Origin of the sequence: Mesorhizobium sp. M1E.F.Ca.ET.045.02.1.1 (genome assembly GCF_003952485.1) — a bacterium.
Taxonomy (GTDB): Bacteria; Pseudomonadota; Alphaproteobacteria; order Rhizobiales; family Rhizobiaceae; genus Mesorhizobium.
In genome coordinates this window covers 5468743-5521749 of record NZ_CP034447.1, presented here as the reverse complement: position 1 = coordinate 5521749, position 53007 = coordinate 5468743, and the positions used below count along the sequence as shown (strand labels likewise).

Annotated in this window: 71 protein-coding genes and 1 tRNA gene (1 of these 72 only partly in view); 15 read left to right on the top strand and 57 right to left on the bottom strand. The window is 60.9% G+C overall.

Going from position 1 to position 53007, the window contains the following annotated elements:
- The 7 genes from metG to EJ070_RS26570 form a co-directional block, all read right to left on the bottom strand.
- Positions 1-528, bottom strand: partial view of a methionine--tRNA ligase gene (gene metG / locus EJ070_RS26595; protein WP_126094023.1) — the 5' portion only. The gene continues 1023 nt to the left of window position 1, outside the view; 528 of the gene's 1551 nt are visible here — the first part of the coding sequence; it begins with the start codon at positions 526-528; the stop codon falls past the left edge of the window.
- A 127-nt stretch (positions 529-655) separates the two neighbouring features.
- Positions 656-1711: a DNA polymerase III subunit delta' gene (locus EJ070_RS26590; RefSeq protein ID WP_126094022.1), complete on the bottom strand. Its 1056-nt coding sequence runs from the start codon at positions 1709-1711 to the stop codon at positions 656-658.
- A complete protein-coding gene (gene tmk / locus EJ070_RS26585) occupies positions 1708-2382 on the bottom strand; it encodes a dTMP kinase (RefSeq protein ID WP_126094021.1) in 675 nt (224 codons plus the stop codon). Before tmk ends, EJ070_RS26590 begins: the two co-directional genes overlap by 4 nt.
- A 72-nt stretch (positions 2383-2454) precedes the next feature.
- Complete coding sequence (locus tag EJ070_RS26580; protein ID WP_126094020.1) at positions 2455-3633, bottom strand: D-alanyl-D-alanine carboxypeptidase family protein; 1179 nt, start codon at positions 3631-3633, stop codon at positions 2455-2457.
- Positions 3634-3767: 134 nt separating this feature from the next.
- Positions 3768-5042 carry a septal ring lytic transglycosylase RlpA family protein gene (locus EJ070_RS26575; RefSeq protein ID WP_126094019.1) on the bottom strand — a complete coding sequence of 425 codons (1275 nt, stop codon included), beginning with the start codon at positions 5040-5042 and terminating at the stop codon, positions 3768-3770.
- Positions 5043-5445: 403 nt separating this feature from the next.
- A complete protein-coding gene (locus EJ070_RS36425) occupies positions 5446-5607 on the bottom strand; it encodes a hypothetical protein (protein ID WP_189350082.1) in 162 nt (53 codons plus the stop codon).
- 185 nt (positions 5608-5792) lie between these two features.
- Positions 5793-6683: an FHA domain-containing protein gene (locus EJ070_RS26570; RefSeq protein WP_126094018.1), complete on the bottom strand. Its 891-nt coding sequence runs from the start codon at positions 6681-6683 to the stop codon at positions 5793-5795.
- A 162-nt stretch (positions 6684-6845) separates the two neighbouring features.
- Here EJ070_RS26570 and EJ070_RS26565 point away from each other — a divergent pair, with 162 nt between their 5' ends.
- On the top strand, positions 6846-7058 hold the full coding sequence (locus EJ070_RS26565; RefSeq protein WP_126095917.1) for a tyrosine-type recombinase/integrase: 213 nt from the start codon (positions 6846-6848) through the stop codon (positions 7056-7058).
- 1211 nt (positions 7059-8269) lie between these two features.
- On the opposite strand, the gene EJ070_RS26555 is transcribed toward EJ070_RS26565, so the two are convergent.
- Positions 8270-8605 carry a hypothetical protein gene (locus EJ070_RS26555; protein WP_126094017.1) on the bottom strand — a complete coding sequence of 112 codons (336 nt, stop codon included), beginning with the start codon at positions 8603-8605 and terminating at the stop codon, positions 8270-8272.
- Between the two features lie 112 nt (positions 8606-8717).
- On the opposite strand from EJ070_RS26555, the gene EJ070_RS26550 reads away from it, so the two are divergent.
- Positions 8718-9167 (top strand): MucR family transcriptional regulator, encoded by a 450-nt coding sequence (locus tag EJ070_RS26550; RefSeq protein ID WP_126094016.1) that lies wholly within the window; start codon positions 8718-8720, stop codon positions 9165-9167.
- Between the two features lie 44 nt (positions 9168-9211).
- On the opposite strand, the gene EJ070_RS26545 is transcribed toward EJ070_RS26550, so the two are convergent.
- Positions 9212-10144 carry a redoxin domain-containing protein gene (locus EJ070_RS26545; protein WP_189350080.1) on the bottom strand — a complete coding sequence of 311 codons (933 nt, stop codon included), beginning with the start codon at positions 10142-10144 and terminating at the stop codon, positions 9212-9214.
- Positions 10145-10303: 159 nt separating this feature from the next.
- Positions 10304-10612, bottom strand: a complete 309-nt coding sequence (locus tag EJ070_RS36420) for a hypothetical protein (RefSeq protein WP_189350752.1) — start codon at positions 10610-10612, stop codon at positions 10304-10306.
- Here EJ070_RS36420 and EJ070_RS37220 point away from each other — a divergent pair.
- Together EJ070_RS37220 and EJ070_RS26535 are read left to right on the top strand one after the other, a co-directional pair.
- The gene (locus tag EJ070_RS37220; RefSeq protein WP_245464681.1) at positions 10509-11000 is read left to right on the top strand and encodes a tyrosine-type recombinase/integrase; all 492 of its coding nucleotides are present in this window, start codon (positions 10509-10511) and stop codon (positions 10998-11000) included. The genes EJ070_RS36420 and EJ070_RS37220 overlap by 104 nt on opposite strands.
- An 80-nt stretch (positions 11001-11080) precedes the next feature.
- Positions 11081-11170 (top strand) — tRNA-Ser (locus tag EJ070_RS26535).
- Between the two features lie 131 nt (positions 11171-11301).
- On the opposite strand, the gene EJ070_RS26530 is transcribed toward EJ070_RS26535, so the two are convergent.
- Positions 11302-11595, bottom strand: coding sequence for a hypothetical protein (locus tag EJ070_RS26530; protein WP_126094014.1), 294 nt, complete (start codon positions 11593-11595; stop codon positions 11302-11304).
- Positions 11592-12425: a hypothetical protein gene (locus tag EJ070_RS26525; RefSeq protein ID WP_126094013.1), complete on the bottom strand. Its 834-nt coding sequence runs from the start codon at positions 12423-12425 to the stop codon at positions 11592-11594. The genes EJ070_RS26530 and EJ070_RS26525 overlap by 4 nt, the downstream gene beginning before the upstream one ends.
- A 359-nt stretch (positions 12426-12784) precedes the next feature.
- On the opposite strand from EJ070_RS26525, the gene EJ070_RS26515 reads away from it, so the two are divergent.
- The 4 genes from EJ070_RS26515 to EJ070_RS26500 all read left to right on the top strand — a co-directional run bounded on the left by EJ070_RS26515 (position 12785) and on the right by EJ070_RS26500 (position 14847).
- Complete coding sequence (locus EJ070_RS26515; RefSeq protein ID WP_126094011.1) at positions 12785-13126, top strand: hypothetical protein; 342 nt, start codon at positions 12785-12787, stop codon at positions 13124-13126.
- Positions 13123-13506, top strand: a complete 384-nt coding sequence (locus EJ070_RS26510; protein ID WP_126094010.1) for a hypothetical protein — start codon at positions 13123-13125, stop codon at positions 13504-13506. Before EJ070_RS26515 ends, EJ070_RS26510 begins: the two co-directional genes overlap by 4 nt.
- Positions 13507-13539: 33 nt before the next feature.
- Positions 13540-14226 (top strand): hypothetical protein, encoded by a 687-nt coding sequence (locus EJ070_RS26505; protein ID WP_126094009.1) that lies wholly within the window; start codon positions 13540-13542, stop codon positions 14224-14226.
- Between the two features lie 168 nt (positions 14227-14394).
- The gene (locus EJ070_RS26500) at positions 14395-14847 is read left to right on the top strand and encodes a MucR family transcriptional regulator (RefSeq protein WP_126094008.1); all 453 of its coding nucleotides are present in this window, start codon (positions 14395-14397) and stop codon (positions 14845-14847) included.
- Between the two features lie 41 nt (positions 14848-14888).
- Here EJ070_RS26500 and EJ070_RS26495 read toward each other — a convergent pair whose 3' ends face one another.
- The 3 genes from EJ070_RS26495 to EJ070_RS36415 all read right to left on the bottom strand — a co-directional run bounded on the left by EJ070_RS26495 (position 14889) and on the right by EJ070_RS36415 (position 16477).
- On the bottom strand, positions 14889-15338 hold the full coding sequence (locus EJ070_RS26495) for a hypothetical protein (protein WP_126094007.1): 450 nt from the start codon (positions 15336-15338) through the stop codon (positions 14889-14891).
- Positions 15339-15880: 542 nt separating this feature from the next.
- Complete coding sequence (locus EJ070_RS26490; protein WP_126094006.1) at positions 15881-16126, bottom strand: hypothetical protein; 246 nt, start codon at positions 16124-16126, stop codon at positions 15881-15883.
- A 141-nt stretch (positions 16127-16267) separates the two neighbouring features.
- The gene (locus EJ070_RS36415) at positions 16268-16477 is read right to left on the bottom strand and encodes a hypothetical protein (RefSeq protein WP_189350078.1); all 210 of its coding nucleotides are present in this window, start codon (positions 16475-16477) and stop codon (positions 16268-16270) included.
- A gap of 90 nt (positions 16478-16567) precedes the next feature.
- On the opposite strand from EJ070_RS36415, the gene EJ070_RS26485 reads away from it, so the two are divergent.
- Complete coding sequence (locus tag EJ070_RS26485; RefSeq protein ID WP_348639560.1) at positions 16568-16759, top strand: hypothetical protein; 192 nt, start codon at positions 16568-16570, stop codon at positions 16757-16759.
- Positions 16760-16773: 14 nt separating this feature from the next.
- Positions 16774-16977, top strand: a complete 204-nt coding sequence (locus tag EJ070_RS26480; RefSeq protein WP_126094004.1) for a hypothetical protein — start codon at positions 16774-16776, stop codon at positions 16975-16977.
- Positions 16978-16985: 8 nt separating this feature from the next.
- Here EJ070_RS26480 and EJ070_RS26475 read toward each other — a convergent pair whose 3' ends face one another.
- Both EJ070_RS26475 and EJ070_RS26470 read right to left on the bottom strand, forming a co-directional pair.
- On the bottom strand, positions 16986-17840 hold the full coding sequence (locus tag EJ070_RS26475; RefSeq protein ID WP_126095914.1) for an ATP-dependent DNA ligase: 855 nt from the start codon (positions 17838-17840) through the stop codon (positions 16986-16988).
- A gap of 130 nt (positions 17841-17970) precedes the next feature.
- Positions 17971-18306 (bottom strand): hypothetical protein, encoded by a 336-nt coding sequence (locus EJ070_RS26470; RefSeq protein WP_126094003.1) that lies wholly within the window; start codon positions 18304-18306, stop codon positions 17971-17973.
- Between the two features lie 97 nt (positions 18307-18403).
- Here EJ070_RS26470 and EJ070_RS26465 point away from each other — a divergent pair, with 97 nt between their 5' ends.
- Positions 18404-18652 carry a hypothetical protein gene (locus EJ070_RS26465; RefSeq protein WP_126094002.1) on the top strand — a complete coding sequence of 83 codons (249 nt, stop codon included), beginning with the start codon at positions 18404-18406 and terminating at the stop codon, positions 18650-18652.
- Here the strand turns inward: EJ070_RS26465 and EJ070_RS26460 are convergent.
- From EJ070_RS26460 to EJ070_RS26345, 25 genes are all read right to left on the bottom strand, one after another.
- Complete coding sequence (locus EJ070_RS26460) at positions 18587-20788, bottom strand: hypothetical protein (RefSeq protein WP_126094001.1); 2202 nt, start codon at positions 20786-20788, stop codon at positions 18587-18589. The genes EJ070_RS26465 and EJ070_RS26460 overlap by 66 nt on opposite strands.
- Positions 20788-22788 carry a phage tail tip lysozyme gene (locus tag EJ070_RS26455; RefSeq protein WP_189350076.1) on the bottom strand — a complete coding sequence of 667 codons (2001 nt, stop codon included), beginning with the start codon at positions 22786-22788 and terminating at the stop codon, positions 20788-20790. Before EJ070_RS26455 ends, EJ070_RS26460 begins: the two co-directional genes overlap by 1 nt.
- A gap of 215 nt (positions 22789-23003) precedes the next feature.
- The gene (locus EJ070_RS26450; RefSeq protein WP_126093999.1) at positions 23004-23996 is read right to left on the bottom strand and encodes a tail fiber domain-containing protein; all 993 of its coding nucleotides are present in this window, start codon (positions 23994-23996) and stop codon (positions 23004-23006) included.
- Between the two features lie 9 nt (positions 23997-24005).
- Positions 24006-24458: a GNAT family N-acetyltransferase gene (locus EJ070_RS26445; protein ID WP_126093998.1), complete on the bottom strand. Its 453-nt coding sequence runs from the start codon at positions 24456-24458 to the stop codon at positions 24006-24008.
- The gene (locus EJ070_RS26440) at positions 24455-26305 is read right to left on the bottom strand and encodes a hypothetical protein (protein WP_126093997.1); all 1851 of its coding nucleotides are present in this window, start codon (positions 26303-26305) and stop codon (positions 24455-24457) included. The genes EJ070_RS26445 and EJ070_RS26440 overlap by 4 nt, the downstream gene beginning before the upstream one ends.
- On the bottom strand, positions 26302-27003 hold the full coding sequence (locus tag EJ070_RS26435; protein ID WP_126093996.1) for a hypothetical protein: 702 nt from the start codon (positions 27001-27003) through the stop codon (positions 26302-26304). The genes EJ070_RS26440 and EJ070_RS26435 overlap by 4 nt, the downstream gene beginning before the upstream one ends.
- Positions 27003-27503 (bottom strand): hypothetical protein, encoded by a 501-nt coding sequence (locus EJ070_RS26430; protein ID WP_189350074.1) that lies wholly within the window; start codon positions 27501-27503, stop codon positions 27003-27005. The genes EJ070_RS26435 and EJ070_RS26430 overlap by 1 nt, the downstream gene beginning before the upstream one ends.
- Positions 27500-27667, bottom strand: a complete 168-nt coding sequence (locus EJ070_RS36410; RefSeq protein ID WP_189350073.1) for a hypothetical protein — start codon at positions 27665-27667, stop codon at positions 27500-27502. Before EJ070_RS36410 ends, EJ070_RS26430 begins: the two co-directional genes overlap by 4 nt.
- A gap of 39 nt (positions 27668-27706) precedes the next feature.
- Positions 27707-27919, bottom strand: a complete 213-nt coding sequence (locus EJ070_RS26425) for a hypothetical protein (RefSeq protein WP_126093995.1) — start codon at positions 27917-27919, stop codon at positions 27707-27709.
- A gap of 64 nt (positions 27920-27983) precedes the next feature.
- Complete coding sequence (locus tag EJ070_RS26420; protein WP_126093994.1) at positions 27984-28475, bottom strand: hypothetical protein; 492 nt, start codon at positions 28473-28475, stop codon at positions 27984-27986.
- Positions 28476-28487: 12 nt separating this feature from the next.
- The gene (locus tag EJ070_RS26415; RefSeq protein ID WP_095782847.1) at positions 28488-29471 is read right to left on the bottom strand and encodes a phage major capsid protein; all 984 of its coding nucleotides are present in this window, start codon (positions 29469-29471) and stop codon (positions 28488-28490) included.
- Between the two features lie 5 nt (positions 29472-29476).
- The gene (locus tag EJ070_RS26410; protein ID WP_126093993.1) at positions 29477-30619 is read right to left on the bottom strand and encodes a hypothetical protein; all 1143 of its coding nucleotides are present in this window, start codon (positions 30617-30619) and stop codon (positions 29477-29479) included.
- The gene (locus EJ070_RS26405; protein WP_126093992.1) at positions 30616-30906 is read right to left on the bottom strand and encodes a hypothetical protein; all 291 of its coding nucleotides are present in this window, start codon (positions 30904-30906) and stop codon (positions 30616-30618) included. The genes EJ070_RS26410 and EJ070_RS26405 overlap by 4 nt, the downstream gene beginning before the upstream one ends.
- A gap of 70 nt (positions 30907-30976) precedes the next feature.
- Positions 30977-31333 (bottom strand): hypothetical protein, encoded by a 357-nt coding sequence (locus EJ070_RS26400; protein ID WP_126093991.1) that lies wholly within the window; start codon positions 31331-31333, stop codon positions 30977-30979.
- Entirely contained in the window at positions 31333-32490 is a 1158-nt protein-coding gene (locus EJ070_RS26395; protein WP_189350072.1) for a hypothetical protein, read from the bottom strand. Before EJ070_RS26395 ends, EJ070_RS26400 begins: the two co-directional genes overlap by 1 nt.
- A gap of 46 nt (positions 32491-32536) precedes the next feature.
- On the bottom strand, positions 32537-33352 hold the full coding sequence (locus tag EJ070_RS26390) for a hypothetical protein (protein ID WP_126093989.1): 816 nt from the start codon (positions 33350-33352) through the stop codon (positions 32537-32539).
- Positions 33352-33633 carry a hypothetical protein gene (locus tag EJ070_RS26385; RefSeq protein WP_126093988.1) on the bottom strand — a complete coding sequence of 94 codons (282 nt, stop codon included), beginning with the start codon at positions 33631-33633 and terminating at the stop codon, positions 33352-33354. Before EJ070_RS26385 ends, EJ070_RS26390 begins: the two co-directional genes overlap by 1 nt.
- Entirely contained in the window at positions 33617-36007 is a 2391-nt protein-coding gene (locus tag EJ070_RS26380) for a hypothetical protein (RefSeq protein WP_189350070.1), read from the bottom strand. Before EJ070_RS26380 ends, EJ070_RS26385 begins: the two co-directional genes overlap by 17 nt.
- Before the next feature lie 72 nt (positions 36008-36079).
- Positions 36080-36583 carry a hypothetical protein gene (locus tag EJ070_RS26375; protein WP_126093987.1) on the bottom strand — a complete coding sequence of 168 codons (504 nt, stop codon included), beginning with the start codon at positions 36581-36583 and terminating at the stop codon, positions 36080-36082.
- Positions 36584-36667: 84 nt separating this feature from the next.
- Positions 36668-37270, bottom strand: coding sequence for a hypothetical protein (locus tag EJ070_RS26370; RefSeq protein WP_126093986.1), 603 nt, complete (start codon positions 37268-37270; stop codon positions 36668-36670).
- Between the two features lie 40 nt (positions 37271-37310).
- Complete coding sequence (locus EJ070_RS26365; RefSeq protein ID WP_126093985.1) at positions 37311-37634, bottom strand: hypothetical protein; 324 nt, start codon at positions 37632-37634, stop codon at positions 37311-37313.
- A complete protein-coding gene (locus EJ070_RS26360) occupies positions 37634-37849 on the bottom strand; it encodes a hypothetical protein (protein WP_126093984.1) in 216 nt (71 codons plus the stop codon). Before EJ070_RS26360 ends, EJ070_RS26365 begins: the two co-directional genes overlap by 1 nt.
- The gene (locus tag EJ070_RS26355; protein ID WP_126093983.1) at positions 37834-38088 is read right to left on the bottom strand and encodes a hypothetical protein; all 255 of its coding nucleotides are present in this window, start codon (positions 38086-38088) and stop codon (positions 37834-37836) included. The genes EJ070_RS26360 and EJ070_RS26355 overlap by 16 nt, the downstream gene beginning before the upstream one ends.
- A gap of 1 nt (position 38089) precedes the next feature.
- Positions 38090-38314 (bottom strand): hypothetical protein, encoded by a 225-nt coding sequence (locus tag EJ070_RS26350; RefSeq protein ID WP_126093982.1) that lies wholly within the window; start codon positions 38312-38314, stop codon positions 38090-38092.
- A complete protein-coding gene (locus tag EJ070_RS26345; RefSeq protein ID WP_126093981.1) occupies positions 38311-38982 on the bottom strand; it encodes a glycosyl hydrolase 108 family protein in 672 nt (223 codons plus the stop codon). Before EJ070_RS26345 ends, EJ070_RS26350 begins: the two co-directional genes overlap by 4 nt.
- A 117-nt stretch (positions 38983-39099) precedes the next feature.
- On the opposite strand from EJ070_RS26345, the gene EJ070_RS37490 reads away from it, so the two are divergent.
- Positions 39100-39675, top strand: coding sequence for a CatB-related O-acetyltransferase (locus tag EJ070_RS37490; protein WP_126093980.1), 576 nt, complete (start codon positions 39100-39102; stop codon positions 39673-39675).
- Here EJ070_RS37490 and EJ070_RS26335 read toward each other — a convergent pair.
- From EJ070_RS26335 to EJ070_RS26280, 12 genes are all read right to left on the bottom strand, one after another.
- Complete coding sequence (locus tag EJ070_RS26335; protein ID WP_189350067.1) at positions 39668-40660, bottom strand: hypothetical protein; 993 nt, start codon at positions 40658-40660, stop codon at positions 39668-39670. The genes EJ070_RS37490 and EJ070_RS26335 overlap by 8 nt on opposite strands.
- Before the next feature lie 117 nt (positions 40661-40777).
- Complete coding sequence (locus tag EJ070_RS26330; RefSeq protein WP_126093979.1) at positions 40778-42205, bottom strand: hypothetical protein; 1428 nt, start codon at positions 42203-42205, stop codon at positions 40778-40780.
- Positions 42180-42443 (bottom strand): hypothetical protein, encoded by a 264-nt coding sequence (locus EJ070_RS26325; protein ID WP_126093978.1) that lies wholly within the window; start codon positions 42441-42443, stop codon positions 42180-42182. The genes EJ070_RS26330 and EJ070_RS26325 overlap by 26 nt, the downstream gene beginning before the upstream one ends.
- Entirely contained in the window at positions 42440-42820 is a 381-nt protein-coding gene (locus EJ070_RS26320; protein ID WP_189350065.1) for a hypothetical protein, read from the bottom strand. Before EJ070_RS26320 ends, EJ070_RS26325 begins: the two co-directional genes overlap by 4 nt.
- 42 nt (positions 42821-42862) lie before the next feature.
- Positions 42863-43684 carry a ribonuclease H gene (locus EJ070_RS26315; RefSeq protein ID WP_126093976.1) on the bottom strand — a complete coding sequence of 274 codons (822 nt, stop codon included), beginning with the start codon at positions 43682-43684 and terminating at the stop codon, positions 42863-42865.
- Positions 43685-43717: 33 nt separating this feature from the next.
- The gene (locus EJ070_RS26310; RefSeq protein ID WP_126093975.1) at positions 43718-44017 is read right to left on the bottom strand and encodes a hypothetical protein; all 300 of its coding nucleotides are present in this window, start codon (positions 44015-44017) and stop codon (positions 43718-43720) included.
- Positions 44014-44424, bottom strand: coding sequence for a hypothetical protein (locus tag EJ070_RS26305; RefSeq protein WP_126093974.1), 411 nt, complete (start codon positions 44422-44424; stop codon positions 44014-44016). Before EJ070_RS26305 ends, EJ070_RS26310 begins: the two co-directional genes overlap by 4 nt.
- Complete coding sequence (locus EJ070_RS26300) at positions 44421-44675, bottom strand: DUF6074 family protein (protein ID WP_126093973.1); 255 nt, start codon at positions 44673-44675, stop codon at positions 44421-44423. Before EJ070_RS26300 ends, EJ070_RS26305 begins: the two co-directional genes overlap by 4 nt.
- Before the next feature lie 218 nt (positions 44676-44893).
- On the bottom strand, positions 44894-45994 hold the full coding sequence (locus tag EJ070_RS26295) for a bifunctional DNA primase/polymerase (protein ID WP_126093972.1): 1101 nt from the start codon (positions 45992-45994) through the stop codon (positions 44894-44896).
- Positions 45991-46338: a hypothetical protein gene (locus EJ070_RS26290; protein WP_126093971.1), complete on the bottom strand. Its 348-nt coding sequence runs from the start codon at positions 46336-46338 to the stop codon at positions 45991-45993. The genes EJ070_RS26295 and EJ070_RS26290 overlap by 4 nt, the downstream gene beginning before the upstream one ends.
- Before the next feature lie 88 nt (positions 46339-46426).
- A complete protein-coding gene (locus EJ070_RS26285; RefSeq protein ID WP_126093970.1) occupies positions 46427-46633 on the bottom strand; it encodes a helix-turn-helix domain-containing protein in 207 nt (68 codons plus the stop codon).
- Between the two features lie 409 nt (positions 46634-47042).
- A complete protein-coding gene (locus tag EJ070_RS26280) occupies positions 47043-48272 on the bottom strand; it encodes a site-specific integrase (protein WP_281059628.1) in 1230 nt (409 codons plus the stop codon).
- A gap of 137 nt (positions 48273-48409) precedes the next feature.
- Here EJ070_RS26280 and EJ070_RS36405 point away from each other — a divergent pair, with 137 nt between their 5' ends.
- Positions 48410-48595 carry a hypothetical protein gene (locus EJ070_RS36405; protein WP_189350063.1) on the top strand — a complete coding sequence of 62 codons (186 nt, stop codon included), beginning with the start codon at positions 48410-48412 and terminating at the stop codon, positions 48593-48595.
- A gap of 1188 nt (positions 48596-49783) precedes the next feature.
- On the top strand, positions 49784-49942 hold the full coding sequence (locus tag EJ070_RS36400; protein ID WP_189350061.1) for a hypothetical protein: 159 nt from the start codon (positions 49784-49786) through the stop codon (positions 49940-49942).
- On the opposite strand, the gene EJ070_RS26275 is transcribed toward EJ070_RS36400, so the two are convergent.
- Complete coding sequence (locus EJ070_RS26275) at positions 49939-50154, bottom strand: hypothetical protein (RefSeq protein ID WP_126093969.1); 216 nt, start codon at positions 50152-50154, stop codon at positions 49939-49941. The two genes, EJ070_RS36400 and EJ070_RS26275, sit on opposite strands and share 4 nt — an antisense overlap.
- A 106-nt stretch (positions 50155-50260) precedes the next feature.
- Between EJ070_RS26275 and EJ070_RS36395 the strand changes: the two genes are divergently transcribed.
- Positions 50261-50410: a hypothetical protein gene (locus EJ070_RS36395; RefSeq protein ID WP_189350059.1), complete on the top strand. Its 150-nt coding sequence runs from the start codon at positions 50261-50263 to the stop codon at positions 50408-50410.
- Between the two features lie 253 nt (positions 50411-50663).
- Here the strand turns inward: EJ070_RS36395 and EJ070_RS36390 are convergent, their stop codons facing one another.
- A complete protein-coding gene (locus tag EJ070_RS36390; protein WP_189350057.1) occupies positions 50664-50834 on the bottom strand; it encodes a hypothetical protein in 171 nt (56 codons plus the stop codon).
- Positions 50835-51604: 770 nt separating this feature from the next.
- A complete protein-coding gene (locus tag EJ070_RS26265) occupies positions 51605-52777 on the bottom strand; it encodes an autotransporter outer membrane beta-barrel domain-containing protein (RefSeq protein ID WP_245464680.1) in 1173 nt (390 codons plus the stop codon).
- Positions 52778-53007 lie beyond the last annotated feature (230 nt).

Here is a 53007-nt window from a genome sequence, read left to right as displayed (position 1 = left end):
GATCAGTTTGTCCTGATAGGCCGAAAGCCGGAAGAAATAGCTCTCCTCCTCGACCCACTCGACGGGCGTACCTTGTGGCCCGTAGCGGATATCGTCGGCGCGGACCTCGGTCTCTTCCTCGCCGTAATAGGCTTCGTCGCGCACCGAATACCAGCCGGCATAGCCGCCCTTGTAGATGTCGCCATTGGCGGCCATCGCCTTCCAGATCGCCTGCGAGGACGCATAGTGCCGCTCCTCGGTGGTGCGGATGAAATCGTCGTTGGAGGCGTTGAGCGCCGTCGCCATGCGTTTGAACTCGGCAGCGTTGCGGTCGGCGAGCTCGCGCGGCGCGATACCTTCCTTCCGCGCCGTCTGCAGCATCTTGATGCCGTGCTCGTCGGTACCGGTCAGGAAGTAGACCTCCTTGCCGTCGAGCCGCTGGAAGCGGGCAAGCGCGTCGGTGGCGATCAGTTCGTAGGCATGGCCGATATGCGGCTTGCCGTTCGGGTAGGAGATCGCGGTCGTGATGTAGAATGTGTCGCGTGACATGAATGAACCGTCATGAATGTCTGAATGTGAGTTGTGGCGGTGGATATCCTATCGGCATGGCGATTGCCATCCCGAGGCCGATGCATGCCGCCCAAAAGTGGGCAACGGCATGCATCAAAAAAAGCCGTCACATTCGCATCACAGACTTCAGGCGGTCGATCATGGTCAGGGCGTGCTGCTTCTTGTCGAGATTGTAGGTCTCGGCCTCAGATATCGTGTTCAGCGCCTCATGCCAAGCCTCGGACAGCGTTTTGGCCCTGGCGAGATCGCCGGCTAAAGCTGCTTTGCTGGCCGCCGCCGACAAGAGATCGAGCGCTCGCCGGTTGAAGATATCGAATTGGATCGCCTGGTCGCGACCGGCGACAGCCTCGGCGAGGCGATGGGCGGCCGCAATGTCGGACTTCGGCGCCGCCGCCAACGCATCGAGCGCGCCGGCGATCTCCAGCCCGCCATATTGGGTGAGTAGGATCGCGTTGCGGGCGCTCCCCCCTGCCCGCTCCGCCAGCGCCGCGCGCGCCGCCGGATCGTCGGGCGGCGGCGGCTCGATGCCTTCCAGCACCGCCATCAGTTCGTCCGCGGCGAGCGGCGTCAGCCGAACCATCTGGCAGCGCGAGCGGATCGTCGGCAAAAGGCTGCCCGGCGCGTGCACGATCAGGATGAACAGGGTGCGCGCCGGCGGCTCCTCGAGATTCTTGAGCAAGGCATTGGCGGCATTGGTGTTCATGTCGTCCGCCGGATCGACGATGACGACGCGGTAGCTGCCGTCGTGCGAGGTCATCGACAGGAAGCGGCTGACCTTGCGGATCTCGTCGACGGTTAGCACCGTCTTGAAGCTCTTGGTCTTGTCGTTGGCCGGCCGCGTGAGATGCAGCACCGAAGGATGCGCCCCGGTGGCGATCAGGCGAAACAGCGACGATGCCGGATCGGGGACGGCGAGCGTGCCAGGCGCGGCCGTGAAGTCCGGATATTTGAGAAGATGGTGCGCCAGATGGAAGGCGAGTGTCGCCTTGCCGATACCGAGCGGCCCGGTCAGGATCAGCGCGTGCGGCAGCTTGCCGGCGCGGTAGGCGGCGGCAAGCATGCCCGCCGCCTGCGCATGGCCGATGAGCCGCGGCGTTTCCGACGGCTCGGGAACGCCGTCCAGCGTATCGTGCTGTTCGGGAGCGATGCGTTCGAAGATCATGCCGGCGCCGTCTGCTTGCTTTGCACCCGCATCCGCTTTTCCAGCACCGCGAAAACGGCCGCGGTGACGACGTTCTCCACCGTTTCGGGATCGGCCGCCGCATCGATCACAATGCAGCGGTCCGGCTCCGCCTCGGCGATAGCCAGGAAAGCCTCGCGCCGACGCTGGTGAACCGCGAGCGTTTCTTTCTCGAAACGGTCGGCGCTGTCGCCGACGCCGCGGCGCGCCGCCGCACGCTTCAGGCCTTCGGCCGGATCGATATCGAAGATCAGCGTCATGTCGGGAACCATGCCGTTGATGGCGACAGTTTCCAGCGCCTCCATGAAATCCGGATCGAGCCCGCCGGTGACGCCTTGGTAGACGCGCGAGGAATCGATGAACCGGTCGCAAAGCACGATCGTGCCGCGTTCGACGGCCGGCCGGATCACCTGCTCGACATGGTCGGCGCGCGCGGCTGCGAACAGGATCGCCTCCATCTTCGGACCGAACGGTTCGGCCGCACCCGACAAAAGCACATGTCTCACCGCTTCGGCGCCCGGCGAGCCGCCCGGCTCGCGCGTGACCAGAACTTCGTACTTCTTGGCGCGCATGCGCCGCGCCAGCCGCTCGATCTGCGTCGACTTGCCTGCTCCTTCGCCGCCTTCGAAGGTGATGAAAAATCCGCTCGCCAATCGAGAATACCTTTGCTCGCGCTGGCCGCTGTCATAGCTCCCGTCCGATAAAAGGTCCACGAGCCTGCCCGATCACAAATGTTTCTGACGCAGCCAGCCGACAGCGAGTTCCTTGGCGGCGTCGAGCGCGCGCTGCGGCAGCGTGCCGACCTCGACCTTCTCGGCGGCGAAAAGCGGCGTCCGCTGGCTGAGCGTGTCGCCTATCCAAACGCGCAATTCCCCGACCGGTTGCCCTTCCTCCACCGGCGCCGCCACCGGACCGTCATAGACGATCCTGGCAGTCAGCTTGTCGCGGTTGGCTATCGGCAGAAAGATATCCACCGGCCCCTTGGCTTTCAAGGCCACGCCGGATTGGGCGCCGCCGAAGACCTGCGCTTCTCCGACCACCTCGTCCTTGGCGAAGATCTCGGTCTTCTGGAAGGAGCGCGAACCCCAATCGAGCAGCTTGCGCGCTTCTTCGGAACGCTCGCGATCGTTCGCCAGCCCGCTCAGCGCCGCGATCACGCGGATGCCGTTGTGGCTGACCGTGCCGACAATGCCAAAGCCGGCTGACTCGCTCGCCCCGGCCACGAAGCCGTCGGCATCGATGCCCATGGCCAAAAGCGGGTTGCGGTTCCTCTGGGCGATCTTGTTCCAGGTGAAATCCGGCTGGCCGTAATAGTGGAAGAATTCCGGATAGTCGCGCCATAGATGCAGAGCCAGCATCGTGAGCTCGCGCACCGTCGTCTGCTGGCCGTCTGCAGGCAACCCGGTCGAATTGACGAAGGTCGATTTCGCGAGGCCGAGCTCGCGGGCCCGCTCGGTCATCTGCGCCGCGAAATTCGCCTCCGAACCGGCCATGCCTTCGGCAAACACGATGCAGCCGTCATTGGCGGCCTGCACGGTCACGCCCTGGATCAGATCCTCGACGCGGACCGCCGATTTGAGCTTGGCGAACATGGTCGAGGTTCCGGATGGCGCGCCGCCGGTGCGCCAGGCGTTTTCGCTGACGACGAAAGTGTCGTCGAGCGTCATCCGCTTCGCCTTGAGAGCGTTGAAGACCACCTCCATCGTCATCAGCTTGGCCATGGAAGCCGGCGGGATCGGCTTGTCGGCATCCTTGGAGAAAAGCACCGTGCCGGTATCGGCATCGATCATGAAGGCCTGGCTCGCCTTGGTTTCGAAAAGCTGCGCGCTCGCCGGCACCGCGCAAAACAGCATCAGCGCCAATCCCAGAAGTCCGGCAAAAGACGGAAGTGCGCGGAACTGCATGAATGTCGACCCGATCAGAGCAATTCCAGGAAAAGCGCCAAGCGGTTTCCCGTCCGGAATTGCGCAAAGAATACCCCAGCGAGGCCAAGCTATCAGGGTTTTTTCGGCCGTATCAACGGCGCGCGCGAAATTGATCAGTTTCGCACAACCAATGCGTCCGGCGCGCCGTGCGACCAGGCCGCCTGCAGCACATCGTCGATGCTGCCATGGCCATCCGGATAGACGTTGACCGCATACCAGTCGTCGCCGTCGAGCTCAGTGCGCTGGATTTCGGTCCTGCCGAACGGCTCGAGGGCCGCCGCCACGCGCTTTGCTTCGGTGGCGTCGTCGAAGGAACCGGCGGCGACATAGTCCGAGCCCGGCGTCTGTTCCTGGCTGTTCGATTTCTTCCACGATTGCAGGATGTCGGCCGGCGACATGCCGCTGGCGTCGAGCGCGGCGAAGACATCGGCACGCTTGACCCGCTCATCCGCGTAGGACAGCGAGGCCATGGCAAAGGGTGAATTCTGCGGCAACCGGAATTCCGGCCGCTCCGGCACGATCGGCCCGAAATCCGGCAGCACGACATCGCTGGCGCCCGGCGTCTGCGCCGACATCGCCGGTAGCTCCGACGGCGCCGACTGCTCCGACAAACCAGGCTGCGCGGCAAAAGCCTGCCCCGAATTGGTCAACTGGCCGGGGAACGGCACGGCCGCTGGCGGCGCATCGCTCACCGACAGGCTGGGCGACGAGCCGTTCATGGCCACCATCACGCCGGTCGGCAGGCCGTCGGACGGATCGGGCCGCCTGTTGCCGGGATGGTAAGAAGCCATCAGATACTGGTCGTCATTGCCGTCGAGCGGCGCCCGGCCGACATACTCGACCTTCACCTTTGCGGTCCCGACCTTGCCATAATCGAGCATTTGCGCGGCTCGTTCCGAGACGTCGATGATGCGGCCTTCATGATAGGGGCCGCGGTCGTTGACGCGCACGATGACCGAACTGCCGGTCTCGATATTGGTGACGCGGGCATAGCTCGGCAGCGGCATGGTCGGATGCGCCGCCGTCAGTTGCGCCGTGTCGTAAACTTCGCCATTGGCGGTCAGCCGGCCGTGGAAGGCGTCGCCGTACCAGGAGGCCAGACCCACCTTGGCGTAGTGCCTGTCTTCCTTCGGATAGTACCACTTGCCGCGCACCTGGTATGGCTTGCCGAGTTGGTCGCGTCCGCCGCCGCGACGCATGAAGGCAACGCGCGGGCTGGCCTTCACGCCATACTCGGATTCGGCGAAATATTCCTTGGAGTGCGGCCGCTTGTCGAGCATCGCCTTCGGCTGCGGCGTGGATGTGCAGCCGGCAAGCAGCACCGCCGACAGGGCGCACAGCGCGAAAGCAGGAGCGCGACGAAGACGCGGGCGCGCCGAGGTCTGCATGATTTCGATTGTCCCCTACAGTCTCGCTGCCACCAGTCGGAGCCAAAACGCCCGCGAATGCCAGCAACACCTTGATCCCCAATCCCTTTGTGCACAGGAATTGCTTATCACGATGTTAATCGATTATGGCCGCAACAGGGCGAGATTATGGCGAGCCCCGTTTGCAGACCTCATCCGGGCGGCACTAAAGCATGTCTCCCGAAAGTGGGAACCGGTTTTGGGACAAAGACATGCGTAAAATCAAAAAACCTAAAGCGCACGGAGCGATTCTGAAAGACCGCGACGCGCTTTAGGCACTGTCGTTGTAGCGTTTGGTATCATCTTGGCAGTGTTTCCAATTTGGACCGCTGTCCATCACTGAAAGCTCGGCCGCTTGAGCAGCCGGGTCACCTAACCGAAACAGCTAGGTCTTCTTATCGCCGCTCGGGTTCGGAGCCGGCGCTTCCCGCACGTCTCGCGGTGGCGGATCGACATGGGCCGGCTCTGGGGAACAATGATCCGGGTCGGCCGGGTCGTCGTTCTTCGGCTTTTGCTTCGGCAGAGGCTTGTCGCGTTGGTTTTGCATGACGCGCTCCTTTCCCCCGCCAGAAACCGGGCAGCCGCGTCGTTTGTTCCGAAACCAATAAGCCCGGCGACCGAAGCACCAGGCCACAAACGTTGCAGGCGCATGCTGACGGAACCAGCGCTGCGCGCTTGCAGAATTGCCGAAGAGATCGTCGCGGCCGGTCGTGGCTAACGAGTCCGGCCGGGTCAGTTTGAGACAATTTCGTAGTGAAGGATCTGGGCGTCGCCGAGGGACGATTTCCGTCCAGGCGAGATGACGCCGGAGCCGAAGAGGAGAATATCTTCGCGGCGCACGAATACTTCATGGTTGGGTCCCATCGACACAAATGTGCCCGACGAGCTTCGCTCGATAAGCCGGGCCTTGCCATTCGAAATGGTGAAGGTCGCGTGGTGCCTTGAGACCCAGGGCCGCTGGACGACGATATTGCATTCCGGAGATCGGCCGATCGTCACGAATTCGTTGTTTCGACAGGATAGCAACTGATCTCCATAGCGGATGACCAGATTGATCTGCCGCGGCGGGGCGGAGCGCCTATCGATAATAGTGCCCAGGCTGGTGATCTGCGTACTGAGGGCTCGATCGTCACTCCCTAGGGTATAGACATCGAAGAGTTCTTGCTTTCCTTTGAAGGCCATTTTGTCGAGGAGCCGCAAGGCACTGCGGCTGCCCGCGGAAAGGGCTTCGAAGAAGCTCTGGCTGATCAGCACCTCCCCCGGGTTGGCCGTGGTGGACAACCTTGCGGTGACATTGACAACGTCGCCGAATACCGCGCCCCGCGCGCGAATGACCGCCCCGAAATGCAATCCGATCCGGGCGCGCAACGGCCCTTTCGTCAGTTGGCTGCTGATTTGGGAGACGGCCGTCAGCGCTCCCTCCGGCCTCTCGAACAGGCTGAGCACGTCATCACCCTTCGAGTAAATGAAATCACCGCCGTGCCGCGCGACGATCTCGCGTATGGCGTCGAGGCAATCCGAGATCTGCTGCAGAGCGGCATCGTCGCCGATGCGCTCATAGAGCGGCGTGCTGCCTACGACATCAGCTAAGAGGACTGCGGCTAGAAGTCTTTCCTGATCCATCGAAGCGTATCCGCCCAAGAACGCAACGTATAACCAACGTATAACATACCTAAGTTGCCCTTGACTTATCTGCTTGCGCGCCACGTCGACGACCGGCCAATTCAGCCGAGGTCATTGACCCGCGAATAGGTCCGCGTCCTTAGCAGGACCAAGCCGCCCCGCATCCGCTTCCACGACCTTCGCCATACCCATGCCTCGCAGATGCTGTCGGCAGGCATTCACCCGAAAGACGCGAGTGAGCGCCTTGGGCATTCGACGATCGGCATCACCTTGGACCTTTATTCACATGTGATGCCGCGAATGCAGGCGGAAGCGGCCGAGCAAGTTGACGCGGCGTTGCAGGCGGCTATAAGCAGCGAGCGGAAAGCCAAATAGTTGCAAAATGCGTAGCAAGGAGCCTTTTCAGGCCCCTCGCCTTTTCATGGAAACGCAATAAAAACAACTAGTTGGAGGGATGGCTGCAAGGCTCCGACCAGCCGAGGCTGCGTTCCGAATCGCCGCCCTCTTCGACGTCGATGTTGTCTTGCTCCCGGTCATCGGTGCCTGTCCCGCCAGCTAGCCACGGCTCTAGATCGGGATCGGGGATTCAAGGAATGCCTTGGGCCAACCACCAAAAAGGTTCAAAGGGTCGATCAGAATCCGCCGCATACGAATGAGCCTGGAAAGAACTCATTAACCCAGTCTCTTAGCATTACGACGACCTAATACAGTTCTGGCGTATAATCTTTCCACGGGATGGAGAGGCGTCGTCAGGAGATGCGCCATGCCACGTTTCATATTTTCTGCATCTGCGCTTTTGACACTCGCGGTTCTTTACTCTCTCAATCCCGCGCTTGCGGCGGGATCGGGGATAAAATGCAAAAACGGAAGCACAGCCAACGTGTCGGTCACTGGCGGCAGTTGCTCGACCCTACCCGGCCAGAAGGTTACCTGCACGAATTCGAAGGGCGATAGCGCCTCGGCCATATGTAATGCAGGCTCAGCCACTTGCGGCAATTCTAGTGGAAGCGGGTCGTGCAGCTATCCGAAAGTGACGAAACAGCCGCCCGCTAAACAGCGCGGTCCTGTCCGGAAAATGTAGCTGAGCCCGCTTAAACGCGACATACAAAAGGCCCGGCAGCCGATGCCGTCGCCGTCAATAGCCAGTTCGGATCCACGGATTAGTGCCGTATCCTAAGTGCGGATGGTCCAGGAAATTTGCGGCCCCATTTGGCGGTTGCGCAACAACGGTGCCAGTCGATTTGCAATCCAGTTTCGGGGTGGGCTTGCTGCCAGCCTTCATACGCGCTGCAGAACACGAGGTTGCAGCCTGAGCGGTGGCCATCTTTTTCTTCTCTTTCGCAACAGCTGCTCCGGTGGCGGCCAATACCATTGCTATGCCAAAGATAACGGGTTTCACGGAAACGCCCTCACCCTGCACAATCCGAAATTGTTGCGCCTAGCTAACATCGGGCGATGATGGGCTTCATCATCGATTGGAATGACGAGGGCTCATCTATTTGCCCTAGACGCAAAGACGGCCCCGCTATGAAAAGCCCGCCACCGTGAGACAGCGGGCTTTCAAGTGTCCGAAGGGCAATTGGTTTTTAGAGACTCTGCCCGCCTTCGAGGTATCCAAGGGCGCCGAATTCGGCGCCATAAAGTTCGCGCTCGTCTCCGTCGTGCGGCTCATCGAGGATGTCGCCGCCGTGCTCGTTCTCTTCCTCCAGGTCTTCGTTGGTGCCGCTCCAACCGGCAAGATACGGCTCATCGTCGGCTGTTGCTTCCAGATCCGGCTCGCCGTCGGCCTCATCGAGGATAGTCAGCAGCGCCTCAATAGTGCGCTCTATGCGGCGCCGAAGCGGCTTCATCTTCGAGTAGCTGCATAGTGTCTGTTCGGAGTTCTTTTGAATGGGCAGAGGCGCGGACTGCGCCTCCGCCACACAGGATTCGTGGGCCACTCAGCGAACAGAAGCGTTGGCGAGCCACCAAACTTGCAGTACAGAGCGAATTGCGAGGGTGGGCTTTAGATTCCGATACTAGGAGTACAATATCTTGAACGAACAAAGCGAGGTCCAAAACGTCGATCTAATCGGCCTGACCGCCGACATTGTCTCTGCGTATGTGGGCAACAACCCCCTCCCCGTGTCCGGATTGCCTGAACTTATCGCCTCTATTCACGCGTCGCTGTCAGGAATCGAGCACCCAATCGCAGCCGTACAACCGAAGCTGGAACCAGCGGTCAATCCGAAGCGTTCGGTGTTCCCCGATTACATCATCTGCCTCGAGGACGGGAAGAAGTTCAAATCGCTAAAGCGCCATCTCGACGTGCACTACGGTCTGACGCCCGATGAGTACCGGGAGAAGTGGGGATTGAAGTCGGACTATCCGATGGTGGCGCCGAACTATGCTGCTCAGCGGTCGACGCTGGCGAAGGCGTCCGGACTCGGCCGCAAGCCCGCAGCAAAACCATCCAACAGTCGATCAGCGAAGCGAAGGGTCTAGCGCCCGCGCTTCGGTGCCGCGGTGATTACCGCTCTGACCTGGGCTTATGTAAGGCCGATCCACGCCTTGTTCGGAAATGTAACCTCCGCGAACACACTCAGTTGCCGCTGGAGCTCGTCGAGATCAAAGCCCTGTTGGAAGAGGCGAATTGTTTCGTCGGGGTCAACGAGCACGAAAGTTGGGTAAGCGGATTCCGGGATGTCGTTTGCGAGGGTGAACTTGTCAATGAGCCACCGCAAATCCGATTTCGGGTCGCCTCCGCAGTGAACCACCGCTTCCTTTTGATCGAAGTTGTACTTTGTCGCCCATTGCTTCGCGGTTGTTACCGATGACGGCTTATAACTCCGATCGTCGACCAGCACCGTGAAAAGCGTCAGCTTAAGCTTCGTACCCTTGGTGTTGTTGATATCGGCAATGAAATCGTGCATCCGGCTGGCCGCGAAATTGCACGGGCCACACCACTGCGCGCAGATGTCGATCAGGATCCAATCCTGGCCGGTGCCGTACTTGCTCAATTTCACATCGTTGCCGGACTGATCGTTGCCGCTGATATCTGCAATCTTGTCCCCGACGCGATATCCGTTGAGAACGGGCAAGGCGAAGAAAGCTGGCACCCCGATGTTCCAGCCCGAGCCGCCAGCGATTTGGGAGTTGTACTGGACCCGCGATGAGTCCGAGTTCCAGTGAGCATAGATGGGTGTCGTGCCTCTTCTCGGCAGCGTTGGTGGATAGGCGTAAAATGGATCTTCTCCGGCGCTCCAACCGTCATGAGCGGCCGGAATGGTGTCTATCTGAAAGCGGTCGCCGGTCCCCGCTCTATGTCGGTAAAAGGGGATCGTTCCCTCTTGCGGGCTGGAATATGCATAGAAGGCGACGGTTTTGTCGTTTCCCCAGCCGTTCTCTCCGGTGATTTGGGTGCCGTAGCGAAAATATGCATTACCTTTTGACTGTACATAAATAGGGACTGCGCCTGTCACTTGAGCACCCCGCCGCTGACGATTACCATCTATAATCGGAAAGGATCGTACTGATACTGCCTAACCTCAACACGCGAAAAATATATTAGCAAGATGATATATTTTAGCTCCTCGGGCACAGGTGCAGGTTTGGTAAACATGGAGTTAAATTCTCTAGCCCTATTCATCCCGCCAAAGGCGCCGGTAGCGGATCGTGTGCGCCTGCTCGCCAGTCGGGTGGAATAGTTGCGCGCTCATCCACTCCCGGCTCTTGCATTGCTGGCAGCGCACTTTGTCCATCACTTCGTCGATCGTGACGTTGCCGATCACCTCCCGCAACTCGATCGGCTTGTAGTAGCGCGTGACGTTGCAGCGGGCACAGCGGATGGCGACAACCTCCGCCTTCTGTCCATCGTCGAGAGCGCGGAGCAGACCAGCGACGGCGTCCGCTACAAAGAACCGAAGAGCGGCGAGCCCGGACTGTAGCATTGTCGGCGGCGACCGTGGCCGAGCTAAAGGCCCACCGCACGCGGCAGGCAGAGGAACAGTTGCGCCTTGGCATCCGACCAGACGCCGACAGTTTCGTGGTCGCCCAGGTCGACGCTCGCCGCTGCAGCCCCGCTCGCTTACGCATGAATGGATCAGAGTCATTGGCAACACCACCCTGCCGCGCATCCGATTCCACGATCTGCGGCATACTCATGCCACCCAGATGTTGTCGGCCGGCGTTCATCCGAAGGTTGCCAGCGAGCGCCTTGGGCACTCGACGATCGGAATAACGCTCGACCTATATTCGCACGTCATGCCGGGAATGCAGGCGGATGCCGCCGAGGCGGTTGACGCGGCGATCAGGAGCGCGGTAAAGCCCGGTAGCTAAGCTCGTTCGGTAGCAAAATGGTAGCAAAGGCCCAAATGGCCGACGGCAAAACGCCAAAAAAGCTAACGAAAACAAGGCTTGGAGGGATGGCCGAGCGGTTTAAGGCACCGGTCTTGAAAACCGGCGTGGGCGCAAGTTCACCGTGGGTTCGAATCCCACTCCCTCCGCCAGATACCTGCCTAAAGACTTGTTTTTGCTATCATATCTGACTTGTAACCTTCCAATTCCTAACTCTGTTCCTAACACCAACAAATGATGAAGCCCGCCAGGGTGACGGGCTTCGGTGAGGTGCAGCGGGAATCTAGCCCGCGTCCGAATCATTGCCTGGAATGTAGTGGAACCCATTTCTTGCCCATTCGTCTCGCCCTTGGCTGCATTGTTCGGGCCAGCCAAGCGTGCGTTCCGAATCGCCAGCTTCTTCGTTGTCGCTGGCGTCCTCTTCGCGGTCGTCAGTGCCGACCACTTCGGTACCGCCTGCAAGCCATGGCTCTAGATCGGGATCAGGTTCCATGAGATCGAGGAGCGTTATCAGCCGCTCGATCTCGTCTTCAACGTTTCGCCGAACGTTGTGGTCAAGGGCCGCTGGCGCGCTCATGCTGCGCCGCCTTTCGCGTGGCGAAGAACCGTCGCGGCAATCTGACCGTGCCAATTCTGGCCGTGTCGAAACGCCACCTTGGCCAAACCGTGGGGCTTGGAGCCAGTAACGCGATCCCATTCGCTAAGGGCCTGCGCCTTGATAATCAGCCCCTCAATGGTCCAGTCCTCGGTGTCCATAATTGCGGCAACATGGACTTCGAGCTTTTCGAAAAGCTCTTGTGTGACTGGCCATGCGGTTTTGTGCTCGGCTTGCGCTACAGCCTTGAGGTCCGCGAAATGCGTCTCATATTCGAGCGCAGTTGCATGCAACTTGCGGAGCCGCGCGACCCCTTCCTCCAATGCCAGGAAATCGGCCGCGTTTGCGTTCTTTTTCGCTTTGCGAAGCTGGCGCTTCGCATGATAGATCTCCCATCCGACCGAGCTCGACGTCACGACAATGCGACGCGGGAATTCTTCCCCTTTCCGCCACAGGTAACCGCCCAGAAGCATGAGTTCGGATTGGCCGTGTTGACGCGGCAGTTCATAAGGCAGGCAATACCCCGGCGCCGTCAGCTCGTCAGGCGCCCATGGCTGCTTCGCCGCCCACTTCTTTTCGATTTCGAGCTGATTGCGGACAGCCACAAGGCATTCATCGACGATGCTTGGCAGTCCCGCGGCTAAGTCAATCAATTCGGGGTTTTCGACCGGAGCGGTCGACGCCTCTGTCGGGACGGTTGCTGCGGCTGCCGTCGCAGCAGCGAGGCCAAGCAGCATGCGGCGGCGATTGAAAACGATGTTGTCGGCGTTGGGCATGCCTTCGGCGGCTGCCCGAACAGTGTTGTTCGGCATGTGATTGGATCCCGGGTTAACTAGGTTTATTTACTAGTTCACCATGGATCACAATTATGTTGCCGTCAACATCAAACTATGAAAAAATCATAGCCAGATAAGAAAGGACCACAGAATGCTAACGACGGGAAACCAACTTCGGGCGGCACGGGCGCTTGCCGACATGGACCAGGGGACACTCGCCAAGAGGGCCGGCGTGAACATCAACACCATAGGAGCGATGGAGAAGCGGGGCGCCCAAGGGCTTACAAGCGGACTGGATAAGGTGCGCGCCGTGATGGAGGTTTTGGAAGCCGAGGGGATCGAGTTTCTGAACCACGGAAGTCCGGGCGTTCGCTTACGGCCGAGAGGATGAAGATATGCGAACCTTAGTTTTAACAGCACACTTGCTGCTCGCCGGGTCGATGTCTGCCGAGGCGCTAGAATACCGGCTCTTCGGTTTTGGCGTGTCATCCTGCGGCAAATGGGTAAGTTCGGCCGAAGACCCCATAATGCGCCTTGGCTACCTGAGCTGGATACTCGGCTACGTCTCAGCCGTTAACACGACAGAGACCCGTCAACAACGCTGGCATCTGGACGAGGCACTTCGGAGGACCGATGCGGATGCCTTAGAGCTTTGGATGACTAACTACTGCAAGGCAAATCCGTTGAAGCAAGTCAGCGAAGGTGCCGAAGCACTTATTCGCGAGCTAGTGAAATGATCGAACCCACGCCACGCCAGCCAATGTCGCCGAAGCGGCGGCACCATATCTTTTCCGAGAACTGCACCAGCAACAACGTCGCGCCTTGCTGCATATGCGGCGAGCCGATCCATCGTCACAACGACCAGTGGATCATCGAGCACAAGCGCGCGCTCGGGCTGCTAGGGCCAGACGTCAACAGCAACTGCGGCCCGGCGCACGCAGCCTGTGCGCTGAAGAAGACGGCCGAGCAGGATCTTCCTCGGATCGCGAAGGCGAAGCGTCAGGCCGATGCCGGCGCCAAAAAGGAAAAGCCGGCGCGGGCTTTTCAGGTCCCGGCCGGCGTGGTGTTCGACTGGCGAAGCAAACGTTACGTCAAAGGCGCGACTCAGGCATCCTAGCCGTGCGGCGGAGGGCTCTCGTAGGAGAGAGCCATGGATGATGATGAAGCCGAACGCCTTGCCCTGAAGAGAGCTAGAAAGCGGCGCGACCAAGCCACCTATCGGGCCCGGAATCCCGAGAAAGTGCGAGAGCGAAATAGGGCCTATCGAGCTCAAAATCCGGACAAGGAGCGAGAGCGCAACAAGATAAATCAGAGGGCGTATGTCGCCAAGCATCGGGATGAGATCAACGCAAGAAAGCGCCAGGGCTACGGTGACAAGGACCGGGCCGCCCAAAGGCGCTATCGCGAGAAGCACCGTGAAGACGTGAAGGTAAGGCTCGCTCGGTATAGGAGGGAAAATCGAGAGAAGCTTCTCGCTTACAACAGGCGGTACTACTTGGAAGTTCACCGGGAGAGGCTTCTAGCCAAGCGCCTTCGCCTCATCTCGGTGAGCACAGCCAACCACTCCCCGGAAGGTCTTATGCGAGCGGTCAATGCTGCCATCTCGCCAGCCCTGCCACGCTTCATCAAGGATGAAATTGCTGGAGAGATGATGCTGGCCGTGCTTGAGGGTACGCTTTTGCTCGATCAGATCCGCGCCAAGGTCCAAGAGTACCTACGCCGCTACAATCGCGACTATGACACGTTCAAGGTGCTGTCCTTAGACGCGCCGATCGCTGGCACCGATCTCCGACGGATTGACACTCTTACTTCCAGGGATTCCGTCTTCTCTCTGTAGCCTTCGAGCGGGTTGCGCGCGCTCAACAATTGCGCGCTGCGTTTCGATCAATTGCCCTTCCGACACTTGATCGACAAAGTCTCATCGCCTAGCGATATTTGCTCCACATTAATCAAAATGGGGATACACAACGGCAGCGCGGGGTGCTGATATCCTAGGAGTGAACATTTGAGCGAAGAAAGAGAAACCCAGACGGCCGATCTTGTTGGCCTGACAGCGGATATTGTCTCTGCATATGTGAGCAACAATCCCCTCCCCGTCGCCGGATTGGCCGACCTCATTGCTTCCATTCATTCGTCGCTGTCCGGCATTGGCCATCCTGTCGCAGCCGCACAACCGAAGCAGGAGCCCGCCGTCAACCCAAAGCGATCGGTGTTCCCCGACTACATCATCTGCCTGGAGGACGGGAAGAAATTCAAATCGCTGAAGCGGCATCTTGGTGTGCATTTCGGACTGACACCGGACGAGTACCGGGCCAAGTGGGGATTGAAGTCGGACTATCCGATGGTGGCGCCCAACTACGCGGCCCAAAGATCTGTGCTGGCGAAGTCGAGCGGGCTCGGCCGGAAGCCCGCGGCAAAGCCGGCGAAGAGCACCGGCAAAAAGCGCTCGACCCGGTGACTGCGGATCCTTGCCCCTTTTGCATGAGCCAACGACGCACTTCAATAATGCGCGTAGCCGCTCAGGGGACATCTCTGGGATGCGGGAACCTGGAAAGTGCCATCAACGCCGGTGCAGGTGCGGTATCGGGACTTTCGCGCCGCCGTACTTGATTTCGGCGCCGGTGTTGGATCGGATGCCTCGCGTTGTTCGCGACTCGGCTTGGCATGGACGACCGGCGCTGGGTTCTGGGGCTTTTGCGATGTGGTGCTTTTCTTGGGCGCAGGATTGGACCTCGGCGGCAACTGGGACGTATCTACCGGCGGTGGGCTCACTGCTACATTGGTCACCCGCAGTTCCGCCATTTCGCTGGCCGATAGGTACCTCATGTCGGACCTGTCGTAGCTCAAGGCTACTTGCATGAGCTTGGGATCAACTCCCATTTCCGTCATGTAGGCCATGACCTGCGCAGTTCCGGCTTGGATTTGAGCCACCGCTTCATCAGCGGACATGCCGCTATTCGTATCGAAGGATGCCCTATGAACGCCGATAGAACCGGTCTCCGCAACCCGGCGGACGCCACCTAGGAAGGCCAGCGAGCAAGCTGAGGCGCACTGCAGCCGGCGAACCTGAAGGGTGTCCAAGCCCGCCGCACGGATCATGCGTCCCAACTGTATTGCCGTGCCGACGTTGCCACCTGGAGAGTCGAATACGATGACCCTGGCCCCACTGCTCACAACGGCATTGCTGAAGGCCGCCAGCGGTTCGCCGACGCCAAATTCTCCGGAGACCAAAAGGAGTGGCTGCTCACCTGGGGAGGACACCGGAGTGTACTCAAGAGCAGCAACCCGACATGTCGCTGCCGCGACAATCGACCCAACTGCCAGAGCTAGAGAAACTATTCGCACGATCTGACAGACCCCACCACACCCACTCCGAGTAAGAACCTGCGAACGGGGTATTTCAAGGGTTTGTTTGAGTTCGGGTAAATTGAGGGGATTGCCTCGCTACGCAGATCAAGTTTCCGCAGGCAAGAAAACACCATTCAGCGCCCCTACTCATCCCGCCAGATCACCCGCTTCTCCCAACGGATCTGCACCAAGCGCCGAAAGCGGATGGTGTGGGCCTGCTCCCCGGTCGGATGGAATAGCTGCGCGCTCATCCACTCCCGGCTCTTGCATTGCTGGCATCGCACCTTGTCCCTGACATCGTCGATCGTGACGTTGCCGATAACCTCCCGCAGCTCAGCCGGCTTGTAGTAGCGAGTAACGTTGCAGCGGGCGCAGCGGATGCCAGCCACTTGCCCTGCGTCATGGGCATGCGTCAGGGTCCAGGCGGCGCCTCTCGGCCACTTCTCTGGTTGCTCGGGCATGCATTCGAATTGAGAACATATTCCTGTCCGGTCAAGGGGTGCTTGACTCTTTTGTTCTCATTTCGTTCACTATTGCCCGTGAGCGACGAAATCAGATTGCCCAAGCCCGAATACTCCACCCCGGCCGGCGTGCAGCACCACGTGTGCGAGCACGACGGCTGCGGCAAAGATGCCGGTTGGGGTTTCGCCAAGCCGAAGCAGGCGCCGCACTGCTTCTGCTTTGAACATCGGGCTGAGGGCGAGCGATACCTTTAACGGGGAGCTGAACATATCCGTCATGACATTGCCAGCGAACTCGAAGGCGCGGCCAGTCAGATTGCCGAAATCTCCCGGGCGGATCTTCAGGTTGTGCTCCGGAGGGCTGCTCTTATGCTCAGGAACGTCACGGGCCTTGTGCTCGATCCGAAGGTCGAGGAATCTCTGTCGGGTCTTGCGGATGAGATGGGGCTGACGAAGCCCGACCTTATTCGAACCATCCTGAGCGATTGGCTTGTTGCCAATGCCTATCTTCCTGTCCCGTACGCGTTAGACGAGGAAAGCGCGGTGGATGGAACCGCTTAAATGGGAGCCACGAAATGCCATTGCGTTACGGTGTAGAGACGTGTCCAGATGATGCGTCGGTTCTCCATCTGAAGCTATCCGAAATTGCCGACAATGGCGGCCGTGTGCTGAACGTGATCTGGCAGCCGGAGCGCGAAGTGATCAACCGTGAATATATGGATGAGGTGAGACTGCCAGTCCCGGCTGGCTATGTGATCATCTCCGAGTATTTCGAATGAGTCCCCCTCTACTCTTCCCGGAAGTCCTTCAGGGAAGCATGACGAAGCTTCTCCTCGCCTTTCAGGAATTTCACCCGGCCGACTAAGCCGGGCTTCAACCATTCCGCCTTTTCCTTCGCCAGTCCCTTCGGTGGCGGAGCGCCTGCCTTGCCCTGAATGCGATCCCACAGGGCCTGCCGTTTCTCGGCTTTGAAGGTGACGAAGGCGCCGCCCATATATCGGCCCTTGTCCGCCATCAGCACCATGGCCGGCTTCCCGGTCTCGCGCTTCACGCCGATGATTTCCATTTCGGCTTCGGCATAGCACTTGATTTTGCGCCAGCTCATCGTGTTGCCGCTGCGGTAGATGCTGTCCAGCCGCTTGGAGACGATGCCCTCAAGGTTCGCTTCGCAAGCCAAATGATAGACGGCATCTCCAGCGCCCGGCAGCGCCTCGCTGAACTGGATATGACCGCCTTCCGGAATGAGAGCCTGGAGGATGTCGCGCCGGTCCTTCAGCGGCATGTCTCTCAAGTCGTGGCCGTTCAGGTGTAGAAGGTCGAAGGCCACCAGGTACAAGTCTTGCGGGCGCCTGGTGATGGCGGAACGGAGCGCGTGGAAGTCGGATAGGCCGGCTTCGTCGGTGACGATCATCTCACCTTCGATAATGAAGCTCTCGGCCGTCAGCTTCGCCGCTTCGGCTCCGATCGGCCGATATTTGGCCGTCCAGTCGATCCCGGTTTTCGTGTAGAGCCGGACGCCATCCGCGTCTTTGAGGACCTGCGTACGGTATCCGTCGAATTTCACCTCGTGCGACCATCCATCGCCAGCCGGCGGCTGCTCTACAAGCTCGGGCTCCATCGGCTTGATGAACTTCAGGCGCACAGGCGCGTTACGCATGCACTCGCTACTCCGAACCGGGACTCAAGCCGTTCAACGCCTTCCGGTTCCTACGGCCGAGCCACGAACCGCTTGAGATGGACGCGTAAAGGGCGCCGCTTATCGATAAGCCAGACTAGTGCGGGCGCTTTCTCTGGCGATCCATGTTGTTCAAGAACCAAGCCAATTCGTCCGCCATCTCGAAGTCCAAGCCTTCAAGTACAAGGCCTCCGGTTTCGTATGGAAGGCCGGTGTCAACGTCGATCACCGACCAGGTGCCGTCGGGACAGCTTTCGATTTCGTAACGCTCTGCAGGCATGCCGCCAACGTATACAGCGACTGAGCCTGTGGAAAGTAACCGCTTGTTCACTATGAGCGGGCAATCTAATTGAAGGCGATCCAATCTCGCCTGAACCTCACAGCGCGTCTTTGACGACGCGCCCCCGCCAAAGCTGGCGGCCGACGTTTTCATGTACCCCACCCCCCCAACAGTATGCGTCGGCCGCTGGTCTTTTCGGGGGAAGGCGCTCCCTTTTCCTCGACCGGGTTTCGCATTATGTTCCCCGCCTATGTCGCGCACCACGGCCCTTCAGCTCATCGCAGCGGTGATCACCATCGCCGTGCTGGCTGTGCTGCACCAAGGCCTGGACTGGTTTCTGAGCAAGGCGTCGACAGATTTTATGGTCGGCGTGATGGTCGGCATGTTCTTGGTACTACTGGTCTGGATTTACGAAGACCGCAAGGAACGGCGCTCAAGGGCGGTTGACGGCAGTGGGTCCGCCGAGCAGCAAGGCGCGCGCCACACGATCGACCTGTGACTGCTGCAGCCGCGAGCCCTGGCCTGCTCTCATAAGCGCATCGAGCACGGCGCTCTGCTGCGGGCCACCTGTCAGGCTGCGCGCCATGTCCATGATCGCTTTCTCGTTCCCGCCGTTGCGCAGCGCATCGATTACGCTCTCTACAGCGCGGGTTCCTGCCGCGCGGGCCGCACCGCGGGCGCCGCCTGCAATGAATCCTTCGCGTACACCGAAACCGGAACTGCCCCCGCCTTCGATGGCGTCCCTGGCTGCAATGCGCGCGGCCGTCTCTGAATTTCGCGTGACGATATTCGACGTGTCGGCGAAGAGCTTTTCCCGGTCGAGCAGATCGATGATAGCCTTGGCCTTGTCGTCACCGAACAGAGTGGAAAGCCGCGCACGGTTCCAGTCCCCCTCCCCCTTGATCAGACGCTGCAGGGCAACGCGGTCGTTCGCGTTGGTGCCAACGATGCGCTCAATCTCGGCACGGGCGCCCTCGCGAAGGCGCAACGGTACGGCCGACGGACCGACTTGCATACCTTGGGGTAGCGCGCCTTGCCTGAACTCTTCGGTGAGTTCGTCGGGCCGCGGTGCTTCTCGACCACTCGAAAGCACTGACTGGCCCCGCTGAACGGCCTCTTTCTGCCGAGCCAGTTCGGCATATTTGGCGTCGACCTGCTTGATGTTTGGCACCTTGGCCGCCAACTCGTCGTCAATCGCCTGGCGTGCTGTCTGAAGCGCGTTCAGGTGGTTGCTGCCCTGTGCCGTTTCCAACAGATCGTCAACGGCCTGCCGCGCGTTCAGCAGCGTGCCAGCGTCATGGATCAGCCCGCCAGGAACCGGTTGGCCAGTCGCGCGAGCGCGCGCAATCTCTTCACCGGTCGGAACATAGTCCAGCATCGTCCGAACGCGCTGGATGCCGCGCTGAGCTTCGCCCCGAAGTGTCTGAGCCTCGGCATCAAGGTAGCGGGCGATCGGCGCGGCATCAATCGGGGAGGCATCGCGCAACGCTTCCCGGTATTCCGGCTGAAGGTATTGCTGGTTGCGGGTCGCCCGGTCGATGATGCGTGACGGCGTAGGTGCCTCGCCAAGCGTATCGTTCAAGCTCGAACGGATACGCCAATTGGCATCGGCGTCGCGCGCGCCGATCGCGCCGCGCACAATGGCCTTGCCTTCTCCCGGCGTTGCCGCGATGGCGCCGGCCGTGTGCCGCAAGTTCGGGCCGAGATCCATCAACATGGCGTCGTCGCCGAGTTGCGACAGTGCGCCGGGCTCGACGGCATCTTGCCTGACGGCGTTCGCCAAAGCCTTGGTGGCGCTCTTGTCCAACCCGAGCGCCTTGGCGATAGAGCTAAGCTGCACGTTATCCGCGACCGCTTTGACGCCTTTGCCGATGAGTGGAGCGATTATCGGCGCGGCCAATCCTAGACCGCCTCCAATCAATCCGCCCTTTATAGTCTCCCTTGCATCCCCGCCCGACCGTACTGCCGCGTCGGCGCCATTGATGGCAGCGCCTGACCCGATACTGGCGGCATATGTCAGCGGCTTCGACGCCAAACCGATGCCGAACATTTCAGGCGCAGCCGCCATAGCAGGGATGGTTCCTGCAACGGCGCCGGTGATCTGCGACGCCTGGTCAAGCTTAGGGTTCATTGACTTTTCGGCGAGAGTCCCAGCCTGAATCCGCTTAAGAACCTGGTCGTAGGTCTCATCAGACATTCCGGCGATGGTCGTGGCTGCGGCGCGGTCTACGCCGGCCCTAATCATAGGACCCAGAATCGGGATGCCTTCCAAAACACCACCCGACGCAGTTCGAATTTTGCTTACAGCATCATCGCCCTCAATATTGCCGGTCAGTGCGTTGTAGCCAGCAGATCCAGGCGCATAAGCCGGAACGCCGGCAGGCTGGAGAGTGGTTGGGTCGATGCCAACGGCGGCGCGCTTTTCCTCCGGTGACATCGCTCGCATCTTCTGCGCAAGCGCAATGCCGGCCTGAGCGCGCTCGCCGGCAAGGTCGGCCGCTGGCGTGCTTTGGTCAGCGATCGGCGGCAGCGACTTGGCGATTTCGTCGACCGCCGCGTTCTGCTGCTCCGGCGTCATCGACAGAAAGGTGTCGTCGACCTGCACCTTGCGGCCTTGGATGTTGAGCGTAGCCATCAGGGTTCAATGCTCCACTGGAGGCCTTTGCTCGTCGTGCCGCCGCCCGTGCCGGCCGGGGCAGCAACGGTGCCTGAACCGCCAGTTTTGATCGCGTCGACCATCTGCCGGATGCGCGCCAGCTTGTCGTCGAGGGATGCCTTCGCCTCGCCGGGCTTGGGCGTCAGGATGGCCGCCTGGTTCTCGACTTCGGCCGGTGCCGCCGTCGCGCCGGACACGCTGTAGAGGTAGGACGCGATGATGGTGCGCAGCGAGTTCGACGCCCGCTGATACTCGGGCGATTTCAGGTACTCGGCGCCATAGTCGGAACCGTGCGGGATCGCCGACAAGGCCTGGTCCGATGGATTGGACAGGGCCGCGAAGTTCTGTTCGACAATCTGCAGCTCGGGCGCCACGACGGAATACAGCTTGTTGTCGCGCTGCTGTTGCTCGTTCGGCGGCTTCGACTTCGGCGCGGTCAACGGCAGGATGCCGGCGCTGTCCGCGCGCGGGCTGGCCGGCGTCGGGCTCGGCTGCGGTTGAGTGGCCGGCGCTGCGTTCGGTGCAGGAGCGGCCTGCGGTGGCGGCGCTGGCGCGGGAGCCGGTGCAGCAGCCTTCGGTGGCGTGACCGGCGTTGCCGGACCGCCAGCGGAAGCCTGTCCAAACACGCCCTGCGGCGTCAGGAACAGCAGTTCGCCGTTCGGGCCGCTGATCGTCTTACCGGCGGCGAGCTGCTGGGCCTGCTCAACGGTGAGGCCACCACCGTCCATCAGGCCGTTGAGCGCCTGAGCCTCCACAGAGTTGCCGGTGAAACGGAATTGGCCCGCATTTGCGCCGCCGATGCTGACGGCTCGCGTTTCGCCCGTACGCTTGTTGTACAGCGTGCGCTCGTCGAGCTTTTCCCAATCGGTTTGCTGGCCGGTATAAACTGGCTCATGCGTGTTCGGGTCGACCAGGACGCCGCCCACCTCGATCGGCTTGTTCTTTTCAGCCGCGAACTTCTCCCGATCGAGGTCGAGGCGCGCCTTATCGCCCGGCTCGATCTGGGGGTTGCGCAGCTTCTCGACTTCCAGCCGGTTCTTTTCCAGTTCGAGCTGGTTAGCCGGGTTGGCCTCGTCAAGCTTCTGCTTCAGCATCAGGTTGACGACGCCGCGCTGCTGCTCGGACAGGCGCGGATCCTGCGAGGCCTGCAAGAGCTGCTGCACGCTCGGGCCGCCAGCGACTTGCGTGGGCGCCACCTGTGCCGTCTGAGCGGCAGGCGCCGGCGCGGCGGCCCGCGGCGACTGGATCGGCTGAGCAACCACCGCCGGGCTGTCCGGCGCATTCATCTTGTCCCACTGGTCTTGCGAGACGCCCTTGCTAGCGTACTCCTGGGGTAGCGGTCGCTTGTTCAGCGCCGCCGACACACCGGCGCCCGGCTCAAGGCTCGCCACCTGTACCGGGGCGGCATCCGAGCCGGAGAACTGCGATGCGAAGGAATTTGCCATGGAAATGCGCCGCGCGGCCTCGCCACCGGGGCGATTGTAGCCCGCGAACTTCCAGGCATTGTTCATGAGGCGCTGCGCTTCCTCGGGCGACTTCGCAGCGTTCAGCGCGTCGACCAGGCCAGGGTCTTCCTGAAGGAAATATTGCGCCTGAAGCTGCGGCGACGGAGCATTTGCATCGCCGCCGTTGCTGCCGGCAAAGGCGCGCATCGCCTCAAAGCGTGGGCCGCGCCAAGACAGGATACCGCCGGCCGTGCCAGCCTGTCCGCTTTCGCTCGGGTCCGACCATGAGCTGAAAGCCCTCTTCGGCGAAAAGCTGCTTTCGGCGTTACCGGTCGCGGCAATTGCGGCCAAGGCGTTCGGATTGGTGACCTTGGTTTTCACCGTGTCCATGAAGCCGTTGTAGATGTCGTTCTTGGACAGGTCCGGCGCGCTGCCCATCAAGCCGCCGCCAAGAGCAGAGGCAACCGCGCTGCTGCCCGCCGACGTCGTCGTGGCCGAGGCCGGCGAGCCGCCGCCGAAGAGCGCCGAAAACACGCTGTCGCCACCCTTCCGCCAGTCGTGCTCGGCCTGCGTCGCCCGATTGTCCGCCATGCGGTAGCCGATCGCCTCGCCAAGCGCATTCAGGCCCTGGCCGATCGTGCGCGGTGCGGCCGGCCGGGCAAGTGCGTCGGCAATCGCCCGCAGGCGTGCCAGGTCTTCTGGCGTCCGCACACCAGTATCGCCGCCGAAGATGAATGAAGGCTGCGCGGTCATGCCAAGGCCTCCCCGTAGTCGACAGCATCGACGCCGCCGATGTTGATGACGGCGTGCGGCCGGAACGCGCGCACCTCATCGGCCATGACGCCGATCTGCTCACCGCCGCCCCAGACGTATTCGAAGGCGTATTTCGCAAGGCCGTTGGCGAACTCGCCGACGCGGCGGATGTTCATTTTCACGCGGCGGTCGGAATACTTGATCAGGTTCGCGCCAAGGCCGAACAGCCCGCCGAACAGGTCGCTGCTGTTGGACGCCTGCGTCTGCCAGTTTTGGAGCTTCTGGTTGTAGTTGGTGTTGATGAGGCCAGCGACGTCAGTTGTCGGGATGGTCGGCATGTTCGCGTTGACGAAATTTGGCTGGCTCACTTGCGAACCAGACAGCAGCGCGGTCAGGTTGTTGATCGGCGCCGAGTTCTGCGCCAGCGCTTCCTGTACCGCCTGGCCGCGGCCCGTGAGCAAGAGCTGGTTGTAAGCGTCGTTCTCCCCCTGGTTTTCGAGGCTCTGCGCTTGGGCGTAGGCGTCCGAACCGGGGCGGATGCCACGGTTGATCAGGTCCGCCTCATTCGACGCGCGGCGTGCGTCAAGCGCCGGCTGAAGCCGCTTCATGCCAAGGTCCATCAACCTGGCCTCAGTCGCATCATTCGACAGGTCGACCGGCTTGGCCAGCCAATCCTTCAGGAATGACGACTGTCCGGCCGCCAGCTCACCGAGGTTGAGCTTGGCCTGGTCGGTCTGATCCTTGATCGCCTGGCTGGTGTCCGATAGCGTCTGCGTCGCCGTGTATGTCGGGATATCGTAGGACTTGCCCGTATAGGGGTCGTTCCACTTATAGGTGCCGGTCTGCTTATAGGTCAGCGAACCGTCAGGCGTGACCTGATTGACGTTGCCGAGATTGGCATTCGCAATCGCGGTGCCGACATTCGTGGCGGTCGAGGCCGCAGAGGTCTCTTTGGGATCTGGAGGTTCGGGAGGCGATGGCGCGCACATTCTGGGCTCCTACAGGAAATACGTCATGGCAATTGCCGACCGCTTGAAGCCCACGCGCTCGCACATCTTAGCAACGCGTAGATCAGTGGCGATGGTCACGTGCGCCCTGACGCAGCCGCGCGCTTTGAGTTCGGCCAGGATGTGCCTGGTGAAACGGCGTCCGATGCCGTTCCGGTGATCCGGCCGCATGTAGATGGTATCCTCCATGGCGATGGGTTCGCTGTTGTGCATGTCCTGCGTGAGCCAGATGAAGGCATAGCCGACGGCCTCGCCCTCGATCCTGACCACAAAGCAAAGCAGATGACTGGCCGAGCCGTAGACGTTCAGGCGCGGCTTGAAGTCGCCGATCGTCATGCCCTCCGCCGCCAAGCGGGCCTGCATCTCGCCGTAATGGTCACGGCAAAGCGGCTCGAGTTCCGGCCAGGCTTCGTTGAAGTTCTCGATGGCGATGTCGTAGCTCATACGACCACCCCGCCATTCTCAAAGGTGGTGTCGAGCTGCACGAATTCGACGTCCGGACGGCTGTTGAGAAAGCCGGTGACCTGCAATTGGGGCTGCATGACGTAGCCGGTCTTGCCGATCGAAATCCATTGGCCGCCGCTCACCGTCGCCTGTGGAGCTGCCTGATCCCACAGGGCGACGTCCCACTGGCCGGAATCCCAAAGGTCGACCCTGCCACCATCTGCCGCGTCCGGGGCCGTCGGCAAGGTGACCGTGTAGTTGACCGAAAACGAGATTTTCGGGTTGAACGGCGTCGAGGCCAGGAAGGTGGCGCGCGCCTGGTGCACCGTCTTCAGCCGGCCAAGCGTCTTCATATGATCGGGATTACCGACATAGGTGTAATAGATCGGCTGGCTGTCATCGTTGCCGGTGATTTCGGCTTCGAAAACGGTGCCGTCATTCCTTCCGAAGAACAGGCGATTGTCGTGCAGTTCGATGCAGCGGGTCGCCCATCCGACGAACTTGCACCAGGCGCCGGTTTCGAGATTGACGACGAACGACCAGGCTTCTTGCCCCGCGGCCGCGATTGGCAGCGAGACGATGGCATAGTTCATGTCCGGCCACTTGATGACTTCCCACGGCAGCGAAATGCGCCGCAGGGCTTCCCGCTTCCAGTCCGGCTCGATGTTGCGCGAGATGGCAGCCAGCGACAGCGCAGCGGCATCCTTGTTGATCGCGGCCGAAATCGGAACCATGCCTTCCTTGGTGGCAACGATCAGGTCACCGCCAGCGCGCATCGTGGCTCGTTTGCCCATCGGTGTTGTGAGGTCGTAGCGGCCGACAAGGTTCCACTCGGCCGCGGTCGAGCCAGCCGGGTTGCTGCCCTCATAAATCGCAGCCTCGCCTTCGGTCGTGATGAACACGCATTTGTCGTCGATGCCATCGCCAGCATCGAGAGACCACGTACCGCCGAAGAGCAGGGAGCCCCCGCGCTGGAAGACGCCGGACAGGTTGACGGTGCCGAGCGCGCCCGTGACGGAATCGACCGGCAGATAGCTGGCCTTCATCGTGCCGCCCTGGATGAAGAACAGGCGGTTCCGGTAGAGCCACACGTGAGACAGCGCGCTTGTCGCAACGCCGGTAATGGCAGCCGATACCTGCACCACCCCGCCCGGGATGTTCGCCGTGGCAGATCCGCCAGCGCCGCCCGTGATGATTTCGTTGTCGACGAAGGTGCCGGTAATCGACTGGATCATCAGCGAGCCGGTCGCGCCGTTATCGACGTTCTTGACGATGGTCGCGACCGCGCCGCTGGTGCCGCCCGTCACAGTGCCGCCGCTGGTGAAGTTCACCGTCTGCGCGTCGAAGTTCAGCCGGTAGGTGGCCAGGCTGTTCACCGCCGTCCAGTCGAACGTCGTGCTGTAGAGCTGCAGGAAGTCGGTACCGTTGACCGCGACCACGAATGAGCCGCCCGACGTCGTGAAATTGACGTACGAATAATAGCCAGAGGTTTGGCCGGTAACCGAAGCTGCGGGTGGCGTGTTCGGATCAGCCGGCGACGTGACATCGCGGATGGTCGGGGCGTCACAGGCCCAAATCTTCTTCGTGCCGCCGGCATTGTAGGTGATGAAGCTTTCGACCGGATTGGCGCCGAGCGTGGCGCGCTTGACCGATCCGCCGCGCATGACGATGCCGGTCGAGGTCGGAAGCCAGTTTTCAAGCGTCTGCGCCGAAAACGGCTTGGACTTCACAAGGCTCTGATTGGTGACCCATCCGGCGACGGGCGCGCCGAATGTGTAGGGCTGCGCGATGGCCCGCGCCGGAGCCGGAGCGGCTTTCCGGCGATCGGGGAAACGCTCGTACCTCACGCTGCACCTGTGACCGTGCCAGGCCACGCGACGCGCCGGCCGCGCCAACTGACAGGAGGCTGGCCGGAAACGACAGGCTTCGAACCGCTGTCGGTGTCGATCAGACGCAGGAGCAAGTCCTGGTAATCGTCGAAGTCCTGCTCGTAGGCCTGCCCCTTGTTCTGTTTCCAGCGAGCGATGATCGCCTTCTTCAGCAGTTCCTCAGAAAGCCTGAAGCTGTCGGCGTCTTCCGTGAAAAGCGTCTTCTTCGACGTGTCGCTGGCGGCGACGAGCTGGTTCGACACGTAGAAGAACTTGACCGTCTCGCCGCTGGCCATGACAGGCCACTGGTGGAACTGATCGCCGTAGATAATCCAGTAGCCGTTCACCGTGGCGATCGGTGTCACCTGAAGCTCAAGCCACTGGTCGGGGCTGGTCAGGTGTTCGGTCGCCCACTGCCAGCGCGACGACCAGAGGGACGAGGTTTTCTGCATCCGGCGGAAGTCGGTCGGCAAGTCGAACGCATCGGCCACGCCGCCGGTGAGCGTCTTCAGTATCAGCAGCTTCTGCCAGTCATGGGCATCCGCGATTTCGGAAGCCATGACGTTGGCTAGTTCCTGCATCTCGACCATCTCTCGACTGGTCGCGCCATAAAGCAGGCTCGGCACATCCATGCCGAGCACTGTCGCGGCGCCTTTGACCACGTCGAGGATCGACATCAGGCAGCGTCCTTGGCCTTGCCCTTCGGCTTGGTCAGTTCCTCGATCATGGCTTCCATCGCGGCCTGACGCTCGACCAGCTCGGCAATCTGCGCGTCCTTGGCGGCTTCACGCTCGGCGGCCTTGGCGGCGTCCGAATTAGCGAGGAACAGGCCGGCCTGCTTGCGCAGATCCCGCATGTTCGGCAGGCGCACGCGGTCAAGCTGACCGTCGGGCAGATCGCGGACTTCCTCGACCGTGCGGATGCCGGCGGTGCGCAGAACCTCCGCCTGCTCCGGTGTGACGCCCGACCAGGCGGCAAGCGCCGTGCCGTTGAGCGGGATTTCACGGCCCGCCTTGAAGGCCTCGTAAGCCGGTTCGATTTGGTTCCAGCGCGCCGTCATGAAGCGCAGCTTCTCGCCGTCCTGGTCCTCGCCCATCAGCGACGGGTCCGGCAGCAGATGGCGGACGCGCTCCGTGGTGCGGGTGTTCAGCGGCGAATGCGATGGCGAATACGTCACCCAATCCTCGGGCTGAAGCTCAAGGATGCGCCGCGCCGGTTGCTGGCGTCGAGCCTGTAGCCCTTGACGTCGCATTTCTCCTTCACCGGGTCGCCCTTGACCGGCAGTTTCTCGTAGCTTGTCTTGAACCCGATCACGCGGATGAGGGGCTGCGCTTCGCTCATTTGTTCGGCTCCTGAAACATTGTGGGCGCCAGCGGCGCCCTACTGGTTGACCACATCGACGATGCCGGGGAACTCGGCGAGCAGCGCTGCCCATTCGGCTTCGGAAAGCTTCCCAGCAGCCTGGGCCAATTCAACGGCCCGGCGATGCTCGCCACCGTTCCAGAGACGGCGGAATTCGGGGAAGATGCCGGTCTGGGTATCGACTGGCACCGGCTCGGCAGCGGCTTCGGTCTTGTCGGACTTGTCGGCCATGTTTGACTTCCTTCTTCACAGTGAAAGGGAGGCGGGCCGCCGCTTGAAGGCCCGCCCATATCGATCAGCTAGGGAATGCGCACATGACAATCTTCGACGCAGCGAGGACCGCGTAGGCAACCACGGGATCGGTGACTGCGCCGGCCACTTTCAAGGTGCCGTCAGTAGTCGTCGAGAGCACGAGCGGTTGCCCGGAAGCGCCCGAGACAAGCGCCGTGTTCAGCGTCGCCGGCCCCTGGACCTGTATCCAGCCGTATTCGCCGTTGCCGGGGGTGCCGGCAAGAACGCCAGCGCCAAGGCCAGCGGTGTCCGACACGTCCGAAGTCACTTCGTTAAAGACGCCAGTCGAGACGCCGCCGGGGGCATAGAAGCCGACGACGTTGTTGGCGACGGCGGCGATTGCGCCGGCGCCCTGGTTGTACTTCACAAACCGGTAGGTCTTGTTGTCGTAGGATTCGTAGCGATCCCCGACCTTCGGAGCCTTGCCGGATTCCGTGCCGGTCAACTGCGCGACGGTGTACGTCTTGGTGACGTCGATACCAACAAAAGAGGTCATCGTTCTTGCTCCTTATGCCGCGTCGAAAATCACGCCCTGAAGCGAGCGGTTCGAGCAGACGAGGTTGCCCATCCAGTAGAAGGGAATCACAACCGCATCCTGGTTGACGGGCTTCTTCTCGTCGTCCTGCGTCCACTGCGCCTCCTTGTGCTGGTCGACGTAGAGGTAGTCGGAGTTGAGGAAGTAGCCCTTCTCGGCCGTGGTCGTGAAATTCGTGTTGTCGTCGAAAATCACGTCGGCGGTCTTGTACTTCAGGCCGATGAAACCGGACTGAGCCATGTCAGCGTCCATGTACCGCTGAAGCTGCTGCTCGCCGGTTTCGTACAGCGAGTAGAAGTCGTGGCTGAAGGTGATCAGGTCCGGCTTGTCGGCGCCGCGGTTGAGTGTCAACCACATCGCGTTCATGTCGGCCTTGAAGGTCGCAGCGTTGGCCGCAGAAGGCGACGCGGCAAGGTTGGTGCCGGTGGCCTCGCGGAACTTGTTGCGCCAGAAGGTCCACGTCGCGGAATCGATACCGCCGACGATGCCCTGACCGTTGGTCTGCAGGATGTTGGCCAGGCCGCCGATCTGGTTCGACAGCGAACCGTCGGAATAGAGGTCGACTGAGAAATTGTTGGCCGCCGTCTTGAGCGCGTTGTTCTTCTTGGTTTTCACCAGGTTGATCATCGCGAACTTGCCGGAATTCTGGCGAAGCTCCTTGCCGCTCGACACGACATGCAGCGCAACCTGCGCCCAATCGTACTTTGCGGAGGTGACGACGTCAGAGCCGTTCGTGTTCAGCGTGTCGAGGCCGGCATAACGCTGATAGGTGCTGTTTTCCGCGTATTCGAGCTGCACCTGAATTTCGGTGCCGCCGTCGAGGTTGCGGATCTTGTTCTTCTTCTTCAACCGGTTGAGGAAGGCGTTGTTCTTCGAAACGTTGTCCGCCACTTCCGTCGCGCTGTTGCGAAGGGTGGTGGAAACCATTTCAGTGAAAGTAGTCGACGGACCAGCCATCGCTATTATCCTTTGTGGTTCCGGTCGTAGACAGCGGCCAGTTCTTCATCTTCCGTGAGAACCCGAGCCTTGCCCGACGCTGTTGAGGGGATGTTGACGGAGTTGGCGCGCTTGGCCGCATCGACCTTTCCGGCATCCTTGGGAGCGGCCGTTTTCGCGGCGGCTGCCTTGGCCCGTAGATCGGGATCGGCGTTGACTGCCATGTCATAGGCCAGGTTGAACACGGCCTCTTTCGAGGCGGTGGCTCCAAGCCGGTCCCATGCATCATTGATGAAGGACACCATGCGCTTTTCAGGGATTTCGGAGTAAAGCGGCTTGTCGGCTGACAAGCGGCTTAACTCTTCATTGGCGGCGGTCGTCGCGTCGCGCTCCTGAAAGCGCTGGTTTATGCGGTCGTCGATATTCGCGGAGTTGTGAACAGATGCGAGCATCTGCTTCAACCCGGCGATTTCCTGCCGCAATTCATTTTCGCCCTGCTGGACGGTCTGGCCGAAGACAGCCGCAATCTTGTCGCGGATGCCGTAGCGGTCGACGATGTTCATCACTGTCTCGACCGGGGCCTGATCCATGCTCTGCTGGACGTTGAAAAGATACTCGATCGCCTGTGCCGGCGTGATCACCTTGCCGTCGGCGCCCTTCTTGCCCGTGCCCGGATCGAAGTACTTGCCGTTGCGGTCGAGAATGTCTTGGATTGGCTTGTAGGCGGACGCCTGCCTGCCCTGGTCGGACAGGCGCTGCTGAAGCTCCTGCTCGCGTGCCGAAACAAAGCTGCGCAACTCGGCTGGGGCCTTCTGCCACGCCTGCTTGACGTTGTCGGCGACGCCGCCCTTGATGCCCTGCCAGTTGGCCGGGAGAGGAACCTGCTCGGCGCCAGGCGTCAGACTTTCGCCGGCCTGTTCCTCTCCGCCACCGCCCTCGGGCGATTGCTTGCCGGCGTCGGCTTGCGCCGCCGGCTTCTTGTCAGCGGTCGGGCTCGAGAATTTGCCTTCGTCCCGTGCAGCGCCGTTGTCACGCTCGTTCTTGTTCCAGATGGCTTCCAGCGCAGCATCGTCGTTGACTGGCGCGGTCGCATTGTTGTTCGCTGCCTCGGCGAGCGCGCCGGCAGGTGGGGCGTTGTTGGCTAGGCTTTCTGCTACGGCAGCGCTCATCGAAATTCCTCTGACACCTGAAGGCCCCGCTTCTTGCAGAAGTCGGGATTGCGAAATTTGCCCTTGGTCGGTGACAGGCTCGGCTCGTATTCGACGCAGTTGTTGCGCTTCAGATCATCGCGGCGTTCTGAGCGCGACGTGATCATTCGGCCATCGATCGGCGAGGCATAATCCGGGATGTCTGAAATGACGTTCGGCATGACGATCTGCCCGGCGAACGGCTTTTCCATCGGAACGCCGGTTTGCCGGTCGACGAAGATGCCATCGCGGAAAACGTACCTGGCCAATTTCCTGTCCTGCTTTTCGGGCGGGTACAGGTTGCAAGGCGTCGGTGCGAAATTCTAAGCCGCTTGCAATTCAGAGCAGCAGAAGCACCGCGTCGTCATCGTCGCGCATGGCAGCCATCTCCCTGTCGATGACCATGCGACCCAGACGGCGCTCCAATGCCGCCGCGTCGGGCAATGCGATCGGCGGTGCCTGGAAGCCGGCGCGCAAGGCCGCGACAACCTCGGGCGACAGGGCCGGCCACTCGACCACTCCGACGATCGGCGTGGGCGGCTCGTCGAGGTCGACAACCTTGCCATCACGAACGTATTTGACTGGTTTCCGGTAATAGCCACCGCCTGGCTTGAACAAAGAATCAAGGTCGGCGCCTTTCGGGCCGAAGTAGCGGTTCCCGAAGTAGCGCTTGCCGAAATAGCGATCAGCAAACATCAGCTAGGATCCAGAATGATCGCCAGCCGGTTGCCGTCCTGGTCGACGGAGGCGTTGATACGGTCCTTCGTGTCGTTCGTGTCGCGGAAGATGGCCGTTCCGCTGCCGAGGCCGTTCGCCTTGCCGAGCAGTGCCGCAGACCAGAGGCGGAAGCCCTGCCGAGGTGTCAGGCCGGGCTCGATGCCGGAAGCGCGATCAAGAAGCGCGTCAGCGTTCTGGTTCGCGGTCGGGATGTCGCCCACAGCAGCCGGTGCAGCCGGCAAGTTGTCGGTCTTGGCCTTGATCGCTCCCGTATCCGCTTTCACCGCACCGATGTCGGCCGACACGGATGCGCCAGCGGGCGCGCCGAGCTTGGTGTTTACCGCCAGCACGTTGTTGTTGATGGTGGTGTCGTTGCCAGACAGCGCCGAAAGCTGAGTGTCGAGATTGGCAGAGGCCAGCCCGACAGCGGTCCGAACGCCCGGCGCGTCCAGATCGTTGAAGCCGGTGATGCCCGTTCCTTTCGCAAGCACGATATTGGTGCCGGCGGTCAGCACCCGGGTCGCGGTCGACCAAACGGCGTCGAGGGCGTTTGCAGCAAACTTCGCTGCGGTGATCGCGCCGGCCGCGAAGGTGTTGCTGGTGATCGCACCAGAGTTCCATGCCGTGCCAGCCGCCGAGACGACGTTGACGCCGATCTGCGCGCTGGCTGTGTTCACCGCCGAACCGGCGATCTGCGTGGTGTTCGCTGACACAACGCCGGCCGTGACACTCAACTGGCCGGTGCCGGTGCCGGACGAAATGAGCACGCTTGCCCCAATATCACGGGCAGTCTGCGCCGTACCGCCGATGCTTCCAATATCTACGCGGCCATTCGCGTCGACCGTGGCGGTACGACCCGTCGTGGTGTCCCGACGGAAAAGCTCAATGACCCGGGTCACCGGAGCCATGCTGGCCTGTGTGATGTGCAACACCTGCTCTTCAGCATCTGATGTCGACGCGATGGTCGTGTCCTCGTCGATCAGCAGCGAATAGACGCCGGGCATGTTCGCGGCCGACAGTTCGGTGATGGTCGGCGTAGTGTAGACGGTCGCTGCGCCACCATTGCGGCTACGATAGACCGTGAACAAGGTCAGGCCAGTCTTGCGGGTTACCAGATCAGAGCTGTCAACAGCCACGAAGTATATGTTCTGGTCAATTTTGCCGCTGGGTATCCTCATTAGCTCACCTTACCGCCGCGACAAGCAGGCGTCGTACGGTGCTGCCAGACGGCGCAGCCGAAACGGTAAGCCCACTCTGAGCCGAAATGAAGGACTTTGACGCTACCGTTCCTATGTGGGACGCCGACGGATCGCTGTTCTCCGTTAGACCGGTCCAGGTATAGGTAAGAGCAATAGCATTGTCGGTCAGCACGCCGAAAGCCGCACCACCGGCCCTCACATCTACCGTCGTCGATATGGTGGCTGACGTGCTAGTCGCTTGTGTAGCCGTGTTGGTGAAAGTCAGTCCGAATTTTACGTTCTGAACTTCCCACACGTAAACCGTTGCGGCGGTAAACACACCGCCCGCACTGGCTATAACAATGCTTTGTGACCCTGAACCGGAGGGAATGTAACCACCGAAAATAGCGGCGCTGAGGTCTGAAGCAGATGTCAGAAATAGAGGAGTGCTTTGACCGGCGATGGAGCATGTCGCCCATTGCGGCGACCCGGAAGCCGCGGCTTGACTGAGCGCCCCGACAACAAAATACCTACCCGCGTAAGCCGACCCAATGTCGACTGAGAACGTGTAGGAGCCCAGATCAGTTACGTCTGTTTGTGGGGTAGTCGGGAGCAACCTGACTATCTTAACGGGGAGATGATTTTCCCCGTAGCCGCCCATATGAATGCGTTGGGCCGGGTAGAACTGCCCGTCGAACATCTTGAGCGGTCGCAGGATACGCCACGGATCGAATTTCGGCAGGTGCAAGCGTGGCTTGAGCGCCCACCCGACGAGAGGTGGGCCGCCATTGTGCCCGATGCCTGCGGCAATCGCTGTCATCAGCCGAGATTCGCCCCGGCGACAGCATCGGCGACGGTTTTCAGAGCGTTGTATTCCGTCGTGAGCTTCGCAAGCTTTGCCTTCACCGCTGCCTCGTAAGGGTCGGTCGTGCCGAAGGCCTGAACGGCCGAGATCACAGCCGCGAAGTCGGTTGGTATAGCCGCGAGAGAAGCAGAGGCGCCCGTGGCGTTCTGCTTGACCTTCAGCATCACCTGGCGCTGATCGTACAAACGCTGCGCGATGGCGTTCATACCGACGTCGATTTCACTGGTTGTAGCCATTTGCCGGGGCTCCTGGGATATGTTGCGGGGTCTGCATCGGAACAGCCGTCACGGCACGGCCTTGCGCGTCCCTGACGATCTGCTTGGGCTTCGAAAGCTCATTGATGAGCGCAGCGAGCGCCTGGCCGAACATGTCGCGCTGCGCAGCCATCTCTTTCAGCACTGCCTGGCCGTCGATCTGTTCGGGATCGGGCGGCGGTACGATGCCGTTGGCAAGCAGCATCTGGTTCTGGTCGATGCGCGCGGCCTGACGCTTCGACTGAAGGTCGAGGCGCTTCTCGGCCATCGTCATATCGTGCTCTTCGCGCTTGAACTGCATGTCTTGCGCGGCTGCGTCCTGCTTGATTTTCGCATCAGCAGCTTTTGCCGCCGTGTCCGCTTCTCGCGCCTTCGCGTCCGCCTGAGCTTTTTGTTGTTCGGCACTCGGGGGCGGAGGCTGGCCGGCTTGCGCCTTGGCATCGGTCACCATCTTTTCCAGAACGTCCTCGACCGACTTGCCGAGGTTGAACAGGCGTGCGTTCGCGGCGAAGATTTCAATCGCCACTTCCTTCGACATCTCGCCCTGCTGGATGAGCGGACCGACGGCGGCCCAATAAGCGCCGGCCGCCTGCATGAACTCGGCCGTCTCTGCCTTCTGCCGGGTCAGGTCAGCCTTGACCGTCGAATCGCTCTCGACGTCGATGCGGTACATCATCGCCAGGCGCTGCGTCAGAAGCTGCTGGATAGACTGAAGCTTGGCCAGCTTCGCCTGCCGCTGCTGTTCGGCCTCCTGTGCCGCCTGCATGGCCTGCTGAACCTGCTTCTGCTGCTCGGGCGGTACTTGTGCGCCGGGCGGCGGCGCTGGCGGTGGCTGGATAGGCGTCAGGTCTTGCTGCGTCGGCAGGATCTGCACGCCGGTCATCTGCTGCAGCGTCTCATGCGAGAATTTCCCAGGGATGATTTCGGCCATCATCACGAAGATGTCGCGGGCGCACCGCTCCATCATGCGCTGCATCTTCTGAATGCGCAGCGAGCCCCATTGCGTTTTGATGTTTTGCGCCGTGGCCGTCTCGCTGGCCTGCGAGGCGCCGCGGACGATGTCCGATATGCCGGTGATCTCGTAGATGGCCTGCTTGGTTTGTTCGCGGGCGCCGTACAGCTCCCGCAGCACCAAAATGAACTTCTCGACCGGCCAGAAGGCGACTGCGCCAGACAGGCCGCCATTGGCTGCCCAGATGTCCGCATTGCCGATCGGCACGAATTCGGTGTCGTCGGCCGCCAGCATGTTGGCGATGTCGCCAGCGTCGCCGGAATACCAGCCCTTGACCTTCATGTGGCGAGTGATGACGCCGATGCGCTTGGTGGTCAGGTCCAGCTCATCGGCGAGCCTGCTGTAGATCGAAAACGGATTGACCGGCATCAGCCGGCCGGTGAGTTCGATCGGCTGCACGGGCGCCGGAATACAGAAGAAATCTGTCAGCCCAAGCGGGTCGTCGACCTTCTTCAGCACCACGCCGTTGTCGTCAATGAAGACGACCTTGCGGCTGCCCTTGTCCCAGATTTCCCATCCGGTCAGGTCGCTGTCGCTTTCGCCGCGCGCCTTCTTCTCGGCGTCGTTCGTCTGGATGCTGATCAGGCCGGCGTCGAACACCGCGTCTTCATCTTCGCGCTGCACGACAAAGCGGAATGCGTCCCATGGCCGGTCTTTCCAACGCTTCGCCGGGCCGTGCCGGTAGTCTCGCCAGCTTACGGCCTCGAACTCGATGCACTCGTTCGCGAGCCGTTCGCCCGGGCTGACCGCAGCAGATGCGTCAGATGGCGCCGAATAGTCGTCCCCGCCTTCAGCGTCGTCGCCAGCCGTTGCAGCGCCAGAACTTGCTCCACCGTCAACGGCTGCGCTCGCTCGCTCAAGTTCCGCATTGGTCGTCTCGTCCTTTACGATGTCGCTCTTGAAGCGAAGGCGGATGATACCGCGACCGGCCAGGAAGCCGTCTTGCGCCTCGCCTTCCAGTTCGACCTGCAGCTTGGAATCATCCACCTGCTTGCGAATGGCGCGCTCGATCAGCTCGGCGACATCCTTTGCGGCCGGATCCTCGTCGGCGAAGCGGCGGCGTATGTCAGGCGCCGGCGGGCTGTTGATGATCGCCGGAACGATGGTCTCGACGTTGGCGAAGAGGATGTTGAAGTCGTAGGTGTTGCCGAGCGTGGCAGACGTGCTCAGGTCATCCGACTTGGTTTCACCGGTGTAAGCCTTCACCGCCTTTTCGGCGTCGTCCATCCACTGCTTTTCGAGCTTGCCGGCTGCCTCGACGCGCGCAAGCCACTTCGACCCTTCCTCACGAAGAGCCGCGCCCTGCTTCTGCTGATCTGGGGTGCGCTTGTCCGCCTTTGCCATGGCGGGCAGGATGGTGGCGGCGAATGCGAAATTCTAAGCCGCTTGGAATGCTAGACTTTCATCCCAGGCCAGCTATTCGACGGTTGCCCAGACAGCCTCAAAAAACTCGTTCAACACATCAGGCGTAATGACAAGTGTGCGCTCACTCGCTTGCTTCACAGTGGCGGCCCGAGGAAAAAGGTCAGGACGTTTCTCGTATATCCCTTTGGCAGACCTTCCAGGCGGATGCTTCGCGCAGTTCGCGGCCAATTCGAGCTGATCCAGGAGGGCGTTCAATCGGCTGCGATCCGCCGCTGCCCTTGATTCTTTTGAGATCCGCGGCTTCTTGTGACGCTCCCAAAGATGGAACAGCGCAATCAAGAACGCCTTCCGAACAAGATGCGATCCACGCTGCGCCTGGGCACTATCCTCGCCCGCGCGTTCATAGAGCTGCCCAACGGGATCATCCGGATCGTCGAGATTTGCTTCTGGAAATTCGTCGTAAGGGCCAAGGCCAAGTTGACTACGAACCATTGTTTCAACTTCATCTTCACGATGCTGGAGCCCTTGCAGAGCGCCAGCATAGGCCTCGTCCAAGTCCGTGAGGTCAAACTTGAAAATCCACTTGGAAATGGCACTCGAAACGGTAGGCGGTAGTCTCGTCACGTCACGACCTGAGCGCTAGTCGATATCGCTGAACACTAGTTGCGGTTCCTTGTCGGTCGAGCGTTGGCGCCTAAGTTCAAACTCGATCCCGGCAGCCTGCAACGCCTCCCGAACGACTAGTTCGTCGTCGGTTTCTGTGTCGCCGGTGTTGCCATAGATTGTAAGGCCGCTTGCTGGCAGGTTGTCGCTTCCCATCGTAGCCCAATGACGTACTGCCCATCCGTGCTGTTCGAACAGTTTCCTCATTTGCGTTTGCACCTTTCCGCATAGGAGACTGGACCCATCACGCGATACAATTACCGCTCCAGGCTTATGCCGTTTGAGCACAGCGGCTATCTTGGCAAGTTGGTCTGGCGAGAATAGTCGAGGGTCGTGTTCCAAATCTCGAATTCGGGCCTCTAGCCTCTCGACTCTCGCGTGAGCTTCTTCCGGTGAAGCTCCGTCAAGCTTCTCCTTGTAGGCCTCGATACGCTCCTTCAGGATCGCTATACGCTGGCTGTACATGAAGCGCCCGACTGCCCATCCTGAAGCGAGGATGGCAAACGCTACCGGCGCAAACCCCCATGGCGCCTGTGTCACGAGCGGCCAAACAGCCTTAAGTTGATCGATAAACCCCATGCTCTTTTCATATCAGCACACTTTCGATCAGTCATCGGGTTCACTCTTCCGGAGCCGGCTTGAACTTCCGGACGATGAACTCGAACAAGATATCCGAGATCCACATGGCTGAGACGCCGATCAGAAATGCAGCGGCAAGCGTGGTGGTGTCGTCGGTAAGGTCCGGAAGGGGAAAGCCGATCGCGCGGGAATAGCTCACGGCGGGCAGCGTCAGATAGGCGGCGGCCAAAGCGCCGCAGATCGGCGAGGCGAACATCTCCCGCAGCTTGTAGCGATGGCGCGACAAGGCCCGCAGGATGCCGCCTGAGAGGCCAGCAATCAGCACTGGTGCCTTGATGCCGAGGAAGTCGAGAAAGTCATGCATCAAGGCCTCCAGCCGCACCATTTGACCCCACGAGCATTGTGGGTGTTCATGTCGTCGAGATCGGGTCGCGTCATCACAGCGAAAACAGCGGCGCTCGGCCGCATCGGCTTGTTGTTGTCGCACCAGACTTTGCGCGGGTTGTCGACCGGCGCAGACGTGACGCAGCCGGCAAGCGCAAGGCAAAGCAGCAGGAGCAGCCTCACTGTCGAACCCACGGCGCTGCCTCCTTTCGCGCCTGGTCGTCCGTCATGCCGACGGTCTGGCGCTCGATGTCGGTGGCCTCACGGTTCATCTCCAGGCGATCCTGCGCAGCAGCGAGGTCGCGGGCGGCCTGCTTGGCCTTCTCGTTGCTCTTGCCCTTGAAATAGGCCGTGCCGAGCGCGCCAAGCCCGACGAGGCCGGCGAGCACATATGGCCAGAGTTGCTGAAGCAGGACCGTCGCAATCTCGACCATGTTACTTCTCCTCTGCCGGTGGCGGCGGCGCGACCATGCCGGCCGGACCATCGCGGAAAGCATTGATGAGGAGCTTGGCGAGCGCGAGCGTACCGCTGATCTGCAGCGCTCGATGATCGGTGAGGCCGAACATCGTCCAGTCGAAACCGGCGAGCGCGCCAGACGTGATGATGAAGATCAGCGCATTGAGGACGTTGTGAAGCGCATTCGTGTTGAACCACTTCATGCCGGTTTCCTTCCGAAAATGGCTTTGAGGATGGCGAAGAGCGCGGCCCAGAACGGATTACGCTCCACATAGGCAGGAGCAGCCGGCGGCGCGGCAGGCGCGGGTGGTGTGGCAGGTGCCGGGGCCGCCGGAACAGGCTGAGCGGACGCGGGCGTGGCCATCAGCATTGCTTGGATGCGCACGGCCACTACGCGTTTCTGCCAGCCCTTCCCGAAGGTCGCCCAAGTCGGAAGACGCTCGAGGAATTTCAGGCGAGCATCGCAAATGGTGTCGATGAGCACGCCGGCAGGCTTGGCACGCACCGCGGCGAGGGTTGCCGGGCCAATTCGACCATCCTGCACGACACTCGGGCCGCATGCCGCCTGAAGGTACTTCGCCGCCCGACTTGGCCCGCTGTTCACCGCGAAATCGAAAACGGCATAGTCTACGCCGTCGGACAGCTCGGCGCCCGCAACTGCATCCCAATAGAACCGGCGATAAACCGTCGCCACCTGCTCGTCGCTAATCTTGCGAAGATCAGCCTTGGTCGCGTCGGCTTTGACGTAGCGGCGGAAGTTGGCGAGGGTGACGCCCTTCATCGTTGCGCCGCCGGGGTCGGCAGCGTTATCCGACCACAGGCCTTCTGACTGCAGGACAAGGGCAAGCGCACGCGCAAAGTTTCGGTCCATCGACGGCTCCGTTCGCAACGGTGCCATCCTGTGTGCGCGCATGGCGAAACTCTAAGCCGCTTGAATAATGGGAGAGTTTTACCTAGTGCTGACGTGGAATCACGGGGGTGCTTCAAAATGTCGAAACTGACTGCTTGGCTGCGCGAGAAAAGTATCCTCAGATCGAAGCTGAAGGTACCTGCGCATGTGACCGTCGGTCGCGATTGCCACGGGATTAGCGAGCAGAATTTCTACAATGTTACGGCGGGGTCGCCTGTCGTAATTGGGTCGTTCTGCTCGATCGCGCCTGGAGTGTTGTTCCTTTGCCAGGGCGACCACAGGACCGACACCGTTTCCACATTTCCCTTCCAGTCGCGCACCTTCAAGACCAAGACAAACCTTGAATACCTGACCTCGAAAGGCCCTATCGTCCTCGGTAACGACGTCTGGGTAGGATCTCGGGCCATCATACTGTCAGGCGTGAAGATCGGACATGGCGCGGTCATCGCTGCCGGCAGCGTCGTCACCAAAGACGTTGGCCCCTACACCCTTGTCGGCGGCAATCCGGCGAAGCCGATCAAGCGCCGGTTCTCTGATGAGACGGTTGCTGCCCTGCTTGAAATCCAATGGTGGAATTGGCCAATCGAACGGATCAAGAAGGAACGTACCGCCTTCGACCTCCCGGCCGATGAGTTCGCGCGGCGCTTCAGCTGATCCTCAAGAAGAGAGTGACGTGCGGGCTGATCGAATAGCCCATGCACCGCCACGTGCCGGTTGGTGACCCGTTGGTTGTCCCGCCAGAGTTTGAATAGGAGGTGCTTGATCCCGCTATCGTGTCGCCGGGATTCAGCGTTGTTGCGGTTTTCAGAAACGCATAGGTGCCGATCGCACCGACCGCCAGAGCAGCGGCGCCGCCTGCATAGTCAATTGGCGGCCCCCATTCGGGGCCGGTAGCGCCAGCGTTCATTCGAAGGATTTGCAGGGCGGTTCCTTTTGCCAAGCGAGCTTTCGCCTTCGCGCCCGTGAAGTATTCGACGTCGCCGGCCGCGGTAGATGCCGGAATGGGGACAAAAATCTGCGTTGCAGCACCGTCACCAACGGCAAGGACGTTGTCGTCAGTATCCCACTGGATATCGCCCTCGGCCGTTGGCGCGGGTGCCGCGCTCTGCTTCAGCGTCAGCGCCGGCGTAACAATCGTAGGCGAGTTGAAGGTATTCGACAGAGGAGCTGTCGCCGCCCGCTGGTAGCTCATGCAGCGCCAGTTGCCACCGCCGAGCGAACGCATACGTGCCGTGTCGCCGGCCGCCGTCTGGATGTTCGCTCCGCCGGGAAGAATGAGGCTGGTCGCGTTGTGCGTCAGCGTGAGCGACGCGGCGAACACAAGATCCCGCTCGGCGCCGGCCGGGAGGGTTCCCAGCGCCGTAATCGTGACCGTGCCTGTGATATTGACCAGCGTACCTGTCGTGTTTGCCAGGTTTACAGTCGCGGCCGATGCCACGTCAGCGCCCGCCGCACTGAAGTTGTCCGCAGCGCCGACAGCCGTGCTCGATCCGGAGCCGCCGGCTGTAACAGGCCGGGCTGCGTTCGCGTCCGCCACCAGATCGTCAACCAGCGCGTTGTACTTCGCCGATTCGATCGTCGTGTTCGGGCTGCCTTTGGTGCCCGGAGGGGCTGAATAGACACCACCAGCGCGCGGCATAGCTGCTCCAATCTACCGTTGGCGGAATGATCGGGGTGACACCCGCGAAACTCTAAGCCGCTTGAAAAGCTGCACACGTGCGGCATTCACAAAATTGCTGTGCTTTCAGAAAATTGCTCAATTCGCCCGAGCGCGCCGCCGCCTAACCATAGCGTCGACCGCCTCCTTGACCGTCTGCTGGGTGCGTATCGTGCCGTCCCCCTGGCCGACATAGGCGCCCTTGTCGCCGGCCGGCCTGGTGGCCGCAACGATTGCCTGCCGCCAGGCGAGCCCGAGATAGCGGAAGGCGGACGCATAGTGCTCGGCCCAGTTCTTGACCGGGATGTCGCGGAACGTCTTCTTCTCGTCGTCGTATTCGCGCCGGTAGGCCTTCAGGCCCTCGACGCCGTCGGTGACGCGTTCGGTGTTCCTGAAGCGCGCCACCTTGATCGTCTGCAGGCCGGCGTTGTTGCCCTCGGCCAGGCTGACCATGCCGACCATCTTCGGCTTGCGCCCGTGCGCCCTGAGCGTGTCGAGGCGCGTGCGCTTCGTTCCCCACTGCGGATGCAGGATGTCGTGCGGAACATAGTCGTCGCCGTGGTATCCCTGCTCGTCGAGCCACTTGCACCAGTCTTCAAGGTCTTCGCTGTCGGGAACGTAGAAGTCGACGATGAGCGGCACACCGTCGATGACCTGAAAGCACCAGATCGGATTGTTGACCGCCTTACCCAGATCCCACGCGGTATGCACCGGAAACCGAGGATCGATGTCGAATGCGACGCCGATGCGCCCCATGCGCTCGGCACGTGCTATCTCGGCGCCCCAATATGAGCCGATCAACGCGCCCGCGAAGGAGCAGTAATATTCCTGGTCAATGAGCATGTCGGCCGTCTCTTTGCCGAACAGGCCCACATAGATTGCGCGCTGCTCCTCGATCGTCACTTCGTCGATGGCCCCCGTGGCGCTGGCCGGCAGCACCTCGCTGAACCAGCCGCGCGGGTTCGACACGGGGTCGAAGACATTGCCCTTCACCGCGTCGAGCATGCCCTTGGCGTGGTTGTTGCCGCGCGGCGTAGTAATGAACGATGCCCATCCGCCATTCTCGGCCAGAATCGGCGACAGGTAGGCCCATGCAGCCGGATTGGCCAGCGCCCACTCGGAAAACGTGATGCCGACCGGTGGCGCGCCGACCAGGCTGTTGAAGTTGTCCGATCCAACCACCTGGAACGTCGAGCCGACCTTGAACCGGACGAACATTTCATTGTCGTTCATGTTCTCTATCAGCGCTTCAGGGAACGCCTCGAACAGCCGCCGCTTGCCGGTGTGCGGGTTGACCGCATTCCAGATTGCTTTGCGCGCCTGTGCCGCCTCGGGCAGCATGTGCCAATAGGTGCCTGGCCGCTCATGGGCTGACACCGCGTGCATATTCAGGTTGATCTCGTCCTTACCGGCGCGACGATGCCAGAACAGGAGCTGGCGCTTGCAGCCGCGCTCCCATGTGTCCCAGGCCTTGCGCTGATACCAGCGCGGCCGCCAACCGCTATTTGGAAGCTGTATCGTCGGCATCTGACCCGGCCAGCTTCAGGACTTGAACCGTGAGCGGCCCGTCAAGCTTGGCGTCCACCTGGAGAGGTATCACCTTGCCGACAAGGCCGCAGAATGTGCGAGGGTCTTCGGCGGCAAGCTTGACGAGATAGTCGACGCCGCCGGCCTTCTCAAAAGCCTCGGTCACGGCTTCCTTGATGGAGGCCGTGATTTTGTTCGGCGTGCCGGCGACCCTGCCGCCTGTCTTCCGTCCCTTCATCTAGTTTTCTCTACTGTAGACGCAGCGCTCTCCTTCATTCGAATTAGCACCAGCCGCGTGGAAACCTTAAGCCGCTTGGCAATCTCCCGCGGCCGGTAGCCGTCCTCGAGCAAGCGCCTGATCTCGCGGCGGCGCTTCTCGGCGATTTGGATCTTGCGGTGGCGGTATGGTCGCTCGGCTCGCGGGTCTTTCAGACGCCTAGCGCGAGCGATGCACTCGACAACGGTGCTGATCGAGATATCCAGTTCCTCGGCTATCGTCGAGTAGCTGGCCATTTCCTCCCATAGGTCGAGGATGCGATTGCGTGTCCGTGCGACGCGCGGGTGTGTCTTCCCTCCCCTCTTGTTGAAGGAGGAATAGGCGTAAAACGGGGTCATACCGCCTTGGCTTCGTGCGTTCATCCGCGATGGTCGCTCCCTTCACACCGAGTATTTTAGCTGCTGGCGGATCGGATCGGCTTCGTTGGCCGCTTCAAGAGCCCCTTCGCGACCGATCAGAGAGAGTTCATCAGCGCGCTCGTTTCCGGTGATGCCCGCGTGTCCCTTCACCCAATCAATTTTCACGAATTGGAGTTCGTCGCGCGCCTTGTCGATCGCCTGCCAATGGGCAAGATTCGCAATAGCCTGGTTCTTTTCGCTGGCGTTCTCCCCCTTGCGCTTCCAGCCTTTGGCCTTCCAGCCAGGCACCCACTCATTGATGCCTGTCACGACATATTTGCTGTCGCAAAAGATGACCACCGGCTCGGCCGGCGCCGATGCAGCCACCCAAGCCAAGGTCATCAGAATGCCTGTCATCTCCATGGCGTTGTTGGTGGTTTGCACAGCGCCTCCGGATTCGGCGTGAATTTCTGCGCCGTCACGGTAGACAGCAAACCCCCAGCCGCCGGCGCCAGGGTTGGGCTCGCAACATCCGTCGCAGTAGACGACCAGCGCGTCCGCGGGGACTTCGTGCTTGATGTCCTGCGCCGGTTTCGTTTTCCCCTTCTTCTTCGGCACGAACGGCTGACCCCGCGTCGGGACCGGCCGCGGCGTGGCCGCGCCGGCACAGATGATATCCTGCAGACGCTTCAGGATCGGAAACATCGAGGCGGACCGATCGGCGGGAAATTTGATCCGCTGATCGCTCAGCTTCTGCACGTAGAAAGCCGCCTGACGCTCGCTGACGATCGACTTGACATCGACGCCTTGCGCTTTCAGCCAGTTGCGTAGCGGGTAGAGGCCGTCGGGCCAACTATACGTCATCCAGCATTTCTCCTTTCGGTGCGCATCGACTGACTATTTGTCGCCCTTCGCCTTGCGCCTGAGGTAGTTTCTACGCTCCGGCGTAAGGCGGACATAGGCGGGCCGCCAATTGATCGGCGATGGCGACAGAAAAACCTCCCCAGGAGGATCAATCCGGTACCACCGGCCGTCGTTATCCAGGAAGAATTGCATTCCCGGCGTGCCGTAGTCCCCGACCATATCGTTGAAGAGCAGCTCGCAGATGAGGCCATCCCCGCGAACGGCGGTGTTCATCGGCCGCCACGGGTTTTCGCGGTCATAGGCTTCTCGCGCTTGTCGTTCTGCAATAGTCATTGACCTTCCTTTCTCGATGCGAGGTAATCGGCCGGGTCGATGCGTCTTACGTCAGACGCTGCGCCGAACGTGCCGAGCTGCCACTCGCGATGCTTGCGGTGGACCTGCGGGTCGAACTTCGCCGCGGCTATATCGCGGACCCACCTCGGGGCCTTGGCCGCAGCCCGCTTCATTTTCTTGGTCCGCTTCTTTTCGTCGCGAGCCGACTTCGGCTCCTTCGGCTTCGGGCCGGCCGCCAGTATCTTGTTCGAGATCCAGTCCGCACGCTTCTCTGCTGGTGATATCGGCTGCCCTTCCAATCGATCGAGCACGCGCCATGCTTCGGCATTTGTTGGAAACGGACCGGCCAGCATTTCGCCGGCCGCGACCACCGCAAAGCCGCCTTCAGTCTTGATCACCGTCATCATGCGGCGTCACCTTCATCTGGCTGATATCGGCGCGCCAAAGCCAAGAACACCTCTTGGCCGAAAGCCAGAAGGGTCTCGTCCACCTCGACCTCAGAGATTCCTTGAGCTGTCATCGCGTGGCGCTTGGCTGTGATTAGCTTCCGCCAATACGCATCGGCCGACGGGCCATTGAGCGCCGCCAAGGCTGCGACTGCCACTTTGACCGCACCGTCTGATTTCGCCATCGGGAACGGAACGATGCTCGGACCCATCTATACCCCCTTTCGCTTCATCGCAGCGAGCGCGGCGCCGACGTCATCAACAAGGACAGAACCGTCTGGTAGACGGCGAGTGCCGGCCAGTTTGCCACTACGGGCTTCGCTCATGATCTGACCGAGCGGGCGACAGTCCGCCCGGTTTCGGTTCCACAATCCGGGGACGGTCTCCCGTACCGCAATTGTCAGTCCCATATTTGGGAATGAAGTAAGCACTACACCTCCTCCTTCTCACTCTGATCGGGAAGACACAGCCGATAGACGTTGGGCTCCTTCTGGCTACGGCGACCACGTCGAACCACCTGCAACAGCCCGACAGCCACCAGGACTAGAACGTCGCGGTAGATCCGGCTCTTGCTCTGCAACGGAAGGTGGCCTTTATCGATCAGGCCTTGCGCAACGACCGTGAAGAGTTTGCCTGGCCGGTGGCCGTGCATGCCATTGAGGACCATGTACAAAAGCGCGGCATCGTCCCCATTTTTGTGGGCGGCCAAGGCGGCGGTCGCGGTGCGGTTGGTGGCGAATGTCGAATTTCGGCCGCCCCAAACGTAAAGCCGATCCCGATTACGCCATGCCCATCGGGCCTTTGCCCGGATTTCGGCATTCGAAACGCTTTCTGGGTTGTCGCACTCCAGATCCCGCAGCAGGCAAAGCTCGTCAAAAACTTCGGCCTCGCTGTCAGCAACCAAAGCCAGCTCGATCCCGCGTCGGAAAAGATGGCGGTCGCGCTTGCCCACCTCTGCCCTTTTGGACCCAGGCTGCCATTGTGGCGGCGTCGCCTGGAAAATCGGCAGGCGCGCGGCGAAGCCGAGCGGCGCGCCCGCTGCCTCATACGACTGGCCAGTGTCTGGCCGAACCGAATCCGGGCCGACCACAAACGAGCCGGCACCAGTCTTGAAGTCGATCGAGATGTCGGGCAGGCGCACCTTGGGCGGGACATAGAACCCCGCCCGGAACCAGTAGTGGACGCCGCGCGACGTCCGGGTCATTACCGGCGAAAGCCCGAAGTGCTGTTCGACGTAGTCGCGGGTCGCGGCGTTGTCGGTATCGCAGTCGACCACGACCAGCCCATCAAGCCGGATGCCGTACATCTGCGACTCGGCCTTGCCCATCAGACTAAGACACGTGGCCACTGAGCAGCCGCGCGCGCCGGACCAGTTGGCAACCAAGGGCTTCTTGCCGTCCGGCCCGTCGCCGAGCGGCAGGAGCTTGTAGCCGGCGCCGTGAAGGCGGGCGATGGTCTCGGCGTAGCGAGACCCCACCCCACGGACTTCCGGCGAAACTGATAGTTTCTGGAAGTCGGCGGCAGCGTTCATGCAGCAGTCGCCATGTCTTCGATGATGGTCACCGGAGTTGCCAGCGTGTACCTAGAATGCGTTCCTGGGAAGGGGCCGCCATGGCTCTCGCGCGGCGACGAAATGACGAACCCGGCTCGCCGCAGCAGAAAAACGCTGTGACTCACTCTGATGCCGGCCGGCAGGTCGAGTGTGGTGAGGCCGCGCTTCCCGGCGTCGATCAGTTGCTTGAGCATCCAGGCGGCACGCCCGTCGAGCTTGACCGTACGTCCATCCGGCTCGACCTTGACGGTGATCGAAAATTTCTTGTTTGCAGTCGTCGGAATTGATTTCGCGCGGGGAAAGTCCCCTGCTATGGCTTCCATCGTCTGGTCCTTTCAGAATCTGCAAGGGGTTGTGAAGATATTGGGTCAGATCGGGGCTTGAGCGGCCTTAGGTTTGGCGACCGGCCGCTCAAGCTTCCTCCGCCGAAGCGGGCTCCGGGTTTCCTTTCGGTAGACTGTTCAGCCAGGCGTCAGCATCTACCTTGCGGATCAGCGTCTTCCTGCCTGCCTTCCTGATCTCCAACCGGCCGGCCTTGATTTCCAGATAGGCCGAGTTGCGGCGGATGCCGTACGCGTCGCAGAAGGCGGCGACGGTGTAGGCATTGGGTGCGCTCATTCCCTTTCCTTTCTTCCGTTGAAACGGCTTCAAATCACCACGGACATATTAGCATCCTGGATGACTCGACGCCAAACCCTAGAAATAGTGTTAACAATTATTTTTTGATGAGGCATTTGTTCTGTTTTTTCAATGGCTTAAGCTCATCTCGATGCCATGTTTTCCACAGTTTATCCCCAGGGTATTTGTTCCCGGTTGGTTCTCGTCTAAAGGCATAGTAAATCGACGACGCGAATACGACGTTCTTGCCCCTCCCAGGTCTTTAGATATCGAGGGTGGACCGCCGCGCCCCCACGCAGCGTCGCGGCCTCTGAACAATCCGCGACGGGTCCTCTGAATCGATCCCTCGAATCAGCAATATCTTCTCGTCAGATTCGCCGGTCAAGCGAGGACGGACGCCAGAGGACGGTTATCTGGCGTTTCCCCCAACAAGGCGCAGGTTGCCGCGCGCCGGAGCGTTTAAGAAGTTACTCCAGGCGTTCATCAGCTTCCGGCGCTTTTCCAATGCGTCCGACCGCCGGTAAGCATTCTCGACCGAATCGCCGACCTTGTGAGCGAGAGCGGCTTCGGCGACTTCGCGCGGGAAACTGGTTTGATCGCCGCACCAATCCCGGAAGGCGGACCGGAAACCGTGCGGTGTGAATTCACCGACTTCCATCCGGCGCATCTGCATCGTCATCGCCATCACGGAAAGCGGCGCCTCACTCCCGCCCTTCTTGGTCTCGCCCGGAAAGACGTAGGCAGATACACGCGCCTCGTGCAGCGGGATCAAGATATTTATGGCGGCATCCGTCAAAGGTACGCGATGCACCTTGCGGGCCTTCATGCGCGCCGCCGGCACTGTCCAAACCTTTTCTTCAAGATCCAGCTCATCCCACACCGCGCCCAACACTTCGCCGGAGCGTGCCGCCGTCAGGATGAGGAATTCCAACGCCTTCGCAGACATCGCCCCAGAGGTCCGCAGGCGCTTCACGAACGCCGGTACATCGCTGTAGGGCATTGCGCTATGGTGTCCGCGCGAGAGCTTCTTCCCCTTCGCCAGCAGGTGTTGTAGATGCCCCCGCCAAAGAGCCGGGTTTTCGCCAGAACGATGACCCGAGGCCTTAGCAAAGTCCAACACCCGTTCAACCCGCCCGCGCAGGCGCTGCGCTGTTTCCGGCTTCGCCTGCCAGACTGGTTTCAGTATGGCCAGCACATCGGCCGTCGTGACTTCCGACACCGCCTTCGCCCGGATGGATTTGCAGTAGGCATCGCCTAGGGTCATTTCCCATTGGGCCTTGTGCTTCGGATTGCTCCAGCCCTTGCCGGCTTCGGCAATGAAGTCGTCCGCGCACTTGGCAAAGGTTGGAGCCTCGACCTCGGCATCCGCGTCGATCGGCTCCAGCCCGCGCCGCAGACGGTCACGGCAGCCAGCGGCGGCAAGACGCGCTTCCTTCAGTGAAACGCCAGGATAGGAGCCGAGCCCGGCTTCCTTCCATGCGCGTCCGGCGCCAGACCCCTTGAAGTGGACGAAAGTCCAGGATTTGGTCCCGCCCTTCTTGACCATCAGGTAGAGCCCACCGCCGTCGCTGTAGCGACCCGGCTTCATTTCTTTCGCGCGAATGGAGGTTTCGGCGAGGAGGTTGAGCGAGCGGACCAAATCAGCAACTCCGTTCCTAACTTTGAGCCGCAATGATAGCGGATTGGAACGGAACCCAGCAAACGGAGAATGCTAGAAACCCAACAGATTCAACGTGTTTTTCGAATGACGGCAAACCTTGGCGGACGTGGGTTTAAATGACACTCCCTCCGCCAGGTAAATTCCCCACGGGCACAGCAGTCCAGCTCTACATCGCCGCAATCGCCGCCGTGATGCTCGCCAGCAGAGCCTGGCGTTACCGGCAGCGCTATACGGCCGGGATGGCGGCGAGCGCGCTTGCTGGCCAGCATGCGGATCCGACAGAAGCGCTCACAGAGGAATGAGCCACGCAAGGGCGGCTGCCACAACGATCGACAGCGGCACGGCAACCAGCAGGCAAGCCTCGACCACTCGGGTCTCTTTGTCGGTAAACATCCTACCTCGCACGATTGCAAGAGACGGAATGCTCAACTCGCCGGGCGAGGCCCCCAACAACAACCTTCAAGCCCGACGAGCCGACCGGGATTAGCCGGCAACGGTCTCCATGCAAGCGCGGTGCCAGCGGATTCGTCCTGAAATGGGACTGCGGGCGCGATGGAAGGCGCCGGTCTTTTTCGCGCGGGATCTCGCCGCCGGATAGCCAGGTTGTTTGGCATGCAAGCGTGGCACGGCTGTTGCAACCACAGTTTCAGGCACGCCGGGGCGCGTAGAATCTGTTCCACATCAACACCGGCGTGCGTGAGGTTGGGACAATGATGTCGCGTAAGCTGCTGCTCGGCCTTCCCGCATTGATCTTGGCCACGGGCCTCGGGATCGCCCTCTTCTCGTCCGAAACCGCATGGGGACTTCTGACCGCGATCCAATCCGATTCAGTCTTTTGTTCTAGCGGTCCATCACCAGCGACCCTGTCAGCGCCGGCATCACGGATTTTGCCGCCATGTCCTCCAGCCGTCACAAGGTCATAGGAGGCGTTTCGATGTGGAGTTTGATCACTCGGTTGGCATCAGCCTTTCGCGAATTCGTTGCACCACGCTATCGGCCGGAGCTTTATTATATGCGTGGTCCTGCGCCGGCCTCCGCGCGCCGCGTCAGTTCCCGCTGAGCGCGTGTTTCGACCCGCCGGCGCGAAAGGTGACCCGACGTCAAGACTCAGCTATGGCTGCGTTTGCGCACTGAACTGGCCGGCGCCAGCAGTTCAGGCAACCTCCACCAACGGCGCCGGTCATTTTTCAGGGGCAAGGCCTCCACTCACGCCGCTTATCCGGCACAGCATGCGACACCGCTCGGTCGACAAGGCCACGTGACATCGGCAGCCGCAAGATCGGTCTTTCCAGGTTTAAACTACGGATACGTCCCGTCTATTAGACGAGTTGAATAAAAATACGATGTTGAAGGTTGCGCCCATAACGGCCTGGGGGCACGCCGATATAAGGAGACATGAGGAGCGCAAAATTAGCAGCCGCTAAGAACTGGTGTGAAAACGCCAGAGGATGGGGATTCACATCCGTCGCGTTCCGATCTAGAGTCTGTCCATGGATACGGTGTTTGATGACCTCTCCAGCGCTCTCCGCGAGCCCCATAGAGACGTTTGGGGCAAGGTCCGCGTCATCGTCCTCGATTTGCTCGGCAAGCTCTTCCTAGGCATCGCCATTGGCCTGGGCATCGGCATTGGACTAGTCCTCGCCGGCTAGTGCGGCAAAGCGCTGACGACGATTCCCACCACAATTACAGCAATAATGGCCAGCGCGATCCCAGCAAACCGGATGCGTTTCACCCAGGCTTGGCGCCCACGTCGTCGAGCCACCGTCGCGGCGTCATAGGCGCTATAGAGGCGCCGGCCGTCCTCTCCATAGCGGTCGCTGTTCGGGTAAGCCTTCTGCGGCTTTCGTCGCGCTTTCAGCATTTTGAGATCCCCCCTATGGAAGCTACATTAGCACTTGCTTGTGCTTAACTCCGGCCGGGGGCATAATAACCAATGCGCGTACGAGGAGCTTTGAGGGAGTTCCACAATGCGACCGATCCTATTGATCGTCGCCGCCGTTGCCGCGTTCTTGGTCTGGGATGGCTTGGCGAACAAGAGCGCCTATCGAATTGCGCTGATGAAGAGCATCGATCAGGTTGAGAACTTCCAAGGCCTCGTCAGGGTCTCTTGGAATTAGACTGGGTCGTTGCTGGCTAAAGCATGTCCCCCGAAAGTGGGAACCGGTTTCGGGACCAAGACATGCGTAAAATCAAAAACCTAAAGCGCACGAAGCGAATCTGAAAGATCGCGACGCGCTTTAGCTTTTCGCTCCGGGTCACAATGGCTTGCGAGTCGGCGTCTTCCTGAGCTGGCGGCGCCATCCATGAGCTTCTGCCAGTCCGAAGCTCGACGGTTCTGTCCCCGCCGCTCGATTCCTCTTTCCTCTAATCCTATTCGGCCGGCATCGACACGAATTCCACGTTCGCCTGCTCGGTTAACTGCTCGGCGTCGTTCTGTGTCAGTCCAAGCAGCAGTCTGCCCGGCAACTCCGCCGGGAGATCGGAAAATAAGTCATAGACCATCCACTGGTCGCACGGATCCAGAAAGGCGGTGAACTGCATGGCTGACATTCTTCGTTCTAGGTATTCCGCAGCGTAGTTCTTTTTCGGGGGCTGCCCTCGAAACTGCCCGGCTGGATTCTCCTCCAGCACTTTCGAAGAACAATACTGTTGCTGGAAGGCAAGAAAAAGGGGTTCTACAGTCCCTCCCGCATGCGACCCAAGTCTGATGGATTGCTGACATTCTCTGGACGATTATTTGTCATCCTCCCACCGGGGCTTGGACCGATATGACAGCCAATCGGGCCGGTGGCGCTCTGAACTCGCCTGAAACCAAGCGTTTGCCCAGCCAGCCACAAGGTTGGCACCAGCCAGCCGTGCCATAGTGCGTCTGTCATCCACCTGGAGCGCAGCCATGACCTCTCCGATTGGAAGCCAGCACAACGCCGGTGCAGTGCAGCGTAGCACCAGACCTCAGGCATCACCCGATGCAGCTTTTCCCGGCAAGAGCGGCGAAAGCATTGGCCATCTTGCAAAGGCCTCCGTTTTGGAGACAGGCGACAGCGAGCCGAACGCGCAAGGGAGAGCGGCATCCCGGATCGCTCGAATGGACGTGACGGTGCTTCCCCCGACTGGCTCGGGCGATGGCCAAGTGTCGGATACAGGCACCGGAGACGAAGGGGCGACGGCGGATCAGGATGCCGCAGAAGACACTCTGGGATAACCGGAAAGCCGAAACCGCCGGCACGGCTCCCTGCAGAATCAACCTCAGCCCGACATCGCCGGCGTCCTGCCCCACTGGCGCGAAAGAGCTCTTGCCGGTGACCGAAAGGCTAGAAGGCGATCTTCAGGCCCAGCTTGCCGCTGATGGTCGTGCTGTCCGCCGACCACTTGCCGCGAATTTCGGTGCTTAGCGTTGTCGAGCTTGTCATCTTCAGGTTGAAACCGGAGTACAACGCCACCGAGAAGTCCGCGTCGTCGAACTCGCTCTCCACGCCCTCCACGCTGGCCGTGTTGGAATAGCCGAAGCGCTGCTGGACATCGGCCCGCGCATAGGGGCTGATCACCATGCCGTTCCCAAGTTGAAAATCGGCATAGATGCCGGGTTCGAACTTGACTGCGCCGAAGGACAGACGGCTTTTCCCGTAGTCGGTGCCGAAGTTGTCTTCATATGCATCGCCGGTAAAGGTAACCCCCAGCAATCCGCCGCGCAGGTCGAAGCGCACCCGGTCGGTCAGGTTGAAGATGCGGCCGACAGACCCGGTTATTGCATAGCCCTGTGTGTCATAGCTGCCGAATTGCCTCCCGCGATCGACATCGGTGTTGCCGAGAAAAGCCGAGGCGGCGACAAGCATGTAGCTGGTGTCATGGCGATAGAGTCCATAACCGCCGAACATGCCGCTTCTGTTGGTGGCATCGCCGCCGCTGAAGAACTCGAATGCATCGACACCCACCTTGGCCGAAGCGTAGCCGCCGAACAGACCGAGATTGAGGCCGTGCTCGTTGTCGAACCCGAAATGCTTGGCGGCATTGAAGTCCACGCTGATTGCGGCGGAAAATTCATCGACGTCGAAATGCGGCCCGTCGAAAGTGTCGACGCTGTTCGATATCTTGAAGCCGTCATGCTCGGTATGGGCAAACTGGCCGGATGCGAAAACGCCAAAAGGCGCCGTCTGCACCGGCGCTGGCGGAACTGCCTTTGCCGGACCGACATCCGCCTCGACAATATCGTCAACGATGTCGTGAAGCGCGTCCAGCGACGTGTCGACAATCGCGCCATTGGCGGCGCCGCCAATATAGCAATTGGGGTCCAGGAAGGTTCCGTCGTTGTCGACGATACAGGCGCGTGCCTCGGACGGCATGAAAATGGCTGCGGCGCCGATTGAAAACGTGCCCAGGACCCAAAGGCGCAGAAGCCGCTTTTCCACCTTCATCGTCATTCCCCCTCGAACTTGAACAATTTTATTCAATACAAGCAATGCGATAGTAGGAAATCGGAAGTGCAACCAATAGCTACAGCAGATATGATCCGAGCATCCTATCAGAAAATCCGTTGGATTTCCTATATCTTGTTGGGACTGACTGTGTTTTCCGACTATCGGCCAGTGCTGCGCTTCCTTTGAGATGGTTTCTGATGTAGATTTTTCGCGTCTTCGGAGACGAGTTTCGGCGCGCGGGGTGGCGCCATGGGTGAGGCGCTTCGGCGACTTGACGACTGTCGCCTGCTGAGACGAGT

What these genes read in the sequence shown, in the direction of transcription:
- EJ070_RS37220 (WP_245464681.1), top strand. Translation starts at nt 10,509, where the DNA reads ATGGCGACAACCTCCGCCTTCTGTCCATCGTCGAGAGCGCGGAGCAGA.
- EJ070_RS36410 (WP_189350073.1), bottom strand. Translation starts at nt 27,667, where the DNA reads ATGAGCGAAGCGCAGCCCCTCATCCGCGTGATCGGGTTCAAGACAAGC.
- EJ070_RS26480 (WP_126094004.1), top strand. Translation starts at nt 16,774, where the DNA reads ATGCCATTGCGTTACGGTGTAGAGACGTGTCCAGATGATGCGTCGGTT.
- EJ070_RS26465 (WP_126094002.1), top strand. Translation starts at nt 18,404, where the DNA reads ATGTCGCGCACCACGGCCCTTCAGCTCATCGCAGCGGTGATCACCATC.
- EJ070_RS26415 (WP_095782847.1), bottom strand. Translation starts at nt 29,471, where the DNA reads ATGGCTGGTCCGTCGACTACTTTCACTGAAATGGTTTCCACCACCCTT.
- EJ070_RS26295 (WP_126093972.1), bottom strand. Translation starts at nt 45,994, where the DNA reads ATGAACGCTGCCGCCGACTTCCAGAAACTATCAGTTTCGCCGGAAGTC.
- EJ070_RS26460 (WP_126094001.1), bottom strand. Translation starts at nt 20,788, where the DNA reads ATGGCTACGCTCAACATCCAAGGCCGCAAGGTGCAGGTCGACGACACC.
- EJ070_RS36425 (WP_189350082.1), bottom strand. Translation starts at nt 5,607, where the DNA reads ATGCAAAACCAACGCGACAAGCCTCTGCCGAAGCAAAAGCCGAAGAAC.
- EJ070_RS26345 (WP_126093981.1), bottom strand. Translation starts at nt 38,982, where the DNA reads ATGGACCGAAACTTTGCGCGTGCGCTTGCCCTTGTCCTGCAGTCAGAA.
- EJ070_RS26285 (WP_126093970.1), bottom strand. Translation starts at nt 46,633, where the DNA reads ATGAGCGCACCCAATGCCTACACCGTCGCCGCCTTCTGCGACGCGTAC.
- EJ070_RS26515 (WP_126094011.1), top strand. Translation starts at nt 12,785, where the DNA reads ATGCGAACCTTAGTTTTAACAGCACACTTGCTGCTCGCCGGGTCGATG.
- EJ070_RS36390 (WP_189350057.1), bottom strand. Translation starts at nt 50,834, where the DNA reads ATGCAGTTCACCGCCTTTCTGGATCCGTGCGACCAGTGGATGGTCTAT.
- EJ070_RS26580 (WP_126094020.1), bottom strand. Translation starts at nt 3,633, where the DNA reads ATGCAGTTCCGCGCACTTCCGTCTTTTGCCGGACTTCTGGGATTGGCG.
- EJ070_RS26470 (WP_126094003.1), bottom strand. Translation starts at nt 18,306, where the DNA reads ATGAAAACGTCGGCCGCCAGCTTTGGCGGGGGCGCGTCGTCAAAGACG.
- EJ070_RS26450 (WP_126093999.1), bottom strand. Translation starts at nt 23,996, where the DNA reads ATGTGCGCGCCATCGCCTCCCGAACCTCCAGATCCCAAAGAGACCTCT.
- EJ070_RS26290 (WP_126093971.1), bottom strand. Translation starts at nt 46,338, where the DNA reads ATGGAAGCCATAGCAGGGGACTTTCCCCGCGCGAAATCAATTCCGACG.
- EJ070_RS26400 (WP_126093991.1), bottom strand. Translation starts at nt 31,333, where the DNA reads ATGTTTGCTGATCGCTATTTCGGCAAGCGCTACTTCGGGAACCGCTAC.
- EJ070_RS26300 (WP_126093973.1), bottom strand. Translation starts at nt 44,675, where the DNA reads ATGGGTCCGAGCATCGTTCCGTTCCCGATGGCGAAATCAGACGGTGCG.
- EJ070_RS36395 (WP_189350059.1), top strand. Translation starts at nt 50,261, where the DNA reads ATGCGACCGATCCTATTGATCGTCGCCGCCGTTGCCGCGTTCTTGGTC.
- EJ070_RS26410 (WP_126093993.1), bottom strand. Translation starts at nt 30,619, where the DNA reads ATGAGCGCTGCCGTAGCAGAAAGCCTAGCCAACAACGCCCCACCTGCC.
- EJ070_RS36400 (WP_189350061.1), top strand. Translation starts at nt 49,784, where the DNA reads ATGGATACGGTGTTTGATGACCTCTCCAGCGCTCTCCGCGAGCCCCAT.
- EJ070_RS26355 (WP_126093983.1), bottom strand. Translation starts at nt 38,088, where the DNA reads ATGGTCGAGATTGCGACGGTCCTGCTTCAGCAACTCTGGCCATATGTG.
- EJ070_RS26590 (WP_126094022.1), bottom strand. Translation starts at nt 1,711, where the DNA reads ATGATCTTCGAACGCATCGCTCCCGAACAGCACGATACGCTGGACGGC.
- EJ070_RS26365 (WP_126093985.1), bottom strand. Translation starts at nt 37,634, where the DNA reads ATGCATGACTTTCTCGACTTCCTCGGCATCAAGGCACCAGTGCTGATT.
- EJ070_RS26310 (WP_126093975.1), bottom strand. Translation starts at nt 44,017, where the DNA reads ATGACTATTGCAGAACGACAAGCGCGAGAAGCCTATGACCGCGAAAAC.
- EJ070_RS36420 (WP_189350752.1), bottom strand. Translation starts at nt 10,612, where the DNA reads ATGCTACAGTCCGGGCTCGCCGCTCTTCGGTTCTTTGTAGCGGACGCC.
- EJ070_RS36415 (WP_189350078.1), bottom strand. Translation starts at nt 16,477, where the DNA reads ATGACGGATATGTTCAGCTCCCCGTTAAAGGTATCGCTCGCCCTCAGC.
- EJ070_RS37490 (WP_126093980.1), top strand. Translation starts at nt 39,100, where the DNA reads ATGTCGAAACTGACTGCTTGGCTGCGCGAGAAAAGTATCCTCAGATCG.
- EJ070_RS26570 (WP_126094018.1), bottom strand. Translation starts at nt 6,683, where the DNA reads ATGGATCAGGAAAGACTTCTAGCCGCAGTCCTCTTAGCTGATGTCGTA.
- EJ070_RS26530 (WP_126094014.1), bottom strand. Translation starts at nt 11,595, where the DNA reads ATGAGCGCGCCAGCGGCCCTTGACCACAACGTTCGGCGAAACGTTGAA.
- EJ070_RS26320 (WP_189350065.1), bottom strand. Translation starts at nt 42,820, where the DNA reads ATGACCCCGTTTTACGCCTATTCCTCCTTCAACAAGAGGGGAGGGAAG.
- EJ070_RS26370 (WP_126093986.1), bottom strand. Translation starts at nt 37,270, where the DNA reads ATGGGGTTTATCGATCAACTTAAGGCTGTTTGGCCGCTCGTGACACAG.
- EJ070_RS26330 (WP_126093979.1), bottom strand. Translation starts at nt 42,205, where the DNA reads ATGCCGACGATACAGCTTCCAAATAGCGGTTGGCGGCCGCGCTGGTAT.
- EJ070_RS26435 (WP_126093996.1), bottom strand. Translation starts at nt 27,003, where the DNA reads ATGTCGATCCTCGACGTGGTCAAAGGCGCCGCGACAGTGCTCGGCATG.
- EJ070_RS26335 (WP_189350067.1), bottom strand. Translation starts at nt 40,660, where the DNA reads ATGCCGCGCGCTGGTGGTGTCTATTCAGCCCCTCCGGGCACCAAAGGC.
- EJ070_RS26350 (WP_126093982.1), bottom strand. Translation starts at nt 38,314, where the DNA reads ATGAAGTGGTTCAACACGAATGCGCTTCACAACGTCCTCAATGCGCTG.
- EJ070_RS26495 (WP_126094007.1), bottom strand. Translation starts at nt 15,338, where the DNA reads ATGTCCGCTGATGAAGCGGTGGCTCAAATCCAAGCCGGAACTGCGCAG.
- EJ070_RS26505 (WP_126094009.1), top strand. Translation starts at nt 13,540, where the DNA reads ATGGATGATGATGAAGCCGAACGCCTTGCCCTGAAGAGAGCTAGAAAG.
- EJ070_RS26425 (WP_126093995.1), bottom strand. Translation starts at nt 27,919, where the DNA reads ATGGCCGACAAGTCCGACAAGACCGAAGCCGCTGCCGAGCCGGTGCCA.
- EJ070_RS26305 (WP_126093974.1), bottom strand. Translation starts at nt 44,424, where the DNA reads ATGATGACGGTGATCAAGACTGAAGGCGGCTTTGCGGTGGTCGCGGCC.
- EJ070_RS26445 (WP_126093998.1), bottom strand. Translation starts at nt 24,458, where the DNA reads ATGAGCTACGACATCGCCATCGAGAACTTCAACGAAGCCTGGCCGGAA.
- EJ070_RS36405 (WP_189350063.1), top strand. Translation starts at nt 48,410, where the DNA reads ATGACACTCCCTCCGCCAGGTAAATTCCCCACGGGCACAGCAGTCCAG.
- EJ070_RS26575 (WP_126094019.1), bottom strand. Translation starts at nt 5,042, where the DNA reads ATGCAGACCTCGGCGCGCCCGCGTCTTCGTCGCGCTCCTGCTTTCGCG.
- EJ070_RS26390 (WP_126093989.1), bottom strand. Translation starts at nt 33,352, where the DNA reads ATGACAGCGATTGCCGCAGGCATCGGGCACAATGGCGGCCCACCTCTC.
- EJ070_RS26485 (WP_348639560.1), top strand. Translation starts at nt 16,568, where the DNA reads ATGCTCAGGAACGTCACGGGCCTTGTGCTCGATCCGAAGGTCGAGGAA.
- EJ070_RS26315 (WP_126093976.1), bottom strand. Translation starts at nt 43,684, where the DNA reads ATGACGTATAGTTGGCCCGACGGCCTCTACCCGCTACGCAACTGGCTG.
- EJ070_RS26325 (WP_126093978.1), bottom strand. Translation starts at nt 42,443, where the DNA reads ATGAAGGGACGGAAGACAGGCGGCAGGGTCGCCGGCACGCCGAACAAA.
- EJ070_RS26275 (WP_126093969.1), bottom strand. Translation starts at nt 50,154, where the DNA reads ATGCTGAAAGCGCGACGAAAGCCGCAGAAGGCTTACCCGAACAGCGAC.
- EJ070_RS26420 (WP_126093994.1), bottom strand. Translation starts at nt 28,475, where the DNA reads ATGACCTCTTTTGTTGGTATCGACGTCACCAAGACGTACACCGTCGCG.
- EJ070_RS26510 (WP_126094010.1), top strand. Translation starts at nt 13,123, where the DNA reads ATGATCGAACCCACGCCACGCCAGCCAATGTCGCCGAAGCGGCGGCAC.
- EJ070_RS26525 (WP_126094013.1), bottom strand. Translation starts at nt 12,425, where the DNA reads ATGCCGAACAACACTGTTCGGGCAGCCGCCGAAGGCATGCCCAACGCC.
- EJ070_RS26380 (WP_189350070.1), bottom strand. Translation starts at nt 36,007, where the DNA reads ATGGCAAAGGCGGACAAGCGCACCCCAGATCAGCAGAAGCAGGGCGCG.
- EJ070_RS26385 (WP_126093988.1), bottom strand. Translation starts at nt 33,633, where the DNA reads ATGGCTACAACCAGTGAAATCGACGTCGGTATGAACGCCATCGCGCAG.